This window comes from Sphingobium sp. SA916 (assembly GCF_002894065.1).
In the GTDB taxonomy this organism is placed as follows: domain Bacteria; phylum Pseudomonadota; class Alphaproteobacteria; order Sphingomonadales; family Sphingomonadaceae; genus Sphingobium; species Sphingobium fuliginis.
In genome coordinates this window covers 56,551-107,113 of sequence record NZ_LXYF01000024.1, presented here as the reverse complement: position 1 = coordinate 107,113, position 50,563 = coordinate 56,551, and the positions used below count along the sequence as shown (strand labels likewise).

The following is a 50,563-nucleotide window of genomic DNA, read 5'->3' as shown; positions in this document are numbered from 1 at the left end:
GATCAGCCATTCCTTGTCCGTTAGTTCATACCGCCGCCGCGCCATACGCCCTCCATTCTCAAAGAGCGCCTGAATCATGCGAAGGCGGAGAGCTCAACTCAAATTATGAGTTCACGCCCTAGAAATCCGCCGTCACGAAATCAAGGTCAGAGGGGCTGCGATTGCTTCGCGAAAAGCCGCCAGAAAGCGCGCGCCGGTGGCGCCATCGATGACGCGGTGGTCGAAACTGCCCGTCACCGTGGCAACTGTCGCTAGGCCCAGCTCGCCTCCAACCTTCCAGGGCCTTTGCAGGCCTGCGCCGATCCCAAGGATCAGGGCCTGAGGCGGATTGATCACCGGGAACATCTCGTCGATGCCGTACATGCCGAGATTGGAAATGGATGCGGTGCCGCCCTGATATTCTTCCGGCGTCAGTTTTCCATCGCGCGCCTTGGCGGCAAGGCTTTGGCTCTGGCGAGCGATCGCCGACAAGGACAGCCGATCGCAATTTTGAATGACCGGCGTCACCAGCCCGCCGTCGATCGCCACCGCCATCGCTACGTCGGCCCGGTAGAACCGATACATCCGATCTCCCGCGAATTGCACGTTGGCATCGGGCTCATCGACCATCGCCCTGGCCAGGGCCTTGATCATGAAATCGTTGACCGACAGTTTGATGCCCTGCTTTGCGAGGCTTGCGTTGATCTCGCCGCGCAGTTTCAAAAGCGCGTCCAGGGGGCAGTGGACCGAGAGATAGAAATGCGGAACCGTCTGCTTCGATTCCGTAAGGCGGCGCGCGATCGTCTTGCGCATGCTCGAAAGCTTGATCGCCTCGAACGGTACCCCGCTCGGCGGCGGCGCGAACACAGGCTCGGTCGCGTTCGGTCTGATCTTTTCCGGCGAGCGCTCGGGAGCTTGCTGCAGGCCAAGGTCGGCCCGCATGATGCGCCCTCCCGGACCGGTCCCGACAATCCCGCTGAGGTCCAGCCCCTTGGCGTCGGCGATGCGCTGGGCAAGGGGACTGACCTTGCTGCGATCGGCTCGAAATGGCCTCAGGCGTTCGATCGCGGGTGCAGGATGGACCGGCACCGACGCGGGAACTGGGTCCGGCGAGACGACCGGCATCTCATGGAGCGATCCACCTGCCGCTATCGCCGCGTCCCCCTGCGCCAGCACCGCGATCACCGTGCCGACGAGCACATTTTCGGTTCCATTGGCGACCTCGAGCGAAGCAATCCGACCATCGTCGGCCGCTTCCAGTTCCATCGTGGCCTTGTCGGTCTCGATTTCGGCCAGGACATCTCCCTGATTTACGGTATCGCCAACGGACACCAGCCATCTGGCGAGCGTGCCCTTCTCCATCGTCGGCGAAAGGGCTGGCATTTTGAGTTCGATGGTCATGTCAGTCTTCCAGGAGGAGCGCCGCGACGGCTTCGACGATCGCATCGGCATCCAGACGATATTCGCGGTAGAGATCGGCCAAATCGCCGGTCTGGCCGAAACGATCGGTGCCGAGAGCGCTGACGCGCATGCCCCTGACGCCGCCGAGCCAAGACAATGCCGATGGCGAGCCATCGATGATGGTCACCAGACCGGCATCAGGCGACAGAGCCGACAGGAGAACATCGGCATGGCTGGCGGTTGGCGTTCCCCTCCAGCGAGACGCCTGGCTCGCTGACCAGCCGCGGTGCAGCAGGTCGGGGGACGTGACATTCAGAACACCCAGGCCAGGCAGGTCATCGACCAGACTTTCATAGGCGGAGAGCACCTCGGGCGCGATCGCCCCAGTGAAGACGATTGCTGCCGCAGCGCCTTGTGAAGGGCGCTTCAGCCAATATCCGCCCTTGAGCGCATCGCCTTCCCAGGCGTCGCCTTCGCGCGGGATTTGCGGGATCGCGCGAGTGGTCAGCCGCAGATAGACCGAGCCCCCCTGATCCGCCTGCATGTGATCGAAGGCCCAATGCATGAAAATGGCGAGTTCATCGGCATAGGCCGGTTCGAAATAGGTCAGCCCCGGTTGCCCCATGCCGATCAGGGGTGCGTTGATCGACTGATGGGCGCCGCCTTCAGGGCCCAGGGTCAGGCCGGATGGCGTTGCCACCAACAGAAAGCGCGCGTCCTGATAACAGCCGTAGTTGAGCGCATCGAGGCCCCGCGCGATGAAGGGGTCATAGACCGTGCCGATCGGCAGCAAGCGGCTGCCGAACAGCGGCGCCGACAATCCCAAGGCGGCGAGCATCAGAAAGAGATTATTCTCCGCTATGCCGAGTTCGATATGCTGCCCCGCCCGATGCGCAGCCCATTTCTGGGCCGAGGGTATCTTCGCGCCGGCAAAGACGTCCTCGAACTCCTGTCGCCGGAACAGGCCACGCTGATTTACGAACGCTCCCAGATTGGTCGAGACGGTGACATCCGGCGATGTCGTGACGATCCTGTCGGCGAGCGGGTGCCTGGACTTGGACAGGTCCAGCAGGATGCGGCCGAAAGCAGCCTGGGTCGACTGCTCCGAACCCTCGGGCGCCTTCAGCCGATCGGGCACGGCAATGCGGTCGGCCGCCGGCTCGGCTTTCATCCGCGCGATCGGGCTCGTCTCGATGAAAGCCCGCAACTTCGCGGCCCGGTTGTCGCCCATTCCGGAAAAAGGCGCCCACTCTTCACCCTCCGCGATCCCGAGAGAGTCTCGCAGCGTTTCGATCTGCCGGGCGTTCATGAGGCCAGCATGATTATCCTTATGCCCCGCGAAGGGCAGGCCGTTGCCCTTGATGGTGTAGGCGATAAACATCGTCGGCCTATCGTCCGCAGCCTGTTCGAACGCCTCCAGGATCGTCTCGACGCAGTGCCCGCCCAGATTGGTCATCATCGCGGCAAGCGCGTCATCGTCGTAACCGGCCAGCAGTTCGGTGATGTCGAGCTTTTCGCCAATGTCGGACTGGAGCCGCTCCCGCCAGGCTGCTCCACCCTGATAAGTGAGCGCAGCGAAATCGACGTTCGGGCAATTGTCGATCCATTCCTTGAGCACCTTGCCGCCAGGCCGCGCGAAAGCGTCGCGTTGGAGCTTTCCGTATTTGAGCGTAAGCACGCGCCAGCCGCAGGTCGCGAAAATATCGTCGAACCGATTGAACATGCGGTCCGCAGTCGTGTGATCTAGCGACTGCCGGTTATAGTCGACGATCCACCAGCAGTTTCGGATCTGGTGCTTATAGGCTTCGATCAGGCACTCGTAGATGTTCCCCTCGTCAAGCTCCGCGTCGCCCATCAGGGCGATCATCCGGCCTGCATCCGCTTCGGCCAGTTGCCCATGCGCGATCAGATAGTCCTGCACCAGGCTTGCGAACGCCGTGATCGCCACGCCCAAACCGACCGAGCCTGTCGAGAAATCGACCGGGATGACGTCCTTCGTGCGGCTTGGATAGCTTTGCGCCCCGCCGAAACCGCGAAAACGCTGGAGTTGATCGAGCGATTGTTGGCCCAACAGGTAATGGATCGCATGCAGGACGGGGCCGGCATGAGGCTTGACCGCGACCTTGTCGTTCGGGCGCAGGGCATGGAAATAGAGGGCCGCCATGATCGTGCTGATCGAGGCACAGCTCGCCTGATGTCCACCGACCTTCAAGCCGTCACGGTGCTGTCTCTGATTGTTGGCGTGGTGAATGGTCCACGATGCCAACCAGCGCAGCCTCTCATCGAGTGTCGACAGGTTCGCGACCGTCTCGGACAGGCTCGGAGAATCGATCGCCGTTTGGGAGGACATGCTCAGGCTGCCTTTCGGAGAAGTTTCAGTCCGAAGATGGGCTGAGAGCGACGGGGAACCCTGCCGCCTCTATCTTCGCGATGATCGGACCGAGCGCGCCGGGATCGGACAGCTCGATGTCGAGTGCTACATCTGTGGAGCGGGCGGTGGCGCCGCCGAACACACGCTCATGGCGAACGTTCAGGATGTTGCCCGCGCCTTCGCCGATGATTGTGGCGATCCGGCCGAGTCCGCCCGCCTGATCCTGGGTGTTGACCGTCAGCCGCACGAATTGGCCGGCACGCGCGAGATAACGCTGGAGGACCGAAATGAGGACTCTGGCGTCGATATTCCCCCCCGAAAGGACCAGGCCAACGCGCTTTCCGCGAAAGAGGTCCGGTTCGGCCAAGACAGCCGCCAACCCTGCCGCTCCCGCCCCCTCGCAAAGCGATTTCTCGATCTGCAGGAGTAGGGCGATGGCATCCTCTATCCGTTTCTCGGGAACGACGATCATCCGATCCACGAGTTGTTTTGCGTGATGCGTCGTCAGCGGATCGGCGGTCGCGACGGCAATTCCTTCCGCCACCGAATTCCCGCCACGCACCACGACTTCCTTTGCACCGCTCAGCGCCTCTGCCATGGAGGGGTAGAGTTCGGACTGGACGCCGAATATCTGGGTCGTGGGCGAAAGAGCCGCGAAGACCGTGCCGACCCCGGCGATCAGCCCGCCGCCCCCCACTCCGGCGATAACGGCGTCCAGGGCCGGACCATCCTCTACCATCTCCAGGCCGACCGTTCCCTGCCCCGCGATCACCAGCGGATCGCTGAACGGGTGGATGACGGTCAGCCCCTCTCTGCTCGCCAGTTCCGTCAAATGGCCGGATGCTTCAGCGAAGTTAGCCCCCGCCAAAATGACGCGTGCACCGAATCCCTCTGTTCGCTGGACTTTCACACCTGGCGTATTGCGCGGCATGATGATCGTGGCGGGTATTCCCAGCCGCCGCGCATGGAGTGCGACGCCTTGGGCATGATTGCCGGCAGACACCGCCACGACTCCGCGCTGCGATTCTTCAGCGCTTAACACGCTCAGCCGATTGAGCGCACCGCGCTCCTTGAACGACGCGGTGAACTGAAGATTTTCGAACTTCAACCAGACTTCCGCTCCGGTTAGCTCGGATAAGGTCTGCGATTGAAGAAACGGCGTTCGAACCACGGCCTGACCAATCCTCGCCGCCGCCTCCCGAACGTCTTCCAAGTTTATCAGCTGACGACTGGAATGTCCGGTATCGCCCGCCGTCCGCGATCCTTGAGTTTCATGGCCGTGGACGCGCTCTATCTCATTCATTTGCTACGCCTAGTCTGCCAAGCCGTTGTTATGCCCAATGCAAACGGTAAGCCGCTCTGAGCTGGCGTTGGATAAGGCCGACTATCAAATTAAGCATCCTTATGAATTTTCATATTGGGACAGTAAGTATACTGTTTGAGACACCCATTTGCCATGGTGCCGAGGCCGCTGCACACGGCGTTGAAGCACCCAGTCCTTTTATCATTCCGCGCAACCTGCCGAAACGGACGCCGCAATCGGCAAACCCTCCGCCCCAGTGCGTCAAAACCCAGCGAGGGTTTTGCGTAGCTCTTTGGGCTTTGGCAGCTCCTGGGCTCGTAATGTGGGGGATGATCGATGACGATTTCGCGCGATGGCTTGTCCTATGACGTTGTGATCGACCGCAAGGTCACGATGAAGGCGCGCGACGGCGTCACCTTTGCCATGGACATCTATCGTCCGGCGGCGGGCGACCAGCCGCTGGAGGGACGTTGGCCCGTGCTGGTCGAGCGTACCCCCTACGACCGCGGCCTGTGGCGCATTGAGCGCTTCGGTCGTCAGGCGGCGGCGCGCGGATATGTATTCGTCAGCCAGGACGTGCGCGGGCGCAACGAATCCGAGGGGCTATTCGAGATGATGACCGGGGCGCACGACGAAGGCGCCGACGGTTTCGACACTTTAAGCTGGATTCATGCGCAGCCCTGGTGCGACGGCAGGATCGGCACCGTGGGCGGATCCTACAGCGCGACGAACCAACAGGCGGCGGCGCTTGAACATCCGCCGGGGCTGTGCGCCCAGGTTCTGCGTGACTGCGGCACCAACTACTATCAGCGCTCCTTCCGGGTGCACGGCACCTTCAACGTCGGCAACACGCTGGCCTGGATCGTCCACAGCGCCAGCCTCGGCAGGGAGGCGATGGCGGACCCGAAGGTCAAGGCGGCGATAGGGGACATGCGGGACAATTTGGCGGACTGGGTTGCCAGGCTGCCGATAAAAAAGGGGCAGTCGCCCATCGCGCTGAGTTCCGAATATGAAGACTATTACTTCAAGATGGAGGAGCGGTCCGACGATCAGCCCTATTGGCAAAGCACCGGATTGCGGATCGAGGGGCGCTATGACGACTATCCCACCGATGTCGCTCCCCTTCTCATCACGGGTTGGTTCGCGACTCATGCCGCCGCCAACTTCGACAAGTTCGTGGAATTCCGGAAGCGCTTGAAAAAGCCGGTTCAGATCATTTCCGGACCGTGGATCCATAGCCCGTCGATGCTGCAGGACACTTCGGCCGGCATTGCCGACTTCGGCGAGGCGGCAGGGATGCTCGGTCCGATCGACGAGCGCTGGCTGGACTGGACCGACCGCTGGGTGCGCGGCATCGAGAACGGCATCGATCGCGAGCCGGCCGTGCGCTACTTCATGATGGGCACGGGCGATGGTCACTGGACCGAGAAGGGGCTCGTCTTCCATGGCGGTGAGTGGTGCGGCGCAGAGCAATGGCCGCTCCCCGCCACCGCATTCACGCCCTTCTATCTGGCAGACGACGGGCGGCTTGACCGCGAACCAGGGGCCCGGGAGCCTGCCCGCTTCACCTTCGATCCGAACGACCCGGCGCCGGGGCTGGGAAGCAACACGGCCCAGTTGATCGAGTTCAGCGCCTTCGTGATGCCCGGCCCGCGCGACCAGCGCTGCTCTCCCGAATTCGCGGCGTGCAAGGGAAGCGATCGGCCGATTCGGGAGCGGGCGGATGTTCTGGTTTTCGAGACCGAGCCGCTGGCGGAGGGTATCGAGGTCACGGGGCCGCTGGAGGTGCGTCTGTGGGTCTCATCTTCGGCGCCCGACACGGATTTCACCGCCAAGCTGATCGACGCCTACCCGCCCAGCGACGACCACCCCGAAGGTTTCGCGATGCTTATCAGCGAAGGCATAGTCCGGATGCGCTATCGTAACGGCCGGGTGAAGCAGGACCTCATAAAACCCGGCGAAATCTACGAGATCGCGATCGAACTGACGCCGACCAGCAATTTCTTCAAACGAGGCCATCGCATAAGGCTCGACATCTCGAGTTCCAGCTTTCCGCAGCATGACGTCAATCCGAACACGGGCGAACCGCTCGGCCACCATAGCAAAATGGTGGTAGCCGAGCAGGCGGTATTCCGGGATCTCGTCCGACCGTCGCATATCCTCTTGCCTGTCGTGCCCGCCTGACCGGCGGGAATGAGGCGGATATACCGCCGACGAAGACAGGCGATGCCATCCTGATCATGCCGTTTTCATGTCGCATATTGCAAACCGTTCGTCTCGATCAGTGCAGTGCGAACATGACGGCGGTCCTAGCCAGAAGTCGAGCCGTTGGGCCTGGAGATGCTTGAATGAAAAACGGGGACATGCGCGACGAGGCGGTTGCCTGCGATCCAGTCGCGCTGGAGATTATCGTGGGAGCCCTGCGGGCTGCGCTGAGCGAAATGGGAGCGCTTCTCGAGCGCACCGCCATGTCGGCAATGATCCGTGAAAAGAAGGACTATTGGGTATCCTTCTTCGATCCGGAAGCGCGTATGGTCGCGGGAACCGTGCTGCCCCTGTTCGGGCAGATCGTGAAGCCGATCATCGAGCATTATCCGATCGAGGACATGCGCAGCGGCGACGTATACTGGTTCAACGATTGCTACGCGACGCAAGGCGCCGTCACGCATAGTCCCGACCAGGTTTTCGTGGCTCCGGTTTTCGTCGCGGGCGAGTTGTGCGGTTTCGTGCAAAGCTGGGCCCACCTGAGCGACATCGGCGGTTCGCAGCCCGGTTCGATCTCCCCCGATGCGAAGAGCATCTTCGAGGAAGGGATCATCATTCCTCCCGTTCGTCTGTTTCGCGAGGGCGTGGAAAACAGCGAACTGCGGCGTATCTTCGAGCGCAACTCGCGCTATCCCGACATCAATCGCGGCGACATGCGCAGTCTCGTCGCGGCGCTCCGGCTTGGTGAGCGCCGCTTCACCGAACTGGTCGATCGGTTCGGGCGCCAGGTCGTCCTCAGCGCCTTCCAGCAGGTTCAGGACAGGACCGAACGTCGCGCCCGATCGCTTTTCCAGGAAATGTTCCCGGTCGGAACCTACAGCGGAGCCGACGTGGTTGATACGGATGGCTGCGGGAACGGTCCTTTCCACGTTCGCGTGAAGATGGACGTGAACTCGAACGGCGTGTCCATCGATACCAGCGAGACCGACGATCAGGCCGAAGGGCCGATCAATTACATCATGCATCCCGTCGTGCCATCGCTGGTCTTCGGCATCTTCCTGACCTCGCATGATCCGTTCGAGGCGTTGAATGACGGGATGATGCGGCTCGTCGACGACGTCGTCCTTCGGCCCGGAAGCCTGGTCCAGCCCATCTTCCCGGCGCCGGTCGGCCAGCGCAGCATGTCCTGGCTCAGACTCCAAAGCGCCATCATGGCGCTCATCGCCGAAGCCGCGCCCGGCCGCGGCATCGCTTCCAATCCCGCCTATACCTTCTATTTCATGCGCGGTGTCGATCCTGCCACGGGCAAGGCCTTTCTGCTCATCGACGGGGTTGCCGTAGGATATGGAGCGCGGTCTTTCGCGGACGGGCATGACGCGGTCTATTTCGTCGCGCAGGAGAATTATCCGGCGGAGTTCATCAACAGCAACTATCCAGTTTTCCTTCGCAAATACGCCATTCGCCCGGACTCTGGCGGTCCGGGGCGCTATCGCGGCGGATGCGGGGTCATCCGCGAGATCGAGGTCCTGGCCGATGAGGTGGTGATCAGCACCCGCATCGATGCCACCGTAAACACGCCTTGGGGCATCTACGGCGGCCAAAGCGGCCGGCCCGGGCGGGCGCGTGTCAATGTCGGTCGTCCCGACGAGCGGGTGCTCGATCCTCTTTCCGACGGCACGATCCTTCGGCGGGGCGATATCCTGCAGATCGAGACAGGCGGAGGCGGAGGCGTCGGACATCCCTTCGACCGTCCGAGCGAGGACGTCCGCCTCGATGTCCTCCGCGGCTTCGTCGGGCGCGAGGGCGCTCGCGAAGACTATGGTGTGGTGCTGACGGGCGAGGGGCTGGAGTTGGACATCGACGAAGAGGCGACGGCCCGGCTGCGCGCGCAGCGCGGCGAGACCAAGCTATTCCATCGCAATATTTATATCGATCGGATCGGATGAACATGACCAGGGGAAATGGAGAACTCGATCTGTCTGTCGCGATCGATACCGGGGGGACTTTTACCGACGTCACGCTGCTCGACCGCGCAAGCGGTGCCATATGGACGGCCAAGGTGCCATCGACGCCGGCGGACCCGTCGGAAGGGTTCATGAACGGCATCCAGCGGGTGTTGGAGCTTGCGGGATCGAACGGAGAGCGCCTGTCGCAGGTCGTCCACGGTACGACCGTCGCCACGAACCTGATCCTGGAGAGCAAGGGCCCCCTCTGCGCCTTGCTCACAACGGCGGGCTTCCGGCATGTCCTGGAGATCGGGCGGCATGATATACCACGAGGCACCAACCTCTACTCCTGGCAAAAGCCGGCGCGGCCTATCCGGCCGGAACTCATCGTCGAGGTCGGCGGCCGGCTGAACAAGGCGGGAGAGGAGGTCGAGCCGCTCGATCTCGCGGCTGTTCGTTCGGCGGCGAAGCTGTTCAAGCGGCAGTCGGTCAAGGCGATCGCGATCAGCTTTCTGCACAGCTATGCTGCGGACATCCATGAGCGCGCCGCGCGCGAGGCCGTTCTGGAAGAGTGGCCGGAAGCGATCGTGACGATCTCCTCGGAAGTCCTGCCGACCTTCCGCGAATTCGAACGCTCGATGGCGACGGTGCTCAACGCCTATGTCATGCCGGCGGTCTCGACCTATGTGGAACGGCTGGAAGGGCGGCTGCGGGACGATCGTGTCGCGGCGCCGCTGTTGCTGATGAAGTCCAATGGCGGCGTTTCAAGCGCCCAGGCGATCCGGCGCGAGCCGGTACAGACCGCTCTCAGCGGGCCGGCGGCCGGCGTCGTGGGCATGCAGCTCTTCGCGAAGCTCGCAGGTTATCCGGACGTGATCGGCGTCGACATCGGCGGAACCTCTGCGGACATCAGCCTGATCAAGGGTGGCGCTCCCGGCATGACATCCCAGGGCCGCGTGGGGGAATGGCCCCTCACGATCCCGATGGTCGACATCAACACCATCGGTGCGGGTGGCGGATCGATCGCGCGCATCTCCGACTCCGGCGGCCTCACCGTCGGTCCCGACAGCGCCGGCGCTCAGCCGGGACCGGTATGTTACAGCCGAGGCGGCACGGAGCCCACGGTGACAGACGCCCACGCTGTCCTAGGCCATCTTCCCGCGACACTGCTCAAGGGCGAGATGCAGCTCGACATCGCCGCGGCGCGCGACGCGATCCGGACACGTATCGCCGAACCGCTCGGCCTTACCATCGAAGACGCCGCGCGGGGGATTCTGGCTCTGGCCGACAACAAGATGGTCGGCGCGATCCGGGTGGTCTCGGTCGAAAAAGGCTACGATCCACGCGATTTCGCGCTCGTCCCGTTCGGCGGGGCTGGACCGCTGCACGGCGGCGCCCTTGCCCGGCTTCTGGGAATGCGGACCTTGCTGTTGCCGCCCTCTCCTGGCGTGCTCTCTTCGATCGGCTTGCTCGCTTCCAATCTCCGATCGGATTTTCAGCGCACCTGCATCCAGGATGCGGGAAGCCCGGATTTCGATGCCCTTCGCGCCAGCTTCAGCGTTCTGGAGAGCGATGCCGTGACCTGGTTCGACGATGAGCAGGTGCCTTCCACGGGCCGCTCGATCCGGCGGATCGCGAGCATGCGCTATCAAGGACAAGGCTTTGAGCTTCAGGTGGGATGGGACCGTGAGGTGTCGGAGGCCGATGCCCTTGCAAAGGCGCTGGCGGAGTTCCATGACCTTCATGAAGCCCTGTACACCTTCTCCCAGCCTGAAATGCCGGTCGAGATCGTAACCGTCGGCGTCGAGGCGATCGGCACCTTGCCCGAACCGCCCATCAGGAAGCTCGCGGCAGCCGGTGACATCGCCGCAGCCCGGATTGGCGAGCAGATCGTGCACTTCGCCGATGGCGAGCGGATGACCCCGATCTTCAGCCGGTCCGAGCTCGGCGCGGGCGCCATCATATCCGGACCCGCCATCTTCCAGCAGCTCGATACCACCATCGTCATGCTGCCCGGACAGGCGGCGCGGATCGACGATTACGGAAACATGATCATTACCGAGGCTTGATCATGGTGAAGGGCGTGAGATTATCTTCGGAAGAGCCGCTGGCCGAGAAGCTCGGCGTCTTCTTGCAAAACCTCCGGAAGCAGCCGGATTTGCTGATCGAGCGGCTTGATCGCAAATCGACTGGCATGTCGCGGGAGAACTGGACCTTCGACGTGGTGAGTGGCGGATCCGACGATGTTCGGGAATCGCTCATTCTCCGCCGCGATCCCGTTGGCGGCATGCTCGAGACGGATCGCCGCGCCGAATATGAGGTGCTTGTCAGGCTGCGCGAAGCAGGGTTTCCGATTCCCAAGGTCTTCGGTGTCGATCTGGATGGCTCGCAACTTGGACGACCGGCACTGGTGATGGAGATCGCGCCGGGTGCCTGCGAATATTTTGCCCTGACGGGTTCCCGCCCGCTGGAAACCCGGATGCGGCTGGCCAGCGATTTCCTGCAGCTGCTCGTCGACCTGCAAGCGATCGACTGGCAATCCGCCGGCCTCTCCGAAACGTTGGAAGATCCCGGTCCCGTTCCAGCTCTTTTCGAACTGGAACGCTGGAAGGGCGAACTTGATCGTGTCGCGCTCGAACCCATGCCGGAACTGGAGTTGATACGCGTCTGGCTTCAGGAGCGGGCCCGACCGGCGCGCAAGATCGTTCTGGTGCACGGCGACTTCAAACCCGGAAACGCGTTAATTCACGAGGATCGCTTCAGCGCAGTGCTCGATTGGGAAACGGCCCACCGCGGCGATCCGCTGGAGGATCTGGGCTGGATCACCAATCCCGCTCGGGCCAGCGAACATCAGATCCCCGGCCAGTGGGAACGCGGCGAAATCCTTGCCGAATTCCGGAAGCGCACGGAATATGATTTTGACGAAGACGAAGTGCACTGGTGGAACGTCTTCGCTTGCTGGAAGCTCGCGATCATCGTGCTGACCGGGCTGCGGTCGACGGTCGACGGGAAGTTCGACCGCATCCACCACAACCCGACATGGCTCTACCGCCAGATGCTCAAGATGGTGGAGTTCGCCTGATGCGTCCTACGATCGCCGAACAGCTGAGCGAAACCCGCCGCATTTTAACTGACGTCCTCACGCCGCGGATCAAAGACGATTATGCGCTCCAGATCATGCGCATGGCGTTCTCCAACCTGGAGATGCTCGAGGGCGCTTGGCCGAAAGTCCTGCCTTTCCTTCATTGGGATAATCAGGTCACTCTGACGCTCCTGGGCGATGTTCGGGGCCAGATGGACGCCGATCTCGCATCCGCGGTCGAGCAAGCCGAGCAAATTGTTTCGATCGACCCCTTCGACGTTTCAACGCTCGAAACGCGCAACGCCGAGCTACGGATGCTTCTCCATCGCGCGATAGGGCAATGCTCGCAGCAGGAACGGCGCGTCATCCAGGCGCATTTGCTTGAGCGAACCGCACGCTATCCGATGCGGCCCCTGAAGGCTTCATCGACCGGAACGCAGGAAAAGAAGGGCGACTGATATGCTCACCGAACTGGACGATTGCTTGTGGCATCAACTTCCCACGACATTCGATCATGTCGGCACCAGCGACCCCCGCTTCTTCGATCGTTTCTGGTTCGCCGCCTATGCGCGCGATGGTTCGTGCGCGCTGCAATTCACGATGGGCGTCTATCGCAACATGAACGTCATGGACGGCGGATTCGTGCTCGTGCTGGGCGGCCAACAGTATAATGTGCGTGTCTCACGAAGCCTCGGCCAGCACAATGTCGTCGAATGCGGTCCGCTGTCGATCGAGGTCGTCCAGCCGCTCAGGTCGTTCACCTTGCGCGTCGAAGGCGCGGACCGGGTGAACGCGGAACTGCATTGGACGGCCGTGTCCAAACCGGTGGAGGAAGCACCGCATTTCCGTCGCCTCAACGGCCGCATCGTAGAGGACTATCAGCGCTTCAACCAGATCGGTACGGTCAGCGGGCGCCTCGTTGTCGACGGGCAGGAAATCATCGTCGAGGACTGGTGGGCCTGTCGCGATCACAGCTGGGGCGTGCGCAACGGAATGGCAGTTCCTGAGGTCCAGACCGGCCCGAAAGACGCGCTCGACAAGCGTGGTTTCACCATGGCGTTCCTGTTCTTCTCCGCCCCGCCGCTATCGGGCACCCTATTGCTGTCGCATCGCGAGGGAGAACCCGCCTATGTAAGCGGCGAATTGATGGATGCGACCACGAGAAAAAGCCTGATCGTCTCGAACATCGTGCTGAAGCCGGATTTGCACCCCGGGACACGGCGCTTCCGGTCGGTCGAAATCCTGTCCGAACTGACCGATGGCACGACCGTCGCCGTCCAATGCGAGCAGAGCGGCAATGCCATTGCCATGCAGGGACTTGGCTACAGCGGCGGCTACAACGACCGCAAGGGCCTTGGGTTCTGGCGCGGCGAAAACGTTGTAGAGCAAGATGTGTGGGACGTCAGCCATCCCGCCGACATCGCTTATCCGGACGACCGCAAGACGGCCCCGCACTGGCACCGGATTCAGCCCGTCAAAGTATCGTACATCAACGAAGAAACGGAATTTCAGGGCCACGGTAGTCTGACCTTGATATTGGCGGGTAGCCTCCCATCCTTGGGGCTCAATTGAAGACCGTCGCGCCGCGGGGACTCCGTATGGCCGACTATGTTCGGCCGGATAGCCGCGTCGCGGTCGGCCACAGTACGGCGGAGCCGACGACCTTGCTGGAGGCGCTCGTCGCACAGCGCGCCGACTATGCAGGCGCACGCCTTCTGATGCATGCGTCCTTCTCGACAATCGTGGAGGCGGGGCATGCCGACTGTCTCCACCTACAAGCCTTCGGCGCCATTGGCACCCAATCCAGCCTCACGCGCGCTGGCGTTCTGGACATCGTTCCGATTCATCTTGCGGATGTCCCGCGGCTGGCGGCAAGCGGCGATCTTGATGTCGATGTCGTGCTTCTGTCCGTTAGCCCGCCCGATAGCAGAGGCCGCTACAGCCTCGGTCTGGTCAACGACTATATGTGGGCCTGGGTTCGGCGCGCGCGCGTGGTCATCGCTGAGATGAACGAGCAGATGCCGTTTACTCATGGCGGGCCGTTCCTAACAGAAGGCGACATCGGGATTCTCGTTCCTTCCAATCGCGAACTCATCGAACTGCCGCCCGCATCGGTCGGGGATGTCGAGCGGCGGATCGCTGAGCATGTTGCGCATTTCGTGGAGGATGGAGCCACCCTGCAATTTGGTGTCGGGGCCGTTCCCGACGCCGTCGCCGCCTCCCTCGGCGCTTTCAAAAACCTGGGTATCCATTCGGGCGTGGTTCCCGACGCTGTGGTCGATCTAATCCAAGCTGGCGTCGTCACCAACGCGTTGAAGGCGATCGACCGCGGCGTTTCGGTGACCGGCGCTGTCTGGGGAACGCGCAGACTTTATGATTTCGTGCATGACAATCCGGCATTTCATGTCCGGCCTCTGACTTACACCCACGCTCCGGAAACGCTGGCCCGCCTCGATCAGTTCTTGTCCTTGAATTCGGCCATCGAGATTGATCTGGCGGGTCAGGCAAATCTTGAAGAAGCGCAAGGACGCTACATCGGAGCGGTCGGCGGCACGCTGGACTTCGTGCGCGGAGCCCGGCTCAGTCAACGAGGGCGCTCGATCGTGGCGCTCCCGTCAACGGCAGCCAATGGTCGCGTCAGTCGTATCGTGCCGCATCTGAACGGCCCGACGACGATCGCCCGCAGCGATATCGACACCGTCATCACGGAGTTCGGCAGCGCAGAGCTTCGGGGCCAGCCGCTAAGCGAACGCCGCCGCCGCCTCATCGCCATCGCCCATCCCGGGTTCCGCGATGAGCTTGAACGCTCTGAAAATGTCGAGCGACCCACCGCTGGCGTATCGATGCCCGAGACTCTGCATAGCAGCGTGAGGCTGGGAAAGTGACGCTCAATTTCGAAACCGTGGGACACCTGACCCGCAAATGCTGCCGCGCGTGATTGGCCAACTTGCTCGACGATGGGTGACGCCGACGAAATTGAGCGCGAAGATTCACGACGGCGACATGCACATCGAATTCGAAACCCAGGATCTTTCGCAAGCCGATGCCGAGCGTGTGACCTCCACCCTCCAAAGCTGCACGCTCGTTCGCGAAGTTCGGTTCACAATGCCAGACCAACCCTCATAGCTGCGACCGGCTCTGTCAAAGCAATAGGCGGTGCGGTAACTGCGGGCATGAACAAGCCTATCGAAAGGCCCATAAGGAACCACGCTCTGCGGCCCTCGCAGAGTGGCGGTCAATCGCGCGCTAGCCGCAGTGCTTCCGCCCGAAAAGCATCTGGTGGAGACGAGTTCGCGTTGGACTGACAGCACCGTCTGGAGAAACGCCTCGCACGGCCGCGCTGGCAGAATGCCATCCTCTGGTCAGGCTGAAGGCGTCACGGAACCGCTGGGTCCGTGCCAAGTTCGATTGCCGGGCATGGCCCCGAGTCGTCGGCCGGTGAGATTCGCGTTATGCCCGCCTGTCAGGTGCCCCGCGACACCATCAGGCCTTTTCCAAGGTGCACTGGAGCGGGTGCTGGTTCTGGCGGGCAAAGTCCATCACCTGATTCACCTTGGTTTCCGCCACTTCATAGCTGAAGATTCCGCATACGCCGACGCCCCGCTGGTGGACGTGCAGCATCACGCGCGTCGCCTCCTCCATGTCCATGCGAAAGAATTGCTGGAGAACGTGCACGACGAATTCCATCGGCGTGTAGTCGTCGTTCAGCATCAGCACCTTGTAGAGAGAGGGCTTTTTCGTCCGGGCGCGCGTGCGCGTGGCGATGCCGACATTGGGGCCGCCCGGGCCGTCGCCCTGATCGTCCTGATCCTTGTCCGCCATCATCGCGGGATATGCCATCATCGAGAAGCTGTTCATGATGGGGAAGGATATGGCTATTTGCTCTTGCATGGCAAGGGGTCCGACGGGACGTAAACCATCCTTCCGGGTGGGAACGGCCTGGGGGAGGGGGGAACGGGGTGGAAGGCGGCGATTCTGTTCCACGTTCTGGCCTGAGGGCTCCGCGCTCCTGCTCCCGGCGGATCATCGCACCGTCTGAACCGGCCCTGCCGACTGTAACCTCCCGGCCACGGCTGGCGAAAAAAACATCCTATTGCCCGGCCTGGCACCGCTTTCATCCTGTCCTACATCCCCGCGGTCAGCCTATTCCGCTCCCTTCTTTGAAATGTCGGACCCATTATCCGGGCGGCTACGCGCGCTCGCGCGCATGCGCGCATATGGTGTGGACTTCGGCGTAAAACGGCGCTTTTCCATCGCGTTCCATCGCCAATCGCCAGATTTTGCGTGACACGGGGCCTCCAAATCTGTAGGGGCGCCCGCAGCAGACCCCCGGCAGAAATGTCGATGGTCTTCCGTCCGAGACAGTCGGTGAAGGGAATATGCCCTTCTTAATTTCCGGCCTAGACGGGGAAAAGTTCTTTACCGGCCGGGCCTTGCCTGTCCGGGTCTGCCTGTTCTCCCTGAGGGATGCGGGCCAGTCGATCTCTCCCCTTCGGACCAATGCCCCGCGATTCGTCGCGGGTTTTTGCCGTCCACCGGATTTTCCGGCGGACATGAAGTGGAGTAAAGGCATGGATCGTAATCAGAAAGCTGAGGTCGTTTCCGCGCTGAACGCACATCTGGCCGAAGTCGGCGTGGTCGTCGTGACCCGCAACCTCGGGCTGACGGTCGCCCAGTCGACCCAGCTGCGCCAGAAGATGCGCGAAGCCGGCGGCACCTACAAGGTTACGAAGAACCGCCTCGCCAAGATCGCCCTTGAAGGCACCGACTATAGCGGCATCAGCGACCTGCTGACCGGTCCGGTCGGGCTCGCTTCCTCGGCCGATCCGGTCGCAGCCGCGAAGGTTGCGGTCGAATTCGCCAAGACCAACGACAAGCTTGAGATCGTTGGCGGTGCGATGGGCGAAGTGCTGCTGAACGCGGAGGGCGTCAAGGCGCTCGCCTCAATGCCGTCGCTGGATGAACTGCGCGCGAAGCTGGTCGGCCTTCTGGTCGCCCCGGCTACCAAGCTCGCAACCGTCACCCAGGCCCCGGCTGCCCAGCTCGCGCGGGTCTTCAACGCCTATGCGGAAAAGAACGCGGCCTGATCGCCGCGGGATTTCCCGGAATATTGTTTTCAACTCTCGTTTAAGGGGCTCATGCCCCGCCCAGAAGGGAATAGGTAAAGTAACATGGCAGACATCAATGCTCTGGTCGACCAGCTCTCGGCCCTGACCGTCCTCGAAGCCGCTGAGCTTTCCAAGGCTCTGGAAGAAAAGTGGGGCGTTTCGGCCGCCGCTGCCGTCGCGGTTGCCGCTCCGGCCGGTGGCGCTGCCGGCGCTGCTCCTGCTGAAGAAGCCAAGGACGAATTCGACGTCGTCCTGACCGGCGACGGCGGCAAGAAGATCAACGTCATCAAGGAAGTCCGCGCCATCACCGGCCTGGGCCTGACCGAAGCCAAGGCTCTGGTCGAAGGCGCGCCGAAGGCCGTCAAGGAAGGCGTCGGCAAGGACGAAGCCGAGAAGATCAAGAAGCAGCTGGAAGAAGCCGGCGCGACCGTCGAACTCAAGTAAGTTCGGTCGAGTCCCGCGCAGGCGGGGCTGCTTTCCGGCTATGGCCGGAGGAAATCGGGGCGGTGCCTTTGGCGCCGCCCTTTTTCTTTTCCCTGGGCAGAATTGGTGAGGGAATGTCGGTTGCTGCGGTTGAGCGCATCATACCCCCGCCTTCGCAAGAGCGCGCCATACTTCCAGGAAAGCTGAAGGGCAGCCGCCCACCCCGCATCCTCATTCCCACTTTCGCCCGGCCGGCAAGAAGAGTTGGCCTCCCGCCAACCATCCTTCGCTGCCGCTAGAGCAGATTCCGATCCGATTGCATCGGCTCGACTGCTCTAAGTTTTTGTTTTGTCGCGTTTTCCGAGTCAGCAGATGATTCCATCTGCTTGGAAAACGCTCTAGACCCGATCCGCCTGCACCACCGTGTCGAGGCCGCGCAGGGCGGAGAGGATGCGGTTCAGATGCTGGGCGTCGGCGACTTCCAGGTCGATGATGTCGGTGTGGAAGGGACCTTCGCGGTTCACTAGTTGCAGGTTGAGGATGTTCGCCTTGGTCGCGCCGAAAACGTTGGTGACGGCCGCCAGCGCGCCCGGCTGGTTCTTGACGATCACCTGAAGCCGTGCGGTGCCGCCCTTGGACCTGCTGTCCCAGCTTAAATCCACCCAGTCGTCATCCTGTCCCGCCTCCAGCGAACGGCAATCGATGGTGTGGACCTCGATCGGTTCGCCGGTGCGGCGGACGCCGACGATGCGGTCGCCGGGGACGGGGTGGCAGCAGTCGCCCAGATTATAGGCGATGCCGGGCGTCAGGCCGCGGATCGATACCGGAGCGTGCTGGCGCGGATGGGCTTCCTCCATGCCCTCCACGCTGGTGGAGCCGGGAATGAGCGCCTCCATCACCTCCGAATCGAGCAGGCGATGGGTGGCGATGGCCACCATCAGGGATGCGCGGTCGTCCAGCTTCAGGCGCTTCAACGCCGCCTTCAATGCCTTGTCGCCCAGTTCGCTTGCCAGTTCGGGGGAGAAGCGGCCGATGATTTCCTCATAGAGCTTCTCGCCCAGAGCGACTTCCTCGCCGCGCTGCTTCTGGCGAATATAGCGGCGGATGGCGGCGCGGGCCTTGCCGGTGATGGCGAAGGTCAGCCAGCCGGGCTGCGGCTCCTGTCCTTCGGATTTCAGGATCTCGACCTGATCGCCATTCTCCAGCGTCGTGCGCAGCGGCACGACCCGGCCATTGACCTTGGCGCCGACCGTCTGGTTGCCGAGCGAGGTGTGCACGGCATAGGCGAAGTCGACCGGCGTCGACCCCTTGGGCAACTGGTGCAGCTCGCCCTTGGGGGAAAAGGCGAAGATGCGGTCCTGATACATCGCCATGCGGGTATGTTCGAGCAGTTCGTCCGCATCCTGGCTCTGCTCCAGGATTTCGACCAGGTCGCGCAGCCAGGCTGCATGGTGGTCGGTGGCGTCGCCCTTCTGCTTATAGGCCCAGTGTGCGGCGAGGCCGAGTTCGGCGTCATGGTGCATGTCGCGGCTGCGAATCTGCACCTCGATGCGGGCATTGTCCTGATGGATGACGGTGGTGTGCAGCGAGCGGTAGCCGTTGCGCTTGGGCGTGGAGATGTAATCCTTGAACCGCCCCGGCACCATCTTGTAGGTCTGGTGGATGACGCCCAATGCGCGGTAGCAGTCCTCCGTCGTCTCGGTGATGACGCGGAAGGCCATGACGTCGGTCAGTTGCTCGAAGCTGATATGGCGTTCCTGCATCTTCTTCCAGATGGAATAGGGATGCTTTTCGCGGCCCGAGACCGTAACCGGCAGCCCCTTGCCGCCCAGCAGCAATTGCAGTTCCGCGCCGATCCGGTCGACCTTGTCATGGCCGCCTTCCTTCAGTTGCTCCAGCCGCTTGGTGATGCTGTCATAGGCTTCCGGCTCCAGCTCGCGGAAGGCCAGCAACTGCATCTCGCGCATGAAGTCGTACATGCCGATCCGCTCCGCCAGCGGGGCGTAGATGTCCATCGTCTCGCGGGCGATGCGGCGGCGCTTCTGCTCATTCTTGATGAAGTGCAGCGTGCGCATATTGTGCAGCCGGTCGGCCAGCTTCACCAGCAGCACGCGGATGTCGTCCGACATGGCGAGCAGGAATTTGCGCAGATTTTCCGCGGCCCGCTCATTTTCGGACATGGCCTCGATCTTGCTGAGCTTGGTGACGCCGTCGACCATCCGGGCGACGTCCTTGCCGAAGGCGTGCTCGATCTCCTCATAGGTGACGAGCGTATCCTCTATCGTGTCGTGCAGCAGCGCGGTCACGATGGTTTGATCGTCCAGGTTGAAATCGGTCAGGATACCGGCGACTTCGATGGGATGACTGAAATAGGGGTCGCCGCTGGCGCGCTTCTGAGACCCGTGCTTCTGGACGGAAAAGACATAGGCGCGGTTGATCATCGCTTCGTCCGCATCCGGATCGTAGCGCTTTACCCGTTCAACAAGTTCGTATTGGCGTAGCATCCTGTTGCGATTGTCCGCGATGCCCCTTGCTGTGCAACAAAAAAATCCCATCTTAGGTGAATAGCGATGCGCTTTTGCAACGCGGGTGGCTTTGAGCTATCAAATGAAGACGATGACACATAATCTGGCGCAGGATCTGGAACAATGCGCGCTGCCCAGCGCATTGGAGGCGATGGGAGAACGCTGGTCGTTCCTCATCTTGCGGGGCGCTCTGTCGGGAATCCGGCATTTCGAGGAGTTTCAGTCGACCCTCGGCATTGCCCGCAACATCCTGGCGAATCGGCTCGCGCGGCTGGTGGAAAACGGCATCATGGTGCGTCAGCCGATGCAATGCGACCGGCGCAAGGTGGAATATCGCCTGACCGACAAAGGACAGGATCTGGCGCCTGCGATGATCGCGCTGCGCCAATGGGGTGAGAAATGGGGCTGCGGTCCCATCTCCTGCCAGGTGCTGGCCGACAGCCGCGACCGGCAGCCGATCCGCAAGATGACCATCCAGGCCCATGATGGCCGTGCGCTGGAGCCGAGCGATCTGATCTGGTTGTGCGTCGATGAGGAGACGCCGGTGACTCAGGAAGCGGCGGCTGCCTGACGATCATGCGCGCTTTGAATCGGTCGGCCATGCTGAATTCGTTCCAGCATGGCGAGTCCCCTTTGTGTTTCATTTTTTCATCGATCACGTACCGGCCGCAAAAAACCGGTTCCCACTTTTTTGCCTGATGCTTTAGGCTGGCGATAATGTCGGTCCATCGTTTCCAGCCCCAGCCTTTCTTCGCGGACAAGAACCGCGCCTTCTGGAACCTCCAGTCCGTGGGGTGGGCCGGCGCCTTCCTGTTGCGTGGTTCCTCGACCATCGCCAATGGGCAGCCGCTTTCCAGCCTGATCCCGGTGATGATCTCGACCGTGTCGGGCTATTCGGTGACGCTGCTGATCGCGGTGGTGTTCCGCTTCCTCCAGCGGCAGCGGCCCATCGTGACCTGGGGCGCCTCCATCGTCACGGTGGTGGTCGCGGCGGGGCTGGTGGCGTTCATCGACGCCTGGGTGTTCTCCACCCAGAATCGGGGCAGCGACACGGCGGGGCTGCAACTGTTCCTGGGCGCCTTCTACCTCAGCATGACATTGCTGGGGGCATGGTCGGCGCTATATTATGCGATCAACTTCTACCTGACGGTGGAGGAGCAGGCGGACCAGTTGCTGCGGTTGGAGAATCAGGCGTCGAGCGCGCAACTGGCGATGCTGCGCTATCAGCTCAACCCGCATTTCCTGTTCAATACGCTGAACTCGATCTCGACGCTGGTGCTGCTGAAGCAGACCGACCGGGCCAATGCCATGCTGTCCCGCCTGTCCTCCTTCCTGCGCTATACGCTGATCAACGAGCCGACCGCGCAGGTGACGATCGAGCAGGAGATCGAGACGCTGAAGCTGTATCTGGAGATCGAGAAGATGCGGTTCGAGGATCGGTTGCGGCCAGTCTTCAACATCGATCCGGCGGTCTCGCAGTCGCGCCTCCCCTCTCTCCTGCTGCAGCCTCTGGTAGAAAATGCGATCAAATATGCCGTGACGCCCAAGGAAGAGGGCGCGGAAATCTCCGTCACGGCGCAGCCTGCCGGTGAAAACGTCCGGATCATCGTATCCGATACGGGTCCGGGATTGAATGAGGGGTTCACCCGCCCGAACAATCCGGCCAGCGAAGGAACGGGCGTCGGTCTGGCGAACATCCGCGACAGGCTGATTCAGGCCTTCGGGGAACGACAGAGCTTCGAAACGCGTTCCACGCCTGGCGGCTTTTCGGTCCTGATCGAAATGCCGCTTAACCTGGATGAACCATCGAGAGTGGCCGCATGACCATCAGAACAATCCTCGTCGACGACGAAAGCCTGGCTATCCAAGGCCTCAAGCTGCGTCTGGAAGCGCATGAGGATGTCGAAATCGTAGAAACCTGTTCCAACGGCCGGGAAGCGATCCGCGCCATAAAGACGCATAAGCCCGACCTTGTGTTCCTTGACATTCAAATGCCCGGTTTCGACGGATTTTCCGTCGTGCAGGGGCTGATGGAGGTCGAGCCGCCGCTTTTCATCTTCTGCACCGCCTATAGCGACCATGCGATCCGCGCCTTCGAGGCGCAGGCGGTCGACTATCTGATGAAGCCCGTCGAGGAAGGCCGGCTGGCCGACGCGCTCGACCGGGTGCGGCAGCGGCTTTCGGAAAAGCGTCAGGTGCAGGAAGTGGAAAAGCTGCGCGAAGTGCTGGCCGAGGTTGCGCCCGATGCGATGAACGATTTTTCGGGCGATGGCGACGCGCCGGCCGCCAATCGCTTCGAGAAGCTGATCAACATCAAGGATCGCGGGCAGATTTTCCGCGTCGATGTCGATTCGATCGAGCGGATCGACGCGGCGGGCGACTATATGTGCATTTATACCGCCGACAATTCGCTGATCCTGCGCGAGACGATGAAGGACCTCGAAAAGCGGCTCGACCCCCGCAATTTCCAACGCGTGCACCGCTCGACCATCGTGAATCTGAGCCAGGTGCGGCAGGTGAAGCCGCATACCAATGGCGAATGCTTCCTGGTGCTGGAATCGGGCGCGCAGGTGAAGGTCAGCCGGTCCTATCGCGACGTGGTGGCCCGGTTCGTGCATTAACAACCTCCCCTCCCGCAAGCGGGAGGGGCCGGGGGTGGGCAGCGAGCGAAACGAGCATCCGGACGGCAGGCCGCTGGTAATCGCCCTCCGTTCCGACGCTTACTCCTTCACCGAAACACCCATTGCCGATTAAGCCCGAAAACCACCGCCGGGGTTAGGAACAGCATGGCCGGGATGGGCGACCATTCCGGCCATTGCATATGGGTCACGCACAACCACACCCATAGCGCGTTCAGCGCATAGCTCACCAACGATACCGCGACGAAGCGGACCCCCCGCGCCGCTTGGTTGTCGCGCCCGCCATGCCCACGAAAGGTGAAGCTGCTGTGCGTGACATAGCCGACCGCCACCGCCGCCAGATAGCCGATGCCGTTGGCGACTTGCGGATGCAGCCTGACCGGCGCGGCCAGCGTCCAGTAGATCGTCGCCTGACAGGCGGTCACGAACAGCCCGGTCAGGCCGTAACGGACGATCTGCCAGAACAGCGCCTGCTTTTCCGGTGTGAAGATATGAAGGATTTTCATGCCGCCCCGTTGCGCTTTGATGCGGACCCTCTAATCGAGCCACCATGAAACTGCAAAGCTGGTCTGTCCTGCGCGCTCATGTCGCCCCTGTCGCGGCGCAATTCTCCGGCTATGCGGAGCGCAACTGGAAGTGGCTGACCGTCCTGCTGTGGATCGGCGCCATGGCCTATATGATCGCCACCCGCTGGCCGCAGATTCATTGGCTGACGCTCAGCGATACGGACGACAATATCCGCTATCTGCAGGTGAAGGACTGGCTGGCCGGGCAGGCATGGTACGACCTGCGGCAATATCGGCTGGATCCGCCCGCCGGGTTCAATATCCACTGGTCGCGGCTGGTGGACCTGCCGCTGGCGGCGCTGATGCTGTTCTTCCGCGCTTTCCTGGACCAGGGGCTGGCCGACCGGCTGGCCTGCGGCATCGCGCCGATGCTGCCGATGCTGCCGCTGATGCTGGGCCTTGGCTTCATCGCGCGAAGGCTGGCGGGGGGGAATAGCTGGTTCCTGGCGGCGGTGGCGCCCTTTGCCGCGCAGATGGGCATCAGCATGTTCCTGCCGATGCGGATCGACCATCATGGCTGGCAACTGGCCTTCACCGTCCTGATGCTGGCGGGCGTGGTCGACCGCAACTGGCTGCGCGGCGGCATCGTCGCGGGCGTGAGCAGCGCGCTGTCCATCGCCATCGGCATGGAAATGATCGTCTATCTGGCGGCAGGCGGCGCGCTGATCGCGATGCGCTGGGTGTTCAAGGACGGCGCGGCCCGGCGGATGTTGCCCTATGCGATCAGCCTTGGCGGAGCGACGTCGCTGCTGTTCGTGCTGTTCGCCAGCTACGCCAACCGGGAAATGGTGTGCGACGCAATCTCGCCCATCTGGGTAGCGATCTTCGCGGTTGCGTCGGCCGGGATGGTGCTGCTGGCGCTGCTCCCGCTCAAGAGCTGGCCGGCGCGGCTGGGCGCGGGGGTACTGGTCGGGGCGGCGGTGGCGGCCTTCGCTTGGACGAACTGGCCGCAATGCCTGTCGGGCGCCTATCAGATCTCGCCCGAGCTGGAGAAGCTGTGGCTGGTCAATATCCGCGAAGCCAAGCCGATCACCGTGCAGGTGCGCAGCCTGGTGGTGCCGTTGATGGCCATTCCGGTGGCTGGCCTGATCGGCCTGCTTTGGGCGCTGTGGGACGCGCGCAGGGACGCCGACCGGCTCTGGGCCTGGGCCACCGTAGGCCTGATGATGCTCTTTTCCACCGCGCTGCTCTTCTGGCAGCTTCGCGCCGGACCGGCGGCGCAATTGCTGGCCATACCGCCCGCCGCCTGGGCTGCTTATCGGCTGCTGTGCCTGATCGCGACGGGACGGCCCGCCGCCCGTCTGGCCGCCGCGCTGGGCGCGGCTGTGCTCGCCGGGGCAGCCTTTGCAACGCCGCTTTATCCGCAGTTGAACCAGCTCTGGGTCAAGGCGACGGGCGAACAGCCCAAGCCGCAAAAGCCGACGGCACAGCTGCGTCGCAAGGCCATCGACAAGGCCAATGGCCGGTGCCGCACCCTGCCGGCGCTGCAGGTGCTCGACCAGTTGCCGCCCGCCACCATCTTCACCATGGTCGACCTGGGACCGCGCCTGATCGTCGCGACGCACCACAGCGCCGTGGCCGGCCCTTATCACCGCAACGGCGCGACGATCCTCGACATGCACCACGCCTATGACGGCCCTGCCGACGCGTTCCGGCCGATCGCGGCGAAGCACCATGCCACCTATCTGCTGGTCTGCCCCGGCTTTCCCGAGGGCACCATCTATCAGTCGCGCAGCCCCAGGGGCTTTTATGCCGGGCTGATGCGGGGCGAGGTGCCCGGCTGGCTGAAGCCGGTGCCGTTGAGGACGGGGATGACGCTGCCCTACACGCTCTACCGCATCGACTATTCAGCGCCGGGCGAGAAAAAAAGCCTTGAGCAGCGTTGATGCTTCCGCAGCGGCGAGGTCGCCATAGACCTCTGGCCGGTGGAGGCATTGCGGTTGGGTGAAGAGGCGGGGGCCCTGTTCGATCGCGCCGCCCTTGGGGTCCGCCACGGCATAATAGAGGCGGGCGATGCGGGCGTGCGAGATCGCCCCGGCGCACATGGCGCACGGCTCCAATGTTACCCAGAGGTCGCAGCCGGAGAGGCGGAAGTCGCCCAGATGGGTTGCCGCGGCGCGGATCGCGACCATTTCGGCATGGGCGGTGGGATCATTGTCGCGCCGGTTGCGATTTTCCCCTTCACCGATGATGCGGCCGTCGAGGGTGACGACAGCGCCGATGGGCACCTCTCCCGCTCCGGCGGCCGCATAAGCGAGATCGAGCGCACGCCGCATCGGATCGGGCAGGGGGAAGGGCGAAGACATGGCTTCGCCCATACAGGATGACGGGGCTTTGGGGGAGAGGCTGTAATGCCTCGCTATCCCGCTGTCAGAACAGGCCTCAGGGCTTCTGTACGTCTACTGTCGGCAGTTCGACCGTCTCCTTGCGTTTGCCGACCTCCACCCTGGCCACGCTGGCCTCATATTTGGGCAGGGAGCCGCCCTTGACCGCGATTTCCGGCAGCCGTCCCTCCTGCGTTTTCTGCAGGTCGATGAAGCCGGTGGCAATTCCGCCGGCCAGAACCAGCAGCACGATCAGCAACAGGCCACCAATGAATCGCATTTCCGCCTCCTTTGGCTTATGGCCCGTCAACGCTCATGAGTCGGAAAGGGTTGCGGCCCCGAAAGGCGCTGGGCGGGTTGACGAGCGTCGGGAATCCCGTTATCGGCGCCGCTTTCCGAACGAACCCGAATTACAAGGTTGATTGACTATGTCGCGCATTTGCGAGCTGACCGGCAAGGGCCGCCAGGTGGGTCACAATGTTTCCCACGCCAATAACAAGACCAAGCGTGTGTTCCTGCCCAACCTGCAGAACGTGTCGCTGATCTCCGAAGCGCTGGAAACGACCGTGAAGCTGCGCGTGTCGACCCATGGTCTGCGTTCGGTCGAGCATAATGGCGGCCTGGACAACTGGCTGCTGAAGACCAGCGACGACAAGCTGTCGCTGAAGGCTCGCCGCCTGAAGCGCGACATCGCGAAGAAGAAGGCCGCCGCAGCGGCCTGATTCGGTTCGCTTCGTTCGCTTGAAAGAGCGGCCTGGCAACGGGCCGCTTTTTTGCGTTCGCATGGATCCTGGGGCTGGTGATTTAACAATCCCAGCCCATGCACCCTAAAAGGGTTTGCCCCAGAATTTGGCGACCTTCGGATCGCTGGCGCAGGAAGCGCGCAGCGCCTGCCATTGTGCCTGGTCCAACGCCGGGCGGTAGGATGTGTCCGGCTTCACGGCAGCGGCGAAGCGGCGGCGGCGTTCGGCGGAGAGGGGATGGGAGGAAAGCCAGCTTATCGCCCGCGCTTCCGTGCCCTCGTCCTTGCCGCCGATCCGGTCGAAGAAGGCGGCCGTCGCGGCAGGCGAAATCCCGGCGCCGCGCATCTGGTCGATGGCGACGCCGTCCGCGGCGCTTTCCGCGCCGCGGCCATAGCTCAGCGACAGCACGCCGTTCAGATAATTGCCGGCATTGCCCCCCGCGCCGCCCAGCACGACGCTGAGGCCAAGCTGGCGGATGAGGCCTGTCATCGTGTCGCGGTGGCGCACATGGCCCAGTTCATGGCCGAGCACGCCCGCGACTTCATCGGCGGACTTTGCCTGCTGGACCAGGCCATCGAAGAGGATGATCCTTCCCCCCGGCAATGTCACCGCATTCACCATGGGAATGTTGGCGAGCGAAATGTCGCGGGCCTCATGGCCGGGGTCGATCCGCGCCGCCAGCCGTTCGAGCGCGGCATCGCCTGCCGGTGTGTGGCAGAACCGCCCGCCGAAATCGCCCACCATGGCATCGCCCATGCGGTTCTCCCAGCTTTGCGGGACGAGCGGGGCGATGACGGCGGGTGCTTCGAGCGCGCCCCAGACGATGAGCGCGGCGGTCACGGTGAAGATTCCCGCCGCCGGCCACAGGCCGAAGCGATCGATCCAGCGGCCATAGCGTTCGCCCGTCGGCAGATGGGGGGCGATGTCGGGAGGCGCTTCGCCGGAAAAGCCCAGGCGCCAGCCGGGGATCGCCTTATGGCCATAGGCCGAACGGTCGTCCTGCAGGCCGATGACGGTGAGATCGCTCCAGTCTATGGGCAGGCCCGTCCAGCCGCTTTCTGGCTCCTCCAGCACGAAGCCGGTGCCGGCGGTACGAAGCAGGACATTGCGTCGGACCGCCGACGCGCCGTCATAATGCCAGAGCCGGAAGTCCGACATGCGGTTCAGAAAGCGCCGACGTCCAGCGCGTCGAGCAGGCCCTCGCCATGGCGGCTGGTCTTCGTCTGCGACTGTGTGAGTTCGTCGGTATAGATCGTGCCGGTCACGCCCATATGGGTGACGAAGAACTTCCAGTGCCGGTATTGCAGGAAGATCGACCCGATGCCGATCGTGCAGAGGACCAGCGCAATGTCACCCAGGAACAGCCATATCCAGTCTTTGGTCCGCGCGTAGAAATGGAAGTCGAGGCCCGTGAGCGACAGCCCCTCCACCGCTTCACGGAAGAAACTGGCGTAGAAGGCGAGCGCGATGAGGCCGAGACCCAGATAGAAGGTCAGCACGAACGCGATGATGCCGAAGATGGCCCCGGCCATGCGGGAGCCGGCACCGTCCTGTCCCGGAAAGCCCGCCATCGCGACCATTGCGCCTCCGCCCACGAACAGCAGGATCGGCAGGAGGTAGAAGAGCAGGAAGCGCCGGAAGGTCGGGCCGTGATCGCCTGCCGATTCGAAACTGTGCGGGCCGAAGCTCATCTTGTTCCAGCGTTCGTTCCACAGCGACATCATCGACCAGGGGACGAGCAGGCCCAGCGCCAGGCTGCCCACCGCCGACTTCCACATATAGGAAATGCCGTAGCCGAAGCCCTGATCGTCGCTGCCGCCCCGGATGCCGTGCCACCATGTCCGGCTGAGCCGGTAGCGCAGCGCGCGGAAGCGGGCGAGGCCGACCATGTAGAAGATCGTCACGAACGCCGCGAGCGTCAGTATCGCGGCCATGCCCCCATGCCCCTGGAGGACGAGGGCCTGCGCGCCGAACTGAAGGAAGAGGAACGGCAGGCCGATCAGCGCCAGCACCATCAGGAAGCCGAGGAACAGTTCCTTGCCCGTTCCCGTCCATTCCAGCCGGTCGTCGATGAAGCGCGTGTTCGCCCAGAGATAGCGCCGCGTGCGCGTTGTCGCCCAGAAGCGGTATATGCCCAGCGTGACGATCGTCAACAGCAGGTTGGTGAAGGCAATGGGCGCATAGTCGCGCCAATTGCCTTCAAAAGCGAAGCCGTCGCCGCCAATGCGTTCCTGATCCATGATGCCCCCCTTGGTCCCCGGTGGGAGAAGACTATGCCGGGGACCGTTGGTCAAGGGGTTTCATGGCCATATGGAATGCTATCCCCCTGAAATCACGCGGATCGTCATTTTTTTACGGCCGATCAAAAGCTGGCGTAACGCTCATTGCCGATGAAGCCGAGCTTCGTCACGCCCGCGCGGCGGATGTCGGCCAGCACCTCATCCACCGTCACGTAACGCGCGCCGGCATCGGGCTGGAACTGGAGTTCCGGTTCGGCAGGCAGGCGCAGCGAGGCGGCGAGATATTGGCGGAGCGTCAGCCGGTCGACGGCCCCGCCGTTCCAGCGGATAGTGCCGTCGGCGTCGATGCCGACCCTGTTCTTGACCGTGTCGACCGGTGGCGGCGTCAGTTCCTTGGGGGTTTGCGGCAGGTCGACGCCGACGCTGTGCGTCTGGATCGGGATCGTGATGATGAACATGATCAACAGCACCAGCATCACGTCGATCAGCGGCGTTGTGTTCATGTCCGACATCGGCGTTTCCCCGTCGCCCGGCCGGGGTCTTGCGAAGCTCAAGGCCATATGCGTCCCTCTCATGGAAATAATGATATAACAGCACATACATCATGCGCTGACCGCGATGCGCTGGCAAGAGGGCTTCTATTGACAGGGCGGGCGGCCCATTTATGGGGAAGGCGCGGCTTTTTCCGGCTGCGCGATCCGCCATTTCAACAGAAAGACCCTCCGTGTCCGCCATGCTCAAGATCACCCTGCCCGACGGTTCCGTGCGTGAAGTCGCGCCCGGCACTACCCCGGCGGACATTGCGGCGGCGATCGGGCCGGGGCTGGCCAAGGCGGCCATCGCCGCGCGGGTCGATGGCGAACTGCGCGACATCATGCGCCCGCTGGAGGCCGATGCGCAACTGGCGCTGGTGACGTCGAAGGATGAGGCCGATGCGCTGGAACTGGCGCGGCACGACTTCGCCCATGTGCTGGCCGAAGCGGTGCAGGCGCTGTTTCCGGGGACGCAGATCACCTTCGGCCCGGCGACGGACGATGGCTTCTATTATGACTTCGCGCCCCCCGTCATCGAAGGAAAGCAGCGGCCCTTTACGGAGGAGGACCTGCCCGCCATCGAGGCGAAGATGCGGGAGATCATCGCCGCCGACAAGCCGCTGCGCCGCGAGGTGTGGAAGCGCGAGGACCTGATCGCGCGCTGGCGGGCAGAGGGCGAGACGTTCAAGGCCGAATGGGCCGCTGAGCTTCCCGAGGGCGAGGAACTAACCGTCTATTGGTCGGGGGGCGACTGGCTCGACATGTGCCGGGGGCCGCATCTGGCCTCGACAGGCAAACTCGATCCGGCGGCGTTCAAGCTGACCCGCGTGTCGGGCGCCTATTGGCGCGGCGATCAGAAGAATGCGATGCTGAGCCGCGTCTATGGCACCGGCTGGCTCAACAGGAAGCAGCTCGACGCGCATCTGACGCGGCTGGAAGAAGCGGCCAAGCGCGACCATCGCAAGCTGGGCGCGGAGATGGACCTGTTCCACCTCCAGCAGGAGGCGCATGGATCGGTCTTCTGGCACCCCAAGGGCTATATCATCTGGCGGGCTCTGGAAGCCTATATGCGCCGCGCCATCGACGATGCGGGCTATCGTGAGGTCAAGACGCCGCAGGTGATGGACGCGCGCCAGTGGGAAGCGTCCGGCCATTGGGGCAAATATCGCGAGAATATGTTCGTCATCCCCGACGAAGTGCCGAATGTCGAGGATGAAGGGCCGCTGGTGTCGGACGATGCCGACTGGATGGCTTTGAAGCCGATGAACTGCCCGGCGCATGTCCTGATCTTCCGTCAGGGGATCAAGAGCTATCGCGACCTGCCGCTGCGCTTCTACGAGAATGGCTGCTGCCACCGCAACGAGCCGCATGGGGCGTTGCACGGGCTGATGCGTGTGCGCCAGTTCACGCAAGACGACGCGCATATCTTCTGCCGCGAGGACCAGATCGTGGAGGAAGTGCGCGCCTTCTGTGCGCTGGCGGATCGGATCTACAGGGATTTCGGCTTCACCTATTCGATCAAGCTCGCCCTGCGCCCCGAAAAGCGCTTCGGCAGCGACGAGATGTGGGATCAGGCGGAAAATGAACTGCGCGACGCGGTTGCGGCGGCGGGGCTCAACACGCCCGAATATGGCTGGGAGGAACTGCCGGGCGAAGGCGCCTTCTATGCGCCCAAGCTGGAATGGCATCTGACCGATGCGATCGGGCGGACCTGGCAGGTGGGGACGATCCAGTCGGACCGGGTATTGCCGGAGCGACTCGACGCCTCCTATATTGGCGAAGATGGCGAGCGGCACCGGCCGGTGATGCTCCACCGCGCGATCTTCGGTTCCTATGAGCGGTTCATAGGCATCCTCATCGAACATTATGCGGGCCGTTTCCCGCTCTGGCTGGCGCCGGTGCAGGCGGTGGTGGCGACCATCGTGTCCGATGCGGACGGCTATGCAGGCCAGGTGGTGGAGAAGCTCCGGGCGGCTGGCATCAGGGCGGAAACCGACGTTCGCAACGAGAAGATCAACTATAAGGTGCGCGAGCACAGCCTTGCAAAAGTGCCGAATCTGCTGGTCGTCGGCCGCCGGGAGGCGGACGAGGGCACGGTGGCGCTGCGCGAGCTGGGCAAGGAGGGGCAGAGCGTCCTTTCTGTCGACGACATCATCGCCCGTCTTGTAAAGGAGGCGAAGGCACCCGATATGCAGTGAGGCAGCAATGCCACATGGGGCCGGTAAATCCGCGATTGCGGGCTTGCCGCCCCTTTCGGCTTTGCGCTAAAGGGCCGCCAGAGTCGATCTATCAACTACCATAGGAGAAGCCACTATACGTCCCCCGATGATGCGCCGTCCCATGGCGCCGCCGCCGAAGTCCGGTCCCCGTTACAACGAGTTCATCAACGTGCCCAAGGTGCGCGTGATCGATGACGAAGGCGAAAATCTGGGCGTGATGTATACGCAGGAAGCGATCGAGCGCGCCTATGAGATCGGGCTGGACCTGGTCGAGGTGTCGCCCAACGCCGATCCGCCGGTGTGCAAGTTCCTGGACATCGGCAAGTACAAATACGAGGCGCAGAAGAAGGCGAACCTCGCCCGGAAGACCCAGAGGACGCAGGAGATCAAGGAGATCAAGATGCGTCCGAACATCGACGATCATGATTATGATACGAAGATGAAGAAGGTCCACGACTTTATCGGTGAAGGCGACAAGGTGAAGATCACCCTGCGGTTCCGTGGCCGTGAATTGTCGCACCAGCAGCTTGGCATGCAACTGCTCCAGCGCGTGGCGGAGAATGTGGGCGAGATCGCGAAGGTCGAAGCCTATCCGCGTATGGAAGGCCGCCAGATGCTGATGGTGCTGGCGCCGAAATAAGGTCGCCGTTCTTCGGTGACATTAGTCGGGCGGGGTCTGGAAGCAGGCTCCGCCCGAACTGTCTGTGGAACAGGTTCTGGTCAGTTGCGAATGTTAATCCTCCTCATCTGAAGGTGGGGGAGGGGCCCTTGCCTAAGTCTGGCGCAGGGGAGCGCGACAGGCGCCCCCTCTCGCCGGTGGGAAGGGCTGCGTCCAGAACGGCACTTGCATCCACCTAGCCATAAGCGGGTGCGGATGGCCTCTCCGCCCGCTGGATCTGGTCACGGCCTGACTTCTTTGCACGGTAGAGCGCCTCGTCGGCCTTGCCGATGGCGGCCATCACCGGCCCGCCGCGCCATGCGCATAGCCCGGCGGAGAAGGTGATCGGCTGCTCGTTCGCCGTGCCCACGGGCTCCCGCCGCATCCGTTCCGCAATGCGGGCCAGCGACCAGCTCGCCTCATCCTCCATCGCGTCCTGATAGAAGATCGCGAACTCCTCGCCACCCCAACGGGCGATGATGTCGATGCGGCGGGTCTGGGACGACAGGCGCGTGGCGAAATCGGCCAGGACGCGATCGCCCGCGTCATGGCCGAGCATATCGTTGACCTGCTTGAAATGGTCGAGATCGATGATCGCGATGCAGCCCCTGCGCTTGGCGAGCGGGAGCGCGTCGAGTTGCGCCAGGAACCCGCGCCGGTTGGCGATGCCGGTCAGCGCGTCCTCATTGGCGGCGATGTTCAGTTCGTCGATCTGTTCCCGCGTCGCGGCGGCGGCTCCGCGCACGCCGTGGAAGAGCCTGGAAATAATGTCCCCCACTTCCGGCAAGGTCGCCCCACCGCCTTTCCGGCCGGGCTGCCCCACCGGGTTCAGCGCATCCGCCAGCGCATGGATCGGGTCCAGCAGGGCGCCGATGCCCATCAGCGCCCCGGCCGCGCCCGCCATGGTCGCCAAAGTCAGGACTATGAACTCCGCCCAGGCGATACGTCCTGTTGTCGCGCCCCAGACGATATAGCCGAGCAGCGGCAGGTGGGTGGTCACGAAGCAGAGGGTGAAGAGGCGAAACCGCAGGGAGCGGGGAAAGATGAAGGAGGTCGCGAGGTAGAATTGCATCCCGGGGCCCTGTCATTGCAATGGGGGCCAAAATTGGGACGGCGTGTAAAGGCGGGATGAAGGAAGAGGGTTAACGCCCGGCCCGTGGACGAACCGTGCCGTGCATGAGTCGAACGGTTAACGGGAGGCGCCCGGCACCCATTTCACATCGTCCGCTCCATTGCCGTTGAGGCGCCGGGCCAGCACGAAAAGCAGGTCGGACAGGCGGTTGAGATAGGCCAGTGCCTGCGCATTGAGCGCAACGTCGGCCGCCGCGGCCGTGGCGGAGCGTTCGGCGCGGCGCGTGACGGCGCGGGCCAGATGGACGGCGGCCGCTGCAGGCGACCCGCCTGGCAGGACGAAGCTGTCCAGTGGCGCCAGATCGGCGTTCATCACGTCGATCTGCCGCTCCAGCCGCTCTACCTGGGAGGCGACGATCCGCAGCGCCCAGGGTGCGTCCTCTCCCTCCGGCAAGGGCGTGGCGAGGTCTGCGCCCAGGTCGAACAGGTCGTTCTGGATCGCCGTCAGCCAGCCCGCCTCCGGCCTGTCGTTCATGGCGACGATGGCAAGCCCGATGGCGCTGTTCGCTTCATCGACATCGCCCACCGCCTGCATGCGCGGGGCATGTTTGGGCAGGCGCGACCCGTCGACCAGGCCTGTCGTGCCCGCGTCCCCGGTACGGGTGTAGATCTTGTTCAGCTTCACCATGCCGGGGGGACCCTCAGCCGTTGCCCTTCATCAGCAGCAACAGCGCCACGATGATCACCGCCACTGCCTGGAACAGGATGCGGTTCATCATCATCCTGTTCTGCTTGAGGCTGGATGGGCTCGGCCCACCTTCGGGCGAGTTCAACTGTTCCTTGGTCGCCTGAAGAAAGGCGACGATCCCCCGGATCAATGCGAACAGGGTGGCGCCCATGGCCAGGATCAGGGCGATGACGAGCAGCGTGTTCATGCCTTGAATCTAGGCGCTGGCCAGGGAAATGCCAATCGGAAAGCGTGCATGGCGCAGATCGTCGGCCAGTCGCCGCGGGTCCATGCCCCCCGCGCGCAGATCGGCGAGGGCGATCGACCCGTCGCGCTTGGCGAGACGCCGGCCGTCTGGCCCGACCAGCAGGGGATGGTGGACATAGATGGGGGACGGAAGGTCGAGCAGCGCCTGGATCAGCCGGTGGATGTCGGTCGCGCTGCGCAGATCGTCGCCGCGCAGCACATGGGTCACGCCCATCGCCGCATCGTCCAGCGTGCAGGACAGATGATAGCTGGCGGGAGCATCCTTGCGCGCCAGCACCACATCCCCGGCGGCAAGCGGCTCGACGCTGATGCAGGACGCCGCTTCCTCCCCGGGCGGAAAGGGCAGGGCGCGCCAATGCAGCGGGCCTGCCCGCGCGGCAGCCCGCGCCATGTCGATCCGCCAGGCATGCGGCTCGCCCACTGCGATCCGCCTTGCCCGTTCCGCATCATCCAGCCCGCGGCATGTGCCGGGATAGACGGGCCCCTCCGGCCCGTGCGGCGCAGTCGCGCTGGCGGCGATGTCGGCGCGGGTGCAGAAGCAGGGATAGAGCAGCCCCATGGCCTTCAGCCGTTCCAGCGCCGCCTGATACCGGTCCAGCCGCGCCGACTGGAAGACGATGTCCCCATCCCAGGCGACGCCCAGCCAGCGCAGGTCCTCGATTATGCCGGCGACATGCTCCGGCCGGCTGCGGGTGCCGTCTATATCCTCGATCCGCAGGAGGAAGTATCCGCCGCGCGCCCGGGCCAGGTCCATGGCCAGCAGCGCCGACCAGGCGTGTCCGACATGCAACCTACCCGTGGGGCTCGGGGCGAAGCGAGTCACCATATGCTGTGGCTGCGCCGATTGAATCATACAGGCCCTTGACGGGATAGGGGTGTTAATGCTGTCATGCTGGCGTCACGTTTCTGATCGATCAGGACGGTGGCGAAAGGGGGTTGAAGGGTAATATATGTACCATCCCGACCTGATACGACATCCGGAAAACTGTCCGGCTTTGGTGCTGAATGCGGACTACACGCCTTTAAGCTATTATCCATTGAGCCTCTGGCCCTGGCAAACCGCCATCAAGGCGGTTTTTTTGGATCGGGTGGACATCGTCGCCAGCTATGAGCGGCAGGTGCACAGCCCCAGCGTTCAGATGCAGATACCTTCGGTGATCGCGCTGAAGCAATATGTGAAGCCTTCGGAACATCCCGCCTTCACCCGGTTCAACCTGTTCCTGCGCGACAAGTTCGCCTGCCAATATTGCGGGTCCCCGAACGACCTGACCTTCGACCACGTCATTCCGCGCCGGGCGGGCGGGCGGACGACCTGGGAAAATGTCGCAACGGCCTGCTCGCCCTGCAATCTCAAGAAGGGCGGCCGCACGCCGAAGGAGGCGCATATGCAATTGCATGTGACGCCGATCCGCCCGACGAGCTGGCAGTTGCAGGAACATGGCAGGGCCTTTCCGCCCAACTATCTGCACGAAAGCTGGCACGATTGGCTTTATTGGGATGTGGAATTGCTGGCTTGACGACAAACCGGCAAGGCTGAGCGGCGCGCCCTTGCGAAGGAAGGGCCCGGCCCGACGGTTCGAACCGGGTTCCTGCCTGCGCAGGAAAATGTCGCGTTCATTCTCATTCCATGCCCGGAAGCCAGTCCAGGTCCATATCCTTGTGCCGGTTGGTATAATGGCCGATCTCTTCCAGCCGCGCCATGTCGCGCAGGGTGATCCGCCCATTGGCCCGGCTGATCAGCCCTTCCTGCTCCATCTGCCGGATCATCCGGTTCACATGGACGGAGGTGAGGCCGATGGCATCCCCGATCTCCTCCTGCGTCAGTTTCAGGTCGAAGCTGTCGGTGATGCCGTCGTCCGTCACCCGAAGGCGATCGAAAATGTCCAGCAGGAAGGAAGCCACGCGCGCCTTGGCCGAGGTGCGTCCCAATGAAGCGAGCCGGTCGGTCAGCGCGACCCGCTCCGCATTGGAAAGCAGGAACAGCAACGCGGCGACGCGGGGATATTCCTCCAGCAGCCGGCGCAGAGCATGCTTGTCGAACGGACAGATGATCGAATCCGACAGCGCCACCAGCGATTCCGGCGCGCGGTTATAGATTGTGCTGGCCGATCCGATGAAATCGCCCGGGAAATAGACCCGCAGGATCTGCCGGCTTCCATCGGGCAGGATCACGAAGCTCATTACCCGTCCTTCGCGCAGGACAAACAGTTCCGTCACCGTTTCGTTGACGCGCTGGATCATCGCGCCGCGCTTCACCTTGCGGGGATTTTCCTCCAGCCTTGTAAGCGCCTTCTTCTCCGCATCGGACAGGGGCACATGCTTCGCCAACCTGTCCGCGAAACAACTTGTTGCCACCAAAAACACCTTTTTGCTTACATTGTCGTTACGATGGCAAAACGCCCCACGCGTCTTTTGGCTGCATTTCCGCAAACTGCACTAAACTCGATCAATAATGAGCGGGCGAACGCACAAATGTTTCATGGCGGCGCAGAAAGAAGCCCGCGATGGAACCGTCGTGCCGACTGCCTTGCGGAAACCGTAATTAACGTTAAGAACCCAGCCGATGGACCGCATTCATATCCGCGGCGGCAAAGCGCTGAACGGCCGCCTTCCCATTTCCGGCGCGAAGAACGCCGCGCTCACGCTGTTGCCCTGCGCGCTGCTGACCGACGAGCCGGTGACGCTGCGCAACCTGCCGCGGCTGGCGGATGTCGACAGCTTTGGCCATCTGTTGAACCAGCTCGGCGTGTCGACCATGATCGAGGGCGCCCGGCCGGAGGATTTCGGCCGCGTCATGACCCTGCGCGCTGGCCGCGTCACCTCGACCGAGGCGCCCTATGACATCGTGCGCAAGATGCGGGCATCGATCCTGGTGCTCGGCCCGCTGCTCGCCCGCGCGGGCGAGGCGCGGGTGTCGCTGCCCGGCGGTTGCGCCATCGGCAACCGGCCGATCGACCTGCACCTGAAGGCGCTGGAGGCCTTCGGCGCGATCATAGAGATCAATGCGGGCTATGTTCGCGCCAGTTCGCCCGACGGCGGCCTGCCTGGCGGCATCTACACCTTCCCCGTGGTGTCCGTCGGCGCGACCGAGAACGCGCTGATGGCGGCGGTGCTGGCCAAGGGCGTCTGCATCCTGGAAAATGCGGCGCGGGAGCCGGAGATCGTCGACCTCTGCAACCTGCTGATCGCCATGGGCGCCGACATTGAAGGCGTGGGCACCGACAAGCTGACCATTCACGGCAAGCCCCGCCTGCACGGCGCGACCTACAGCGTGATGCCCGACCGGATCGAGGCGGGCAGCTATGCCTGCGCCGCCGCGATCACCGGCGGCTCGCTGGAACTGGCCGGAGCCAGCGCCGAAGACATGCACGCCATCCTCGCCGCGCTGCGCGACGCCGGGGTTCATGTCGAGGAACTGAAGGACGGCATCAGGGTGTCGGCGGACGGCCGGCTTCGCCCGCTTACCATCTCGACCGCGCCCTTCCCGGCGTTCCCGACCGACATGCAGGCGCAGTTCATGGCGATGCTGACGCTGGCCGACGGCGCGTCGGTGCTGACCGAGACGATCTTCGAGAACCGCTACATGCACGTGCCGGAGCTGGCACGCATGGGGGCGGACATCGGCGTCAACGGCCGCACCGCGGTGGTGCGCGGCGTTGATCGGCTGGTCGGCGCGCCTGTCATGGCGACCGATCTGCGCGCCTCGATGAGCCTCATCCTCGCTGGCCTCGCCGCGGAAGGCGAGACCCAGGTCAACCGCGTCTATCATCTCGACCGCGGCTATGAGCGGCTGGAGGAGAAGCTTTCCGCCGTCGGCGCCGACATAGAGCGCGTCAGCGATGGCTGAAGGACGCGGGCTCGAGACGGACCGCGCGGCGTTGCTGGCGCGATACGATCTCGATACCGGTGGCTTTGCCACGCTCGACCAGATCACCGCCTTCGCCGCCGCGCTGTGCGGGACGCCCATCGCTCTGGTCAGCATCGTGGAGGATGACCGCCAACGCTTCCTGGCCCGCACCGGGCTGGATGCGGAGGAAACGCCGCGCGATATGTCCTTCTGCGCCCATGCGATGCAGGGAAGCGGCATCTTCGTGGTGCCCGATACTGCGCAGAACCCCGATTTCCGCGACAATCCGCTCGTCACCGGGGCGCCCTTCATCCGTTTCTATGCCGGTGCGCCGCTGATCGATGGCGAGGGGGCTTCGCTCGGCGCGCTATGCGTCATCGACGACAGACCGCGTGACGGTCTGACGGATGTGCAGCGCCAGGGGATTTCCCTGCTGGCCCGTCAGGTCATGGTCGAGCTGGAGGGCCGTCGCCGCGACCGCGACGTGATCGCCCGGCAGCAAAGGGATGCGCAGGCGGTGGCGGAAAGCGACCGCATGTTCCGGACCCTGGCCGACACCATGCCGCAAATGGTCTGGTCGACGCTGCCGGACGGCTATCATGACTATTATAACGCCCGCTGGTACGAATTCACCGGCGTTCCCCTGGGATCGACCGATGGCGAGGGATGGAACGGCATGTTCCATCCGGAGGATCAGGAGCGGGCCTGGGAACGCTGGCGCCATTCGCTGAAGACCGGCGAACTCTATGAGATCGAATATCGGCTGCGCCATCATAGCGGCGATTATCGCTGGACATTGGGTCGCGCGCTGCCGATCCGGGACGAGGAGGGTGCGATCGCCCGCTGGATCGGCACCTGCACCGACATTAACGACCAGATCGCGATGGTGGAGGAGCGGGAGGTCATCGCCCATGAACTTTCCCACCGTATCAAGAACATCTTTTCGGTGATTTCCGGCCTGATCGGCCTGTCGGCGCGCCAGCATCCTGAAATTCGCGCGGCGGCCGACGACCTGCGCGACCGCATCATGGCACTGGGACGCGCCCATGATTTCGTGCGGCCCCACGGCCCCAATTCGCAGCCGGACCAGGACGAGGGCCGGCTTTGGGGCATATTGGAACAGATTTTCGCGCCCTATCGCGACGCGCTGGGGCCGCGCATACGCTTCTCAGGCGATAATCCGGCGATAGACGACCGCTCCGCCACGCCATTGGCGCTGCTGTTCCATGAACTGGCGACCAATGCCGCCAAATATGGCGCGCTTTCCGTTCCTTCGGGCGGGGTTGCGATCCTCGTGGGGAGGGAAGGCGAGGACATCCGCATCGACTGGCGGGAAGAGGGTGGACCGCCGGCGCTTCCGGCGACGCATGAGGGCTTCGGCAGCCGGCTGATGCAGCTCAGCATTGAACGGCAACTGGGCGGGCGGATGACGCGCGACTGGCGACCCGAAGGCCTTGGCCTCAGCCTCTGGATTCCAGCGCGCTCCATGAGTCGGATGCCCGCAGGAAAGGGGTGAAGCCCGCGATCTCGGCGGCCTCCAGTTCCGGTCGGTCGGTGGCGGCGAGATGCAGCGTTTCGGCTATGCTGTGCGCCCGGAACGGCTTGGTGATGACGCCGAGCGCGGCGGTGGAAGCCGCCCCGATCTGCGCGGGATTGGCCGTCACATAGATGACCCGTATGCCATATTGGCTGGCCAGTTCGACGCCGATGCCGGGGCCGGTCGGTCCGTCGCGCAGATTGAGATCGACAAGGGCGATGTCGCAATCGTCGGCCGCATCCAGCGCCGCCTGACGATCGGCCGCGATGGCGCCGACCGTAAAGCCTGCATCCTCCACGATATGCTCGATCTCCAGCGCGACGAAAATCTCGTCTTCTACGATCAGAACCTTTTTGCTCATCCCAACGTCCACGCAACCGGAGGCGTTAAATGCGCGGATCGCGGGGCGGTTCCCGCAGACGCGAAAAAATTTTTCAGGCGCTGTCGGGCTGCACGCTGGTCCAGAGCGTTTCGAAGGCCGTGCCCTGCATCAGCAGGACCGAGGCGGGATAGCCCGCGCCGCTGGCCTTCTGCGCTGTCCCTGTGGCGTTTTCCACCGCTTCCTCCCGCGTCGCGAACGGCCCGTAATAGCGGTTGTCGAGATTGATCTTCCAGACGCCCTCATGTTCCAGGACGATGTAGCGGGCATAGGGCAGGGGCACTTACAAAACCTCCGTATTATAATGGTGCCAGGCCATGATCGCCGCGGCGCCGCGATGGGGACGCCAGCGTTCGGCCAGTTCGCGCGTCAGCTTTTCGCTGGGGCGTTCGGCCAGGCCCAATATCCGCCCGATCTCGATCTGCACGGCCAGATCGCCCGCCGGCCAGACATCCGGCCGTCCTTCCGCGAACAGCAGGTAGATTTCCGCCGACCAGCGCCCGATCCCCTTGATCCGCACCAGTTGCGCAATGGCGTCCTCATCATCGTCCGGCAGGTCGTGCAGGTCGATGCCGCCGCTGACCACCAGCTCGGCCAGGCTTCTGGCATAGCCCTGCTTCTGCCGCGACAGGCCGCAGGCGCGCAGCGTATCGAAATCGCGGACGAGCAGGGCGTCCGGCGCGCAGCCCGCGCCCAGTTCCGCCTCCAGCTTGCGCCAGACCGCCGCGGCCGCGGCGACGCTCACCTGCTGGCCGACGATGGTGCGCAGCAGGGTTTCATAGCCGGGCTCGCGGAGGCGGGGCGGCGGATAGCCGACCCGGCCTATCGCTGCGGCGAAACCGGGCTCCATCGCGGCGATGGCGTCCAGGCTGGCCCGCAATTCTTCTGCTGTATTTACCATGAATTGTCGTCCGGCCCTTGATTTCCCGCTGCCCGTCCGACATGAGCGGCGGGAAAAATTTGAGGGACCTGGGTACATGGCGAAACTGATTGTGGTCAACCGTTCGGGCGAAGAGCAGGCGGTCGAGGCGGAGAACGGCCTTTCCGTGATGGAAATCATCCGCGACAACGGCTTTGACGAACTGCTGGCGCTCTGCGGCGGCTGCTGCTCCTGCGCCACGTGCCACGTCTTCGTCGATCCGGCCTTTGCCGACAACCTGCCGCCGATCAGCGATGATGAGAACGACCTGCTCGACAGCTCCGACCATCGCAACGAGACCAGCCGCCTGTCCTGCCAGCTGACGTTCAGCGATTCGCTGGACGGCCTGCGCGTCACCATCGCGCCGGAAGATTGAGGTCGGCCGGCAGAAGGGAGCGACTTGCGCCTGATTGACGCAGCGCGCTCTGAGGGCTGGTTCCTGACATCGTCCTCCGCGTCACCCCCGGACTTGATCCGGGGGCGCTGCCATTCAGACCTCTGCGTTTCGGAAGAAAAGCGACGCCCCGGGTCGCGTGGGGCGCGACGCCTGCCGTCTGCCCACCATCAGCCGTTCGGGACGATCAGATATTTTTCCCCCGTGCGGCGGGCATTGTAGGTCAGCACGGCGTCGCGGGTCAGCGCTTCCTTGAGGGAGATGCGCGCCTTGTAATGGCTGGCGAAAGTCGTCGTCAGACCGTCGCGCACCCGCTGGCGCAGGCGTTCGGCCGTTTCCGCGTCCGTCCTTTGCAGGAAGGGAAAAAGCAGCCAGCCGCCGACGTTCCAGCCAAAGCCGAAGCTGCGCGTCAGGATGGTCGGCGACAGGTCCAGCGCACCGTAGACATAGGCCTGTTTCAGAACGTTCGAGCCATAGCGGCTATAGGGCTCGTCCTTGCTCGCGGCCTGCTCCATGGCATGGAGGATCTGGCTGACCAGATGGCCGCCGCCGATCGCGTCGAAGGCGATGGACGCGCCCGTAGCAGCGACCGCGTCCTGAAGCTGGACGAGAAAGTCGTCCCGGGAACTGTCCAGCACATATTCCGCGCCCAGATCCCTGAGGATCGCCACCTGCGCTTCATTGCGGACGATATTGACCAGCGGAATGCCGTCCTCCTGGCAGATGCGCACCAGCATCTGGCCCAGATTGGACGCGGCGGCGGTGTGGACGATCGCCTTATGCCCTTCGCGCTTCATGGTTTCGACGAAGCCAAGCGCCGTCAGCGGATTGACGAAGGCCGATGCGCCCTCCTCCGCGGTGACATCGTCGGGCAGGACCATGCAGCCGCTGGCGGCGAGCAAGCGATGTTCCGCGTACATGCCGCCGCCGATCATCGCGACCCGCTTGCCGAGCAGGGCCTGGGCTTCCGGTGCCTCGCCCGCGGCGATGACGGTGCCCGCGCCTTCATTGCCGATGGCCATGGATTGGCCGACCCGCCCCGCAAGCGCGCGGCGCGCGGGATCGGGCATGCGGGCGACGATCCGGCCTTCGGCATAATCCGCATTTGCCACATCGGCGGAAGCGAACAGCAGGCCAAGGTCGGAGGGGTTGATCGGCGCGGCTTCCACCCGGACGAGCACCTGATCGCCTGTGGGAGCGGGGAGCGTTTCTTCGGCCAGTTCGACGATCAGGCGGCCGTCGTCATCCAGGGTCGAAAGCAGCTTGAGGCCGTGGGTGTCGCTCATGAAAACTCCCTTTTCAGGCTGAGGGTCGGTCGCTGTAGAATGCCGGAAACATCGCCTTGAGGGCGGCCAGCTTCGGCATGTCCCAACGCTGGATATAGGGATGGCGCGGGTTCTTCGTCAGGAAGTCCTGATGATGGCGGTCCGCATCCTGGAAGCCGGTGAAGCCTTCTATTCGGGTGACGATGGGATCGCGCCAGAGGCCCGATTGACCGAGTTGGGCGAGATAGGCCCGGGCCGCCCTGTCCTGCCCTGCATTCAGGGGAAACAGCGCGCTGCGATATTGGGTGCCGTGGTCCGGGCCCTGATAGTCGAGCGTTGTCGGGTCCGCGATCACTGAGAAGAAGATGCGCAGCAACGTGCCGTAGCTGACCTGCCGGGGATCGTAGGTGACGCGAACGGCCTCGGCAAAGCCGGTATCGCCCTGGCTGACCTGTTCGTAATCGACCCTGCGGCCCCGAGGACCGCCTGCGAATCCGGAGACGGCGAGGCGGACACCCCTTACATGGGAGAAGACGCCTTCCACGCCCCAGTAGCAACCGCCCGCGAAGATGGCGGTTTCAAGCTTGCGGGCGGGGACTGCGTCAACCGCCGGGGCGGGCGCGAGGACCGGCCGTTCGGCACGCAAAGGGGAAGCGACGGCCAAGGCCGCCAGAAAAGCAAGCGCGATGCCGTCAGCGCGCCGCATTGCCAGCGGCCGGGGCGGATGCCGCCATGGCGGGACTGGTCAGCGGCGGCGCGTCGCTGTTCGGCTGAAGCACGAAGACCCCGATAGCGCCGATCGCGAACCCGCCCATGAAGCGCAGGAACAGGTCGGATTTCAAGAAGGCCAACATGGCGTTCTTCCTTTCGGTCGTCTTGGTCGCCGCAAGCGGCGGAAATGAATGTCGCGCGGCTTAGTCCCGGATGAACGCTGCGCCAGGGCAGTTTCGACCAACGTCCGATGTGGGACGATGGATGTCGGGCAAGGCCAGTTTCGGTTCGAAACGGGATATAGACCCCCGCTCTCCATCTGCAAGACGGCGCCGGAGAAATTTTCCGTTTCCGAAATGGAGGTGATGGGGGAGGGGAAGGACGGACTTGGCGTCCGGTCCTTCCCTTCCAGCTTCGCTGGTCCCGTTCCAGGCTAAGCCCGGGGGGATTGAAGAGGGCTCACTTCAAAGCGGCGCAGGCTTCCTGGATGCGGGTGCAGGCCTTGCGCAGCACCTCTTCCGAAGTCGCGTAGCTGATGCGGAAGGCCGGGGAGAGGCCAAAGGCGGCGCCGTGGACGGCGGCGACCTTCGCTTCGTCCAGGAAATAGCCGATCAGCGCTTCGTCGCTGTCGATCACCTGTCCCTTGGGCGTCGTCTTGCCGATCACGCCGCTGGCATCGGGATAGACGTAGAAGGCGCCCTCCGGCGTCGGGCAGTCCAGGCCCGGTGCGTCGTTCAGCATGGCGACGACCATGTCGCGGCGCTTCTTGAAGGCGGCGTTGCGCTCTTCCAGGAAATCCTGGTCGCCGGTCAGCGCCGCGACGGCGGCCGCCTGGCTGATCGAGCAGGGATTGCTGGTCGATTGCGACTGGAGCTTGCCCATCGCCTTGATGATCCATTCCGGGCCGCCGGCAAAGCCGATGCGCCAGCCCGTCATGGAAAAAGCCTTGGAGCAGCCGTTGACCGTCAGCGTGCGGTCGTAGAGGTCCGGGCAAACCTGCGCGATGGTGGCGAAGGGGGTCGGCGCGTACCAGACATGCTCATACATATCGTCCGTCATCACCAGCACATGGGGATGGCGCAGCAGCACTTCGCCCAGCGCCTTCAGCTCTTCGGCCGAATAGGCTGCGCCTGACGGGTTGGAAGGCGAGTTCAGCATGACCCACTTGGTCTTCGGCGTGATCGCGGCTTCCAGCTGGGCGGCGGTGATCTTGTAGCCCTGGCTTGCCGGCGCCTCGATGAAGACCGGCGTGCCGCCCGCGAAGTTCACGATGTCGGGATAGCTGACCCAATAGGGCGCCGGAATGATGACCTCGTCGCCCACGTCGACGGTCGCGACCAGCGCGTTGAACAGCGTGTGCTTGCCGCCCGAATTGACGCTGATCTGGCTGCGCTTGTAGATAAGGCCATTGTCGCGCTTGAACTTGAAGGCGACGGCTTCCTTGACGTCGGCGGTGCCGTCCACGTCGGTATAGCGGGTAAGGTTCTTGCGGATCGCCGCGATCCCCGCCTCCTTCACGAAATCGGGCGTGTCGAAGTCCGGTTCGCCGGCGGAGAGGCCAATGACGTCCACGCCTTCGGCTTTCAGGGCATTCACGCGCGCGCTCATCGCCAGGGTGGCGGAGGGCTGGATGCGACCGAGGGCTGCGGAAGTCTGGCTCATCATGACAATCTTTCTCTAGAATCCCCTAGGTCCGCGTGAAGCGGACGCGAGGCTCCTTAGTGTGCAACGAAAGAAGGGGCAACCGCCAGTTGGCTTCGGCTGGCCGTAACGGCAGATTATAGGGCCGGGAGGGAGGAAGATCTGCAATTCATGCGTGCGGAAAAGGGTTGCCCGTGCCCCTATAGCGCGCTGCGTTCAATCGGACGCAGGGCGCGCGCTCCAAGCTTTTGTTGTCGAATCCTTTCAAGCGTAAAGCCGGTTCCCACTTTTGCGCACGATGCTCTAGCGCACCAGCGACGCCGCCACCATGCCGCGCGCCGCATTGCCGATGAAGAATCCGTTTTCCAGGTCGCGGGGGCGCAGGTCGGCCTCCACTGCCTCCCCCATGTCGAGCAGGCTGCGGCGCAGCACGCCGGGCAGCAGGCCGCGCGACAAAGGCGGGGTCAGCAGCTTGTCGCCGCGTTCGACGAAGATGGAGGAGAAGCTGCCCTCCGTCAGGAACCCCTGTTCGTCCGTCATCACCACTTCATAGGTGCCGCCGCGCCGCAGGGCGTCACGGTAGAGCGAACGGTCGGTCGTCTTGTGCGCCAGCCGCGCATCGGCGGCGGGGGCGTTGCGGGGGACGAGCGCGACCTGCATGATCGCCTGAGGCCAGGTGCGGTGCTCGCGCACTTCGATGGCGATGGAGCCCCGGCGCGACACCAGCAGGCGAAGGCGGCTGCGCTCCCGCAGGCGGAAGGTCGCGGCCTGAAGCTCATTGCGCACATTATGGCGGTCGAAGGCGAAATCGAGCGCCTCCGCGCTGGTCTTCAACCGCTCCAGATGCAGTTCGAGCAATCTGATGCCCTCGACCGGATCGAAGGCCATGGTTTCGAGCAGATCGAACCGTCCGTCAGCCAATGCCATGGAAAATTGCAAACCCCTTATGCCGATCGATGATGGCGCGATGAATCAGGCCGGTGCGAGGAAGCGCCCCTTGGCCAGACATTCCGCCCATTCGGAAGCGACATCCGAATCCGCGACGATGCCCGATCCCAGACCCAGGCGTCCCTCCCTGCTGCCTTCTTCGACGCAAATGGTGCGGATGGCAACATTGAACGCGGCATCGCCCGACGGATCGATCCAGCCCATGGAGCCGGTATAGACGCCGCGCGGAAAGGGCTCGACCGCGTCGATGATCTCCATGGCGCGGACCTTGGGCGCGCCGGTGATCGACCCGCAGGGGAAAAGGACGCGCAGCACGTCGACGGGCGACAGGCCGGGTAACAGCCGGGCCCGGACGGTCGATACCATCTGGTGGACGGTCGGATAGGTTTCGACCTTGAACAGGTCGGGCACGGTGACGGTGCCGGCGTGGGAGACGCGCGACAGATCGTTGCGCAGCAGGTCGACGATCATCAGATTTTCCGCGCGCTGCTTGGCATCCCGCTCCAGCCATTGCGCCAGTTCCGCGTCGCTGGCGAGATCGGGATCGCGGGGGGCGGTGCCCTTCATCGGCCGCGCGGTCAACTGGCCCCGGACATGGGTGAAGAACAGCTCCGGCGAAAAGGAGAGGATCGAATGTTCCCCGGTGCGCAGCACGCCGCCATAGCCCGCCTGCTGGCGCGGACGGATGGCGGCATAGAGCGCCATGAGATCGCCCATGAAATGCGCGGCGCAGGGGAAGGTCAGATTGACCTGATAGATGTCGCCGGCGCGGATATAGTCCTGAACCTGGGCGAAGGCGGCGCGATAGGCGGTCTCGTCGATCAGCGGCTGGAGGCGATCGACCCTGGCGCCCGCCGGATCCGGCAACAGGCCGGTCATGGCGGCGGGATCGATCAGGCACACCCCTTCGAACAGGCCGAACCAGAGCAGCGGCGTCTTCGGCCTGTCCTGCCGATGCCGTTCCGCCAGCGGGTGAAGGCGGTCCTCCAGCGCCAGCCCGGCTTCATAGGCGATGAAGCCTGCTGCGTGCAGCCCGGCTTCTGCCGCTTCGGACAGCCGGTCGAGCGCTGGCTGCACCTCCGCCAGCCGATGAGCGGCGATGACCGATACCGGATCGCGATAGAGGCGCGCGGGGGCGGGAGCCCGGGTACGGGCGTCGTCGAACAGGACGAAGGCTTCGGTCGGTCCCGGAAGGCGCATGGCCGCCCTCTTAACAGGCTTTGCGCGGCGCGGAAGCTCTAACAGGGCGCGGGCATGTTGCACGGGGCGCGCATTGGCCATAGGGGGAAAGGCCATGAGCAAGGGATTGCCCCAGGATGATGCGGCGCGGCCGCTGCGGCCGGCGCTGGCGCTGGCGCTCAGGGGCCGTTGTCCCGCCTGCGGCGAAGGCCGGATGTTCGCCCGCTTCCTGAAGCCCAGTCCCGCCTGCCGCCATTGCGGACAGGCCTGGGACGCATCGCGGGCGGACGATTTCCCGGCCTATATCGTCATATTGCTGCTGGGGCACCTGCTCGTGCCGCTGATGATAGAGGTGAACGCGGCGCTGGATATTCCGCTGGGGGTGCAGGCGGCGCTATGGCCGGGTCTTGCGATCCTGCTTGCGCTGGCGATGATCCAGCCCGCCAAGGCGGCGGTCATCGCCTTCCAGTGGAGCCGCCGCATGGACGGCTTCCGCTAGAGCGGGTTACGATCGGTTGAAAATCGATGCGATCCCATCAGTCCGGACGGATGATGAAGTTGCGTTCCATCGCCTCCCGCAGACTCTCGTCGATGGAGCGGCGCCCTTCCGAACCATGGGTCACGACGGTGGTGTCGGCGGTGGCGACGCATATGCCCTTCTGAAAGCCCGCCGAACTGATCGTCCAGCTCGTGCGCCCGATATGGCCGATCGCGCAGTGCACCTCGAACGGATAGGGAAAGTGGGATTCCTCGACGAAATTGAGGTTCACGTTCGCGACCAGCCAGCGCACCCCCTGTTCCTGCGGATGGCGGCCCAGATGATGGTGGAAGCGGATGCGGGCCGTTTCGAATATGCCGGAGATCGCCACATTGTTGATGTGGCCCATCGTATCGATGTCCTGGAAGCGGGTGTCGATGCTGGTGACGAAACGATAAGCTTCCGGGCGGAGGCGCCAGGATTCGGGTTTGGCCATGTCCTGCTTGTCCTATGTCCTGTTTTCCTATGCTCTTAGCCCTTGGCGGCGGGGATGCAATCATCGGGTCGAAATTGATCGGACTGCGACCTTTATGACACAGGCGCGAAGCTTATCGTTCTGCTGAGGTAACGGATCGTTTCCGGGCGCGGCGGTGGACTTCCGCGCAGGTGCAGCATAGCTTCCGGACCGGATTGTCGCACATGGGGGTTTCGATGCAACGCTATAGTCGGCTGGCCATTTTCCTGCACTGGGCGATCGCCGCCCTGCTTGCCTTCCAGATTGCCGTGGGATGGGCGCTCGAGGATCTTGGCGCGCGCGGCTTCGCGCTGTTCCAGTGGCATAAGTCGATCGGCATCTCGATCCTGCTGCTGACCTTCGCCCGCGTCGCCATACGTTATTGGAAGCCGCGTCCCGCGCCGGTCGAGCGCGGCTGGCAGGGCGCGCTGGCCAAGGCGGTGCATGCGGGCCTCTATCTGTTCATGCTGGGCGCGCCGCTCACCGGATGGGCCTTGGTGTCGACCGCGAAGGTGAAGGTGCCGACCTTGATCTTCGGCATCGTCCCCCTGCCTCATCTGCCCCTGCCCATGAGCGCGCATGAGCTGGCCGAAGGCGGACACGCCCTGATCGCCTGGATCGGCATCGCGCTGTTCGTCCTGCACGTCGCGGGTGCGCTGCGGCATCATGTGCTGATGGGCGATGGGTTGCTGTGGCGGATGATGCCGGCGCGTTCGCCGCTGTTGCTGGCAGCCTTGCCCGCGCTGATCGCGGTGGGGTTCGTCCTCGGGCGCGCCGTCCTGCCAGCGCCCGCAGCGAAGGCGGTGGCCGCGCCGGTCCTGCCGGCGGCGGCCGAGGAGGAAGAGGAAATGCCCGCCAATGCCGCTGAGCCGGCCGACGATGCCGTCAATGCCGTCAATGCCGCGGCCCCGGCCGAAGCCGGCAATGCGGCGGTCGCGGAAGAACCGGTGGGGCCGCCGCCCGCCTGGTCGGTGCAGCCGGGCGGGACCATCGGCTTTTCCGTCGGGAACAGCGGCGAGACGATCAGCGGCCGCTTCTCCAAATGGACGGCGAAGATCGTCATGGACCCGGATCATCCGGACAGCGCGGACATCCGCGTGGAGATCGACCTGGCGAGCGCCAGCGTCGGGGACAGCTATAAGGACGGCATGCTGGCCGGGGACGAATTCTTCGGCGTGGCGGCGCACCCCAGGGCCGTCTTCACCGCAAGGGGCGCTGAGAAGACGGGGACGAACGCCTATCGCGCTTCGGGCACACTGAACCTCAAGGGGGTAAGCAAGCCGCAGAGCATCCGCTTCACCCTTTCCGGCACCGGCAAGGCGCGGAAGGTCTCAGGATCGGCCACCATCGCCCGTGCGTCCTTCGGCGTCGGCAATGGCGAGAGCAGCGCGGGACTGGACCCCAAGGTGTCGGTCAGCTTCGGGTTCAGTGCGCAGGCGGAATAAGCAGGCATGGATTTGGCGCCGCACTTCTGCCAAAGCGGCGTCATGGACAGGAGCACGGAAAAGCCAAGCGCGCGCATAGAGGATGGGGTCTTCCTGGGCTTCGTCCTCATCGTCTCGGTCGCCTTCGCGCTGGTGGTCGAGCCCTTCTTCGCCGCCATATTGTGGGGCGTGATCGCCGCCATCCTGTTCGCGCCGGTCAACCAGGGGCTGATCGGGATGATGCCCCGGCACCGGAACAGCGCGGCGGCGCTGACGCTGTTGCTGATCGTCGCGCTGGTGATCGTGCCGGCGATCATCCTGGCCATGGCGCTGGTGCAGGAAGCGACCCTCTTCTACGCCAAGGTGCAAAGCGGCGAGATCAACTTCGCGCGGATGTTCGCGCAGTTCCAGGCGAGCCTGCCTGGCTGGGCCGCGGCCTTTCTCGACCGGCTGGGCATAACCAACTTCGCCGCCGTGCGCGAAATGCTGAGCGCCGGCGTCGCGTCGAGCTTCCGCACGGTCGCGACGCAGGCGTTGCAGATCGGGCAGAGCGCGTTCAGCTTCCTGATGGCGCTGGGCGTGATGCTGTACCTTACCTTCTTCCTGTTGCGCGACGGACCGAAGCTGGCGGCGATGGTGGACAGGGCGGCGCCGATGCGGACCGCGCATCGCCGGGCCCTGATCAATCAGTTCGTCGTCGTCACGCGTGCGACGATCAAGGGCAGCATCGTCGTCGCCATCGTCCAGGGGCTGATCGGCGGCGTGGTGTTCTGGGCGCTGGGCTTGCCGGGTGCGCTGCTCTGGGGCGTGCTGATGGGGGCGTTCTCGCTGATTCCGGCGGTCGGAACCGGGCTGATCTGGGTGCCGGTCGCCATTTACCTGTTCGTCACCGGGGCGGTGGCGAAGGGGCTGATCCTCGCCTTTTGCGGCATGTTCGTGATCGGGATGGTGGACAATATCCTGCGACCGATACTGGTCGGGCGGGACACGCGGATTC

The 50,563-nt window shown here is 63.7% G+C and carries 49 protein-coding genes (1 of these 49 cut by a window edge); 23 read left to right on the top strand and 26 right to left on the bottom strand.

The window, feature by feature from the left end:
- Positions 1–132: 132 nt before the first annotated feature.
- From A8G00_RS05490 to A8G00_RS05480, 3 genes are read right to left on the bottom strand one after another with little or no spacing between them, the layout of a single operon-like run.
- Entirely contained in the window at positions 133–1,380 is a 1,248-nt protein-coding gene (locus A8G00_RS05490) for a dihydrolipoamide acetyltransferase family protein (RefSeq protein WP_103000263.1), read from the bottom strand.
- A 1-nt stretch (position 1,381) separates the two neighbouring features.
- Positions 1,382–3,730 (bottom strand): transketolase, encoded by a 2,349-nt coding sequence (locus tag A8G00_RS05485; protein ID WP_103000262.1) that lies wholly within the window; start codon positions 3,728–3,730, stop codon positions 1,382–1,384.
- 25 nt (positions 3,731–3,755) lie between these two features.
- Positions 3,756–5,054, bottom strand: a complete 1,299-nt coding sequence (locus A8G00_RS05480) for a threonine ammonia-lyase (protein ID WP_103000261.1) — start codon at positions 5,052–5,054, stop codon at positions 3,756–3,758.
- A gap of 393 nt (positions 5,055–5,447) precedes the next feature.
- Here A8G00_RS05480 and A8G00_RS05475 point away from each other — a divergent pair, with 393 nt between their 5' ends.
- The 7 genes from A8G00_RS05475 to A8G00_RS05445 all read left to right on the top strand — a co-directional run bounded on the left by A8G00_RS05475 (position 5,448) and on the right by A8G00_RS05445 (position 15,172).
- Positions 5,448–7,238, top strand: coding sequence for a CocE/NonD family hydrolase (locus A8G00_RS05475; RefSeq protein WP_172451793.1), 1,791 nt, complete (start codon positions 5,448–5,450; stop codon positions 7,236–7,238).
- 164 nt (positions 7,239–7,402) lie between these two features.
- On the top strand, positions 7,403–9,205 hold the full coding sequence (locus A8G00_RS05470) for a hydantoinase B/oxoprolinase family protein (protein WP_103000259.1): 1,803 nt from the start codon (positions 7,403–7,405) through the stop codon (positions 9,203–9,205).
- Between the two features lie 2 nt (positions 9,206–9,207).
- On the top strand, positions 9,208–11,274 hold the full coding sequence (locus tag A8G00_RS05465; protein WP_103000258.1) for a hydantoinase/oxoprolinase family protein: 2,067 nt from the start codon (positions 9,208–9,210) through the stop codon (positions 11,272–11,274).
- 2 nt (positions 11,275–11,276) lie between these two features.
- Positions 11,277–12,287, top strand: a complete 1,011-nt coding sequence (locus tag A8G00_RS05460) for a phosphotransferase family protein (protein ID WP_103000257.1) — start codon at positions 11,277–11,279, stop codon at positions 12,285–12,287.
- Positions 12,287–12,745, top strand: a complete 459-nt coding sequence (locus A8G00_RS05455) for a hypothetical protein (protein ID WP_103000256.1) — start codon at positions 12,287–12,289, stop codon at positions 12,743–12,745. The genes A8G00_RS05460 and A8G00_RS05455 overlap by 1 nt, the downstream gene beginning before the upstream one ends.
- 1 nt (position 12,746) lies before the next feature.
- The gene (locus A8G00_RS05450) at positions 12,747–13,859 is read left to right on the top strand and encodes a hypothetical protein (protein WP_103000255.1); all 1,113 of its coding nucleotides are present in this window, start codon (positions 12,747–12,749) and stop codon (positions 13,857–13,859) included.
- Between the two features lie 26 nt (positions 13,860–13,885).
- The gene (locus A8G00_RS05445; RefSeq protein WP_103000254.1) at positions 13,886–15,172 is read left to right on the top strand and encodes an acetyl-CoA hydrolase/transferase family protein; all 1,287 of its coding nucleotides are present in this window, start codon (positions 13,886–13,888) and stop codon (positions 15,170–15,172) included.
- A gap of 598 nt (positions 15,173–15,770) precedes the next feature.
- Here A8G00_RS05445 and clpS read toward each other — a convergent pair.
- Positions 15,771–16,130 (bottom strand): ATP-dependent Clp protease adapter ClpS, encoded by a 360-nt coding sequence (gene clpS / locus A8G00_RS05435; RefSeq protein ID WP_229742482.1) that lies wholly within the window; start codon positions 16,128–16,130, stop codon positions 15,771–15,773.
- Between the two features lie 728 nt (positions 16,131–16,858).
- Between clpS and rplJ the strand changes: the two genes are divergently transcribed.
- Together rplJ and rplL are read left to right on the top strand one after the other, a co-directional pair.
- Positions 16,859–17,374 (top strand): 50S ribosomal protein L10, encoded by a 516-nt coding sequence (gene rplJ / locus A8G00_RS05430; RefSeq protein ID WP_025551854.1) that lies wholly within the window; start codon positions 16,859–16,861, stop codon positions 17,372–17,374.
- A gap of 84 nt (positions 17,375–17,458) precedes the next feature.
- Positions 17,459–17,839: a 50S ribosomal protein L7/L12 gene (gene rplL, locus A8G00_RS05425; protein ID WP_007687446.1), complete on the top strand. Its 381-nt coding sequence runs from the start codon at positions 17,459–17,461 to the stop codon at positions 17,837–17,839.
- A gap of 377 nt (positions 17,840–18,216) precedes the next feature.
- Here the strand turns inward: rplL and A8G00_RS05420 are convergent, their stop codons facing one another.
- Positions 18,217–20,322, bottom strand: coding sequence for a bifunctional (p)ppGpp synthetase/guanosine-3',5'-bis(diphosphate) 3'-pyrophosphohydrolase (locus A8G00_RS05420; RefSeq protein WP_044661528.1), 2,106 nt, complete (start codon positions 20,320–20,322; stop codon positions 18,217–18,219).
- Between the two features lie 112 nt (positions 20,323–20,434).
- Between A8G00_RS05420 and A8G00_RS05415 the strand changes: the two genes are divergently transcribed.
- The 3 genes from A8G00_RS05415 to A8G00_RS05405 all read left to right on the top strand — a co-directional run bounded on the left by A8G00_RS05415 (position 20,435) and on the right by A8G00_RS05405 (position 22,964).
- The gene (locus A8G00_RS05415) at positions 20,435–20,914 is read left to right on the top strand and encodes a helix-turn-helix domain-containing protein (RefSeq protein WP_025549937.1); all 480 of its coding nucleotides are present in this window, start codon (positions 20,435–20,437) and stop codon (positions 20,912–20,914) included.
- A 146-nt stretch (positions 20,915–21,060) separates the two neighbouring features.
- Positions 21,061–22,167, top strand: coding sequence for a sensor histidine kinase (locus A8G00_RS05410; protein WP_025549936.1), 1,107 nt, complete (start codon positions 21,061–21,063; stop codon positions 22,165–22,167).
- Positions 22,164–22,964: a LytTR family DNA-binding domain-containing protein gene (locus A8G00_RS05405; protein WP_020821166.1), complete on the top strand. Its 801-nt coding sequence runs from the start codon at positions 22,164–22,166 to the stop codon at positions 22,962–22,964. The genes A8G00_RS05410 and A8G00_RS05405 overlap by 4 nt, the downstream gene beginning before the upstream one ends.
- A gap of 107 nt (positions 22,965–23,071) precedes the next feature.
- On the opposite strand, the gene A8G00_RS05400 is transcribed toward A8G00_RS05405, so the two are convergent.
- A complete protein-coding gene (locus tag A8G00_RS05400) occupies positions 23,072–23,488 on the bottom strand; it encodes a GtrA family protein (protein WP_103000253.1) in 417 nt (138 codons plus the stop codon).
- Positions 23,489–23,532: 44 nt separating this feature from the next.
- Here A8G00_RS05400 and A8G00_RS05395 point away from each other — a divergent pair, with 44 nt between their 5' ends.
- On the top strand, positions 23,533–25,434 hold the full coding sequence (locus A8G00_RS05395) for a hypothetical protein (protein ID WP_103000252.1): 1,902 nt from the start codon (positions 23,533–23,535) through the stop codon (positions 25,432–25,434).
- Here the strand turns inward: A8G00_RS05395 and A8G00_RS05390 are convergent.
- Both A8G00_RS05390 and A8G00_RS05385 read right to left on the bottom strand, forming a co-directional pair.
- Positions 25,396–25,854, bottom strand: coding sequence for a nucleoside deaminase (locus A8G00_RS05390; RefSeq protein ID WP_044663033.1), 459 nt, complete (start codon positions 25,852–25,854; stop codon positions 25,396–25,398). The two genes, A8G00_RS05395 and A8G00_RS05390, sit on opposite strands and share 39 nt — an antisense overlap.
- Positions 25,855–25,930: 76 nt before the next feature.
- Positions 25,931–26,152 (bottom strand): hypothetical protein, encoded by a 222-nt coding sequence (locus A8G00_RS05385; RefSeq protein ID WP_025549933.1) that lies wholly within the window; start codon positions 26,150–26,152, stop codon positions 25,931–25,933.
- Between the two features lie 148 nt (positions 26,153–26,300).
- Between A8G00_RS05385 and rpmB the strand changes: the two genes are divergently transcribed.
- Positions 26,301–26,594 carry a 50S ribosomal protein L28 gene (gene rpmB / locus A8G00_RS05380; RefSeq protein WP_025549932.1) on the top strand — a complete coding sequence of 98 codons (294 nt, stop codon included), beginning with the start codon at positions 26,301–26,303 and terminating at the stop codon, positions 26,592–26,594.
- A gap of 105 nt (positions 26,595–26,699) precedes the next feature.
- On the opposite strand, the gene A8G00_RS05375 is transcribed toward rpmB, so the two are convergent.
- The 3 genes from A8G00_RS05375 to A8G00_RS05365 all read right to left on the bottom strand — a co-directional run bounded on the left by A8G00_RS05375 (position 26,700) and on the right by A8G00_RS05365 (position 29,415).
- Complete coding sequence (locus tag A8G00_RS05375; protein ID WP_103000251.1) at positions 26,700–27,773, bottom strand: M48 family metallopeptidase; 1,074 nt, start codon at positions 27,771–27,773, stop codon at positions 26,700–26,702.
- Between the two features lie 5 nt (positions 27,774–27,778).
- Positions 27,779–28,855, bottom strand: a complete 1,077-nt coding sequence (locus tag A8G00_RS05370; protein ID WP_025549930.1) for a YjgN family protein — start codon at positions 28,853–28,855, stop codon at positions 27,779–27,781.
- A 122-nt stretch (positions 28,856–28,977) separates the two neighbouring features.
- The gene (locus A8G00_RS05365) at positions 28,978–29,415 is read right to left on the bottom strand and encodes a biopolymer transporter ExbD (RefSeq protein ID WP_103000250.1); all 438 of its coding nucleotides are present in this window, start codon (positions 29,413–29,415) and stop codon (positions 28,978–28,980) included.
- Positions 29,416–29,588: 173 nt separating this feature from the next.
- Between A8G00_RS05365 and thrS the strand changes: the two genes are divergently transcribed.
- The gene (gene thrS / locus A8G00_RS05360; protein WP_103000249.1) at positions 29,589–31,586 is read left to right on the top strand and encodes a threonine--tRNA ligase; all 1,998 of its coding nucleotides are present in this window, start codon (positions 29,589–29,591) and stop codon (positions 31,584–31,586) included.
- Positions 31,587–31,713: 127 nt separating this feature from the next.
- Positions 31,714–32,247, top strand: a complete 534-nt coding sequence (gene infC, locus A8G00_RS05355; RefSeq protein WP_013039295.1) for a translation initiation factor IF-3 — start codon at positions 31,714–31,716, stop codon at positions 32,245–32,247.
- Between the two features lie 214 nt (positions 32,248–32,461).
- Here infC and A8G00_RS05350 read toward each other — a convergent pair whose 3' ends face one another.
- The 4 genes from A8G00_RS05350 to gluQRS form a co-directional block, all read right to left on the bottom strand.
- A complete protein-coding gene (locus A8G00_RS05350) occupies positions 32,462–33,337 on the bottom strand; it encodes a GGDEF domain-containing protein (protein ID WP_025549927.1) in 876 nt (291 codons plus the stop codon).
- A gap of 117 nt (positions 33,338–33,454) precedes the next feature.
- Positions 33,455–34,024, bottom strand: a complete 570-nt coding sequence (locus tag A8G00_RS05345) for a cob(I)yrinic acid a,c-diamide adenosyltransferase (protein WP_103000248.1) — start codon at positions 34,022–34,024, stop codon at positions 33,455–33,457.
- Positions 34,025–34,037: 13 nt separating this feature from the next.
- Positions 34,038–34,271 carry a twin transmembrane helix small protein gene (locus A8G00_RS05340; RefSeq protein ID WP_025549925.1) on the bottom strand — a complete coding sequence of 78 codons (234 nt, stop codon included), beginning with the start codon at positions 34,269–34,271 and terminating at the stop codon, positions 34,038–34,040.
- Between the two features lie 9 nt (positions 34,272–34,280).
- On the bottom strand, positions 34,281–35,156 hold the full coding sequence (gene gluQRS / locus A8G00_RS05335; RefSeq protein WP_253257922.1) for a tRNA glutamyl-Q(34) synthetase GluQRS: 876 nt from the start codon (positions 35,154–35,156) through the stop codon (positions 34,281–34,283).
- A gap of 124 nt (positions 35,157–35,280) precedes the next feature.
- Between gluQRS and A8G00_RS05330 the strand changes: the two genes are divergently transcribed.
- A complete protein-coding gene (locus A8G00_RS05330; RefSeq protein WP_025549923.1) occupies positions 35,281–35,847 on the top strand; it encodes an HNH endonuclease in 567 nt (188 codons plus the stop codon).
- 103 nt (positions 35,848–35,950) lie between these two features.
- Here the strand turns inward: A8G00_RS05330 and A8G00_RS05325 are convergent, their stop codons facing one another.
- Positions 35,951–36,688: a Crp/Fnr family transcriptional regulator gene (locus A8G00_RS05325; RefSeq protein WP_044661539.1), complete on the bottom strand. Its 738-nt coding sequence runs from the start codon at positions 36,686–36,688 to the stop codon at positions 35,951–35,953.
- A gap of 205 nt (positions 36,689–36,893) precedes the next feature.
- On the opposite strand from A8G00_RS05325, the gene murA reads away from it, so the two are divergent.
- Positions 36,894–38,177: a UDP-N-acetylglucosamine 1-carboxyvinyltransferase gene (gene murA / locus A8G00_RS05320; protein WP_044661540.1), complete on the top strand. Its 1,284-nt coding sequence runs from the start codon at positions 36,894–36,896 to the stop codon at positions 38,175–38,177.
- Complete coding sequence (locus A8G00_RS05315) at positions 38,170–39,693, top strand: sensor histidine kinase (protein WP_103000246.1); 1,524 nt, start codon at positions 38,170–38,172, stop codon at positions 39,691–39,693. The genes murA and A8G00_RS05315 overlap by 8 nt, the downstream gene beginning before the upstream one ends.
- Here A8G00_RS05315 and A8G00_RS05310 read toward each other — a convergent pair.
- The 3 genes from A8G00_RS05310 to A8G00_RS05300 all read right to left on the bottom strand — a co-directional run bounded on the left by A8G00_RS05310 (position 39,638) and on the right by A8G00_RS05300 (position 40,994).
- Positions 39,638–40,075, bottom strand: a complete 438-nt coding sequence (locus A8G00_RS05310) for a response regulator (RefSeq protein WP_103000245.1) — start codon at positions 40,073–40,075, stop codon at positions 39,638–39,640. The two genes, A8G00_RS05315 and A8G00_RS05310, sit on opposite strands and share 56 nt — an antisense overlap.
- Positions 40,076–40,148: 73 nt before the next feature.
- Positions 40,149–40,376, bottom strand: a complete 228-nt coding sequence (locus A8G00_RS05305) for a DUF2188 domain-containing protein (RefSeq protein WP_103000244.1) — start codon at positions 40,374–40,376, stop codon at positions 40,149–40,151.
- The gene (locus tag A8G00_RS05300) at positions 40,377–40,994 is read right to left on the bottom strand and encodes a DNA-3-methyladenine glycosylase (RefSeq protein WP_099186239.1); all 618 of its coding nucleotides are present in this window, start codon (positions 40,992–40,994) and stop codon (positions 40,377–40,379) included.
- A gap of 76 nt (positions 40,995–41,070) precedes the next feature.
- Here A8G00_RS05300 and A8G00_RS05295 point away from each other — a divergent pair, with 76 nt between their 5' ends.
- A complete protein-coding gene (locus A8G00_RS05295) occupies positions 41,071–41,388 on the top strand; it encodes a 2Fe-2S iron-sulfur cluster-binding protein (RefSeq protein WP_025549918.1) in 318 nt (105 codons plus the stop codon).
- Between the two features lie 188 nt (positions 41,389–41,576).
- On the opposite strand, the gene A8G00_RS05290 is transcribed toward A8G00_RS05295, so the two are convergent.
- The 6 genes from A8G00_RS05290 to pabB all read right to left on the bottom strand — a co-directional run bounded on the left by A8G00_RS05290 (position 41,577) and on the right by pabB (position 47,171).
- Positions 41,577–42,692, bottom strand: coding sequence for a zinc-binding dehydrogenase (locus A8G00_RS05290; RefSeq protein ID WP_103000243.1), 1,116 nt, complete (start codon positions 42,690–42,692; stop codon positions 41,577–41,579).
- Positions 42,693–42,705: 13 nt separating this feature from the next.
- A complete protein-coding gene (gene msrA / locus A8G00_RS05285) occupies positions 42,706–43,377 on the bottom strand; it encodes a peptide-methionine (S)-S-oxide reductase MsrA (RefSeq protein ID WP_025549916.1) in 672 nt (223 codons plus the stop codon).
- Positions 43,364–43,525 carry a hypothetical protein gene (locus tag A8G00_RS25040; RefSeq protein WP_167706728.1) on the bottom strand — a complete coding sequence of 54 codons (162 nt, stop codon included), beginning with the start codon at positions 43,523–43,525 and terminating at the stop codon, positions 43,364–43,366. The genes msrA and A8G00_RS25040 overlap by 14 nt, the downstream gene beginning before the upstream one ends.
- Positions 43,526–43,841: 316 nt before the next feature.
- On the bottom strand, positions 43,842–45,044 hold the full coding sequence (locus tag A8G00_RS05275) for a pyridoxal phosphate-dependent aminotransferase (protein WP_044661548.1): 1,203 nt from the start codon (positions 45,042–45,044) through the stop codon (positions 43,842–43,844).
- Positions 45,045–45,326: 282 nt separating this feature from the next.
- Positions 45,327–45,950 carry an aminotransferase class IV gene (locus A8G00_RS05270; RefSeq protein WP_025552028.1) on the bottom strand — a complete coding sequence of 208 codons (624 nt, stop codon included), beginning with the start codon at positions 45,948–45,950 and terminating at the stop codon, positions 45,327–45,329.
- Between the two features lie 45 nt (positions 45,951–45,995).
- Positions 45,996–47,171, bottom strand: coding sequence for an aminodeoxychorismate synthase component I (gene pabB, locus A8G00_RS05265; RefSeq protein WP_103000241.1), 1,176 nt, complete (start codon positions 47,169–47,171; stop codon positions 45,996–45,998).
- A 94-nt stretch (positions 47,172–47,265) separates the two neighbouring features.
- On the opposite strand from pabB, the gene A8G00_RS05260 reads away from it, so the two are divergent.
- Positions 47,266–47,649 carry a DUF983 domain-containing protein gene (locus A8G00_RS05260; protein ID WP_103000240.1) on the top strand — a complete coding sequence of 128 codons (384 nt, stop codon included), beginning with the start codon at positions 47,266–47,268 and terminating at the stop codon, positions 47,647–47,649.
- 37 nt (positions 47,650–47,686) lie between these two features.
- Here A8G00_RS05260 and A8G00_RS05255 read toward each other — a convergent pair whose 3' ends face one another.
- Complete coding sequence (locus A8G00_RS05255) at positions 47,687–48,124, bottom strand: thioesterase family protein (RefSeq protein WP_103000239.1); 438 nt, start codon at positions 48,122–48,124, stop codon at positions 47,687–47,689.
- A 215-nt stretch (positions 48,125–48,339) separates the two neighbouring features.
- On the opposite strand from A8G00_RS05255, the gene A8G00_RS05250 reads away from it, so the two are divergent.
- Positions 48,340–49,587 (top strand): YceI family protein, encoded by a 1,248-nt coding sequence (locus A8G00_RS05250; protein ID WP_103000238.1) that lies wholly within the window; start codon positions 48,340–48,342, stop codon positions 49,585–49,587.
- Between the two features lie 42 nt (positions 49,588–49,629).
- Positions 49,630–50,563, top strand: partial view of an AI-2E family transporter gene (locus tag A8G00_RS05245; protein ID WP_025552018.1) — the 5' portion only. 164 nt of this gene lie beyond the right edge of the window; the window shows 934 of its 1,098 coding nt (coding positions 1–934); its start codon is at positions 49,630–49,632; its stop codon lies beyond the right edge, outside the window.

Excerpts from the sequence above, each read along its gene's own strand:
- rplL (WP_007687446.1), top strand. The coding sequence starts at position 17,459 with ATGGCAGACATCAATGCTCTGGTCGACCAGCTCTCGGCCCTGACCGTC.
- A8G00_RS25040 (WP_167706728.1), bottom strand. The coding sequence starts at position 43,525 with ATGTTGGCCTTCTTGAAATCCGACCTGTTCCTGCGCTTCATGGGCGGG.
- A8G00_RS05385 (WP_025549933.1), bottom strand. The coding sequence starts at position 26,152 with ATGCGATTCATTGGTGGCCTGTTGCTGATCGTGCTGCTGGTTCTGGCC.
- A8G00_RS05465 (WP_103000258.1), top strand. The coding sequence starts at position 9,208 with ATGACCAGGGGAAATGGAGAACTCGATCTGTCTGTCGCGATCGATACC.
- A8G00_RS05455 (WP_103000256.1), top strand. The coding sequence starts at position 12,287 with ATGCGTCCTACGATCGCCGAACAGCTGAGCGAAACCCGCCGCATTTTA.
- A8G00_RS05450 (WP_103000255.1), top strand. The coding sequence starts at position 12,747 with ATGCTCACCGAACTGGACGATTGCTTGTGGCATCAACTTCCCACGACA.
- gluQRS (WP_253257922.1), bottom strand. The coding sequence starts at position 35,156 with ATGGTGACTCGCTTCGCCCCGAGCCCCACGGGTAGGTTGCATGTCGGA.
- clpS (WP_229742482.1), bottom strand. The coding sequence starts at position 16,130 with ATGATGGCATATCCCGCGATGATGGCGGACAAGGATCAGGACGATCAG.
- A8G00_RS05250 (WP_103000238.1), top strand. The coding sequence starts at position 48,340 with ATGCAACGCTATAGTCGGCTGGCCATTTTCCTGCACTGGGCGATCGCC.
- A8G00_RS05340 (WP_025549925.1), bottom strand. The coding sequence starts at position 34,271 with ATGAACACGCTGCTCGTCATCGCCCTGATCCTGGCCATGGGCGCCACC.
- A8G00_RS05460 (WP_103000257.1), top strand. The coding sequence starts at position 11,277 with ATGGTGAAGGGCGTGAGATTATCTTCGGAAGAGCCGCTGGCCGAGAAG.
- A8G00_RS05390 (WP_044663033.1), bottom strand. The coding sequence starts at position 25,854 with ATGTCTTCGCCCTTCCCCCTGCCCGATCCGATGCGGCGTGCGCTCGAT.
- A8G00_RS05350 (WP_025549927.1), bottom strand. The coding sequence starts at position 33,337 with ATGCAATTCTACCTCGCGACCTCCTTCATCTTTCCCCGCTCCCTGCGG.
- A8G00_RS05375 (WP_103000251.1), bottom strand. The coding sequence starts at position 27,773 with ATGTCGGACTTCCGGCTCTGGCATTATGACGGCGCGTCGGCGGTCCGA.
- A8G00_RS05270 (WP_025552028.1), bottom strand. The coding sequence starts at position 45,950 with ATGGCATTGGCTGACGGACGGTTCGATCTGCTCGAAACCATGGCCTTC.
- A8G00_RS05405 (WP_020821166.1), top strand. The coding sequence starts at position 22,164 with ATGACCATCAGAACAATCCTCGTCGACGACGAAAGCCTGGCTATCCAA.
- A8G00_RS05330 (WP_025549923.1), top strand. The coding sequence starts at position 35,281 with ATGTACCATCCCGACCTGATACGACATCCGGAAAACTGTCCGGCTTTG.
- rpmB (WP_025549932.1), top strand. The coding sequence starts at position 26,301 with ATGTCGCGCATTTGCGAGCTGACCGGCAAGGGCCGCCAGGTGGGTCAC.
- A8G00_RS05310 (WP_103000245.1), bottom strand. The coding sequence starts at position 40,075 with ATGAGCAAAAAGGTTCTGATCGTAGAAGACGAGATTTTCGTCGCGCTG.
- A8G00_RS05260 (WP_103000240.1), top strand. The coding sequence starts at position 47,266 with ATGAGCAAGGGATTGCCCCAGGATGATGCGGCGCGGCCGCTGCGGCCG.
- thrS (WP_103000249.1), top strand. The coding sequence starts at position 29,589 with ATGCTCAAGATCACCCTGCCCGACGGTTCCGTGCGTGAAGTCGCGCCC.
- rplJ (WP_025551854.1), top strand. The coding sequence starts at position 16,859 with ATGGATCGTAATCAGAAAGCTGAGGTCGTTTCCGCGCTGAACGCACAT.
- msrA (WP_025549916.1), bottom strand. The coding sequence starts at position 43,377 with ATGCGGCGCGCTGACGGCATCGCGCTTGCTTTTCTGGCGGCCTTGGCC.
- A8G00_RS05255 (WP_103000239.1), bottom strand. The coding sequence starts at position 48,124 with ATGGCCAAACCCGAATCCTGGCGCCTCCGCCCGGAAGCTTATCGTTTC.
- pabB (WP_103000241.1), bottom strand. The coding sequence starts at position 47,171 with ATGCGCCTTCCGGGACCGACCGAAGCCTTCGTCCTGTTCGACGACGCC.
- A8G00_RS05470 (WP_103000259.1), top strand. The coding sequence starts at position 7,403 with ATGAAAAACGGGGACATGCGCGACGAGGCGGTTGCCTGCGATCCAGTC.
- A8G00_RS05345 (WP_103000248.1), bottom strand. The coding sequence starts at position 34,024 with ATGGTGAAGCTGAACAAGATCTACACCCGTACCGGGGACGCGGGCACG.
- A8G00_RS05315 (WP_103000246.1), top strand. The coding sequence starts at position 38,170 with ATGGCTGAAGGACGCGGGCTCGAGACGGACCGCGCGGCGTTGCTGGCG.
- A8G00_RS05275 (WP_044661548.1), bottom strand. The coding sequence starts at position 45,044 with ATGAGCCAGACTTCCGCAGCCCTCGGTCGCATCCAGCCCTCCGCCACC.
- A8G00_RS05480 (WP_103000261.1), bottom strand. The coding sequence starts at position 5,054 with ATGAATGAGATAGAGCGCGTCCACGGCCATGAAACTCAAGGATCGCGG.
- A8G00_RS05400 (WP_103000253.1), bottom strand. The coding sequence starts at position 23,488 with ATGAAAATCCTTCATATCTTCACACCGGAAAAGCAGGCGCTGTTCTGG.
- A8G00_RS05295 (WP_025549918.1), top strand. The coding sequence starts at position 41,071 with ATGGCGAAACTGATTGTGGTCAACCGTTCGGGCGAAGAGCAGGCGGTC.
- A8G00_RS05300 (WP_099186239.1), bottom strand. The coding sequence starts at position 40,994 with ATGGTAAATACAGCAGAAGAATTGCGGGCCAGCCTGGACGCCATCGCC.
- A8G00_RS05370 (WP_025549930.1), bottom strand. The coding sequence starts at position 28,855 with ATGGATCAGGAACGCATTGGCGGCGACGGCTTCGCTTTTGAAGGCAAT.
- A8G00_RS05365 (WP_103000250.1), bottom strand. The coding sequence starts at position 29,415 with ATGGCCTTGAGCTTCGCAAGACCCCGGCCGGGCGACGGGGAAACGCCG.
- A8G00_RS05420 (WP_044661528.1), bottom strand. The coding sequence starts at position 20,322 with ATGCTACGCCAATACGAACTTGTTGAACGGGTAAAGCGCTACGATCCG.
- A8G00_RS05485 (WP_103000262.1), bottom strand. The coding sequence starts at position 3,730 with ATGTCCTCCCAAACGGCGATCGATTCTCCGAGCCTGTCCGAGACGGTC.
- A8G00_RS05415 (WP_025549937.1), top strand. The coding sequence starts at position 20,435 with ATGACACATAATCTGGCGCAGGATCTGGAACAATGCGCGCTGCCCAGC.
- A8G00_RS05445 (WP_103000254.1), top strand. The coding sequence starts at position 13,886 with ATGGCCGACTATGTTCGGCCGGATAGCCGCGTCGCGGTCGGCCACAGT.
- murA (WP_044661540.1), top strand. The coding sequence starts at position 36,894 with ATGGACCGCATTCATATCCGCGGCGGCAAAGCGCTGAACGGCCGCCTT.
- A8G00_RS05290 (WP_103000243.1), bottom strand. The coding sequence starts at position 42,692 with ATGAGCGACACCCACGGCCTCAAGCTGCTTTCGACCCTGGATGACGAC.
- A8G00_RS05410 (WP_025549936.1), top strand. The coding sequence starts at position 21,061 with ATGTCGGTCCATCGTTTCCAGCCCCAGCCTTTCTTCGCGGACAAGAAC.
- A8G00_RS05475 (WP_172451793.1), top strand. The coding sequence starts at position 5,448 with ATGAAGGCGCGCGACGGCGTCACCTTTGCCATGGACATCTATCGTCCG.
- A8G00_RS05490 (WP_103000263.1), bottom strand. The coding sequence starts at position 1,380 with ATGACCATCGAACTCAAAATGCCAGCCCTTTCGCCGACGATGGAGAAG.
- A8G00_RS05395 (WP_103000252.1), top strand. The coding sequence starts at position 23,533 with ATGAAACTGCAAAGCTGGTCTGTCCTGCGCGCTCATGTCGCCCCTGTC.
- infC (WP_013039295.1), top strand. The coding sequence starts at position 31,714 with ATGATGCGCCGTCCCATGGCGCCGCCGCCGAAGTCCGGTCCCCGTTAC.